Origin of the sequence: Pedobacter aquatilis, assembly GCF_030409415.1 — a bacterium.
In the GTDB taxonomy this organism is placed as follows: Bacteria; Bacteroidota; Bacteroidia; order Sphingobacteriales; family Sphingobacteriaceae; genus Pedobacter; species Pedobacter aquatilis.
In genome coordinates, this window is the sequence record NZ_JAUFPW010000026.1 from 1 (window position 1) to 57,671 (window position 57,671).

The 57,671-nt window shown below is 35.5% G+C and carries 43 protein-coding genes and 1 tRNA gene (1 of these 44 running past the window's edge); 6 read left to right on the forward strand and 38 right to left on the reverse strand.

Going from position 1 to position 57,671, the window contains the following annotated elements:
* Positions 1 to 114 precede the first annotated feature (114 nt).
* The 9 genes from QWY86_RS10425 to QWY86_RS10465 form a co-directional block, all read right to left on the reverse strand.
* The gene (locus tag QWY86_RS10425) at positions 115 to 1,359 is read right to left on the reverse strand and encodes an NAD(P)/FAD-dependent oxidoreductase (protein ID WP_290241748.1); all 1,245 of its coding nucleotides are present in this window, start codon (positions 1,357 to 1,359) and stop codon (positions 115 to 117) included.
* A 97-nt stretch (positions 1,360 to 1,456) separates the two neighbouring features.
* Positions 1,457 to 2,488 (reverse strand): SAM-dependent methyltransferase, encoded by a 1,032-nt coding sequence (locus QWY86_RS10430; protein WP_290241750.1) that lies wholly within the window; start codon positions 2,486 to 2,488, stop codon positions 1,457 to 1,459.
* Between the two features lie 72 nt (positions 2,489 to 2,560).
* Complete coding sequence (locus QWY86_RS10435; protein WP_290241752.1) at positions 2,561 to 3,355, reverse strand: DUF1295 domain-containing protein; 795 nt, start codon at positions 3,353 to 3,355, stop codon at positions 2,561 to 2,563.
* Positions 3,356 to 3,441: 86 nt separating this feature from the next.
* The gene (locus tag QWY86_RS10440; protein ID WP_290241754.1) at positions 3,442 to 3,771 is read right to left on the reverse strand and encodes a DUF1475 family protein; all 330 of its coding nucleotides are present in this window, start codon (positions 3,769 to 3,771) and stop codon (positions 3,442 to 3,444) included.
* Between the two features lie 305 nt (positions 3,772 to 4,076).
* Positions 4,077 to 4,805, reverse strand: a complete 729-nt coding sequence (locus QWY86_RS10445) for an acyl-CoA desaturase (protein ID WP_290241755.1) — start codon at positions 4,803 to 4,805, stop codon at positions 4,077 to 4,079.
* A 117-nt stretch (positions 4,806 to 4,922) separates the two neighbouring features.
* Positions 4,923 to 5,420, reverse strand: coding sequence for a cupin domain-containing protein (locus QWY86_RS10450; protein WP_290241757.1), 498 nt, complete (start codon positions 5,418 to 5,420; stop codon positions 4,923 to 4,925).
* A gap of 73 nt (positions 5,421 to 5,493) precedes the next feature.
* Positions 5,494 to 6,048: a hypothetical protein gene (locus QWY86_RS10455; RefSeq protein WP_290241759.1), complete on the reverse strand. Its 555-nt coding sequence runs from the start codon at positions 6,046 to 6,048 to the stop codon at positions 5,494 to 5,496.
* 102 nt (positions 6,049 to 6,150) lie between these two features.
* Positions 6,151 to 6,384, reverse strand: a complete 234-nt coding sequence (locus QWY86_RS10460) for a hypothetical protein (RefSeq protein ID WP_290241761.1) — start codon at positions 6,382 to 6,384, stop codon at positions 6,151 to 6,153.
* A gap of 881 nt (positions 6,385 to 7,265) precedes the next feature.
* Positions 7,266 to 7,339 (reverse strand) — tRNA-Ala (locus QWY86_RS10465).
* Positions 7,340 to 7,435: 96 nt separating this feature from the next.
* Between QWY86_RS10465 and QWY86_RS10470 the strand changes: the two genes are divergently transcribed.
* Complete coding sequence (locus QWY86_RS10470) at positions 7,436 to 7,579, forward strand: hypothetical protein (RefSeq protein ID WP_290241763.1); 144 nt, start codon at positions 7,436 to 7,438, stop codon at positions 7,577 to 7,579.
* A 63-nt stretch (positions 7,580 to 7,642) separates the two neighbouring features.
* On the opposite strand, the gene QWY86_RS10475 is transcribed toward QWY86_RS10470, so the two are convergent.
* On the reverse strand, positions 7,643 to 8,284 hold the full coding sequence (locus tag QWY86_RS10475) for a chloramphenicol acetyltransferase (protein ID WP_290241765.1): 642 nt from the start codon (positions 8,282 to 8,284) through the stop codon (positions 7,643 to 7,645).
* A 62-nt stretch (positions 8,285 to 8,346) separates the two neighbouring features.
* Positions 8,347 to 9,045, reverse strand: coding sequence for an HAD family hydrolase (locus QWY86_RS10480; RefSeq protein WP_290241768.1), 699 nt, complete (start codon positions 9,043 to 9,045; stop codon positions 8,347 to 8,349).
* A gap of 78 nt (positions 9,046 to 9,123) precedes the next feature.
* Here QWY86_RS10480 and QWY86_RS10485 point away from each other — a divergent pair, with 78 nt between their 5' ends.
* Positions 9,124 to 9,741, forward strand: coding sequence for a Crp/Fnr family transcriptional regulator (locus QWY86_RS10485; RefSeq protein ID WP_290241770.1), 618 nt, complete (start codon positions 9,124 to 9,126; stop codon positions 9,739 to 9,741).
* Between the two features lie 153 nt (positions 9,742 to 9,894).
* Entirely contained in the window at positions 9,895 to 10,521 is a 627-nt protein-coding gene (locus QWY86_RS10490; RefSeq protein WP_290241772.1) for a carbonic anhydrase, read from the forward strand.
* A gap of 220 nt (positions 10,522 to 10,741) precedes the next feature.
* Here the strand turns inward: QWY86_RS10490 and QWY86_RS10495 are convergent, their stop codons facing one another.
* On the reverse strand, positions 10,742 to 11,509 hold the full coding sequence (locus tag QWY86_RS10495) for an SDR family NAD(P)-dependent oxidoreductase (protein WP_290241774.1): 768 nt from the start codon (positions 11,507 to 11,509) through the stop codon (positions 10,742 to 10,744).
* Positions 11,510 to 11,537: 28 nt separating this feature from the next.
* Positions 11,538 to 12,377, reverse strand: a complete 840-nt coding sequence (gene kduI, locus QWY86_RS10500) for a 5-dehydro-4-deoxy-D-glucuronate isomerase (protein ID WP_290241776.1) — start codon at positions 12,375 to 12,377, stop codon at positions 11,538 to 11,540.
* Positions 12,378 to 12,605: 228 nt separating this feature from the next.
* Here kduI and QWY86_RS10505 point away from each other — a divergent pair, with 228 nt between their 5' ends.
* Both QWY86_RS10505 and QWY86_RS10510 read left to right on the forward strand, forming a co-directional pair.
* The gene (locus QWY86_RS10505; RefSeq protein ID WP_290241778.1) at positions 12,606 to 13,928 is read left to right on the forward strand and encodes a M23 family metallopeptidase; all 1,323 of its coding nucleotides are present in this window, start codon (positions 12,606 to 12,608) and stop codon (positions 13,926 to 13,928) included.
* A 1-nt stretch (position 13,929) separates the two neighbouring features.
* Positions 13,930 to 14,352 carry a secondary thiamine-phosphate synthase enzyme YjbQ gene (locus QWY86_RS10510; protein ID WP_290241780.1) on the forward strand — a complete coding sequence of 141 codons (423 nt, stop codon included), beginning with the start codon at positions 13,930 to 13,932 and terminating at the stop codon, positions 14,350 to 14,352.
* Between the two features lies 1 nt (position 14,353).
* On the opposite strand, the gene QWY86_RS10515 is transcribed toward QWY86_RS10510, so the two are convergent.
* The 20 genes from QWY86_RS10515 to surE all read right to left on the reverse strand — a co-directional run bounded on the left by QWY86_RS10515 (position 14,354) and on the right by surE (position 45,909).
* Positions 14,354 to 15,322: a YihY/virulence factor BrkB family protein gene (locus tag QWY86_RS10515; RefSeq protein WP_290241782.1), complete on the reverse strand. Its 969-nt coding sequence runs from the start codon at positions 15,320 to 15,322 to the stop codon at positions 14,354 to 14,356.
* 139 nt (positions 15,323 to 15,461) lie between these two features.
* Positions 15,462 to 16,778 carry a DUF3887 domain-containing protein gene (locus QWY86_RS10520; protein WP_290241784.1) on the reverse strand — a complete coding sequence of 439 codons (1,317 nt, stop codon included), beginning with the start codon at positions 16,776 to 16,778 and terminating at the stop codon, positions 15,462 to 15,464.
* 105 nt (positions 16,779 to 16,883) lie between these two features.
* Positions 16,884 to 17,291, reverse strand: a complete 408-nt coding sequence (locus QWY86_RS10525) for a transcriptional regulator (RefSeq protein ID WP_290241786.1) — start codon at positions 17,289 to 17,291, stop codon at positions 16,884 to 16,886.
* A gap of 299 nt (positions 17,292 to 17,590) precedes the next feature.
* Entirely contained in the window at positions 17,591 to 17,974 is a 384-nt protein-coding gene (locus tag QWY86_RS10530) for a LiaF transmembrane domain-containing protein (RefSeq protein ID WP_290241788.1), read from the reverse strand.
* 169 nt (positions 17,975 to 18,143) lie between these two features.
* Positions 18,144 to 18,833 carry a ribose-5-phosphate isomerase RpiA gene (gene rpiA / locus QWY86_RS10535; RefSeq protein WP_290241790.1) on the reverse strand — a complete coding sequence of 230 codons (690 nt, stop codon included), beginning with the start codon at positions 18,831 to 18,833 and terminating at the stop codon, positions 18,144 to 18,146.
* A gap of 298 nt (positions 18,834 to 19,131) precedes the next feature.
* The gene (locus QWY86_RS10540) at positions 19,132 to 21,486 is read right to left on the reverse strand and encodes a TonB-dependent receptor (protein ID WP_290241791.1); all 2,355 of its coding nucleotides are present in this window, start codon (positions 21,484 to 21,486) and stop codon (positions 19,132 to 19,134) included.
* Between the two features lie 74 nt (positions 21,487 to 21,560).
* A complete protein-coding gene (locus QWY86_RS10545) occupies positions 21,561 to 23,534 on the reverse strand; it encodes a hypothetical protein (RefSeq protein ID WP_290241793.1) in 1,974 nt (657 codons plus the stop codon).
* 11 nt (positions 23,535 to 23,545) lie between these two features.
* On the reverse strand, positions 23,546 to 24,967 hold the full coding sequence (locus tag QWY86_RS10550) for a 3-keto-disaccharide hydrolase (protein WP_290241796.1): 1,422 nt from the start codon (positions 24,965 to 24,967) through the stop codon (positions 23,546 to 23,548).
* Between the two features lie 91 nt (positions 24,968 to 25,058).
* The gene (locus QWY86_RS10555) at positions 25,059 to 27,344 is read right to left on the reverse strand and encodes a GH92 family glycosyl hydrolase (protein WP_290241798.1); all 2,286 of its coding nucleotides are present in this window, start codon (positions 27,342 to 27,344) and stop codon (positions 25,059 to 25,061) included.
* A gap of 31 nt (positions 27,345 to 27,375) precedes the next feature.
* Positions 27,376 to 28,755, reverse strand: a complete 1,380-nt coding sequence (locus QWY86_RS10560; RefSeq protein WP_290241800.1) for an alpha-L-fucosidase — start codon at positions 28,753 to 28,755, stop codon at positions 27,376 to 27,378.
* Positions 28,756 to 28,829: 74 nt separating this feature from the next.
* Positions 28,830 to 31,094 carry a GH92 family glycosyl hydrolase gene (locus tag QWY86_RS10565; RefSeq protein WP_290241802.1) on the reverse strand — a complete coding sequence of 755 codons (2,265 nt, stop codon included), beginning with the start codon at positions 31,092 to 31,094 and terminating at the stop codon, positions 28,830 to 28,832.
* Positions 31,095 to 31,149: 55 nt separating this feature from the next.
* Complete coding sequence (locus tag QWY86_RS10570; protein ID WP_290241804.1) at positions 31,150 to 32,064, reverse strand: ROK family protein; 915 nt, start codon at positions 32,062 to 32,064, stop codon at positions 31,150 to 31,152.
* A gap of 53 nt (positions 32,065 to 32,117) precedes the next feature.
* Positions 32,118 to 34,385 (reverse strand): GH92 family glycosyl hydrolase, encoded by a 2,268-nt coding sequence (locus QWY86_RS10575; protein WP_290241806.1) that lies wholly within the window; start codon positions 34,383 to 34,385, stop codon positions 32,118 to 32,120.
* Positions 34,386 to 34,393: 8 nt separating this feature from the next.
* Positions 34,394 to 36,838: a glutaminase family protein gene (locus tag QWY86_RS10580; RefSeq protein ID WP_290241808.1), complete on the reverse strand. Its 2,445-nt coding sequence runs from the start codon at positions 36,836 to 36,838 to the stop codon at positions 34,394 to 34,396.
* 271 nt (positions 36,839 to 37,109) lie between these two features.
* The gene (locus tag QWY86_RS10585) at positions 37,110 to 38,750 is read right to left on the reverse strand and encodes a RagB/SusD family nutrient uptake outer membrane protein (protein ID WP_290241810.1); all 1,641 of its coding nucleotides are present in this window, start codon (positions 38,748 to 38,750) and stop codon (positions 37,110 to 37,112) included.
* Between the two features lie 11 nt (positions 38,751 to 38,761).
* Positions 38,762 to 41,785 (reverse strand): SusC/RagA family TonB-linked outer membrane protein, encoded by a 3,024-nt coding sequence (locus QWY86_RS10590; protein ID WP_290241811.1) that lies wholly within the window; start codon positions 41,783 to 41,785, stop codon positions 38,762 to 38,764.
* Between the two features lie 376 nt (positions 41,786 to 42,161).
* Positions 42,162 to 43,166: a LacI family DNA-binding transcriptional regulator gene (locus QWY86_RS10595; protein ID WP_290241814.1), complete on the reverse strand. Its 1,005-nt coding sequence runs from the start codon at positions 43,164 to 43,166 to the stop codon at positions 42,162 to 42,164.
* A gap of 118 nt (positions 43,167 to 43,284) precedes the next feature.
* Complete coding sequence (lpxB, locus tag QWY86_RS10600) at positions 43,285 to 44,388, reverse strand: lipid-A-disaccharide synthase (protein WP_290241816.1); 1,104 nt, start codon at positions 44,386 to 44,388, stop codon at positions 43,285 to 43,287.
* Between the two features lie 401 nt (positions 44,389 to 44,789).
* Entirely contained in the window at positions 44,790 to 45,062 is a 273-nt protein-coding gene (locus tag QWY86_RS10605) for a stationary phase survival protein SurE (protein WP_290241818.1), read from the reverse strand.
* 1 nt (position 45,063) lies between these two features.
* The gene (gene surE, locus QWY86_RS10610; protein WP_290241820.1) at positions 45,064 to 45,909 is read right to left on the reverse strand and encodes a 5'/3'-nucleotidase SurE; all 846 of its coding nucleotides are present in this window, start codon (positions 45,907 to 45,909) and stop codon (positions 45,064 to 45,066) included.
* Between the two features lie 222 nt (positions 45,910 to 46,131).
* Here surE and QWY86_RS10615 point away from each other — a divergent pair, with 222 nt between their 5' ends.
* Complete coding sequence (locus QWY86_RS10615; protein WP_290241822.1) at positions 46,132 to 49,062, forward strand: M16 family metallopeptidase; 2,931 nt, start codon at positions 46,132 to 46,134, stop codon at positions 49,060 to 49,062.
* Positions 49,063 to 49,351: 289 nt separating this feature from the next.
* Here QWY86_RS10615 and QWY86_RS10620 read toward each other — a convergent pair whose 3' ends face one another.
* The 5 genes from QWY86_RS10620 to QWY86_RS10640 form a co-directional block, all read right to left on the reverse strand.
* On the reverse strand, positions 49,352 to 51,067 hold the full coding sequence (locus QWY86_RS10620) for a hypothetical protein (protein ID WP_290241824.1): 1,716 nt from the start codon (positions 51,065 to 51,067) through the stop codon (positions 49,352 to 49,354).
* A 16-nt stretch (positions 51,068 to 51,083) separates the two neighbouring features.
* Positions 51,084 to 52,367, reverse strand: a complete 1,284-nt coding sequence (locus tag QWY86_RS10625) for an MFS transporter (RefSeq protein ID WP_290241827.1) — start codon at positions 52,365 to 52,367, stop codon at positions 51,084 to 51,086.
* Positions 52,352 to 53,413 carry a glycoside hydrolase family 130 protein gene (locus tag QWY86_RS10630; protein ID WP_290241828.1) on the reverse strand — a complete coding sequence of 354 codons (1,062 nt, stop codon included), beginning with the start codon at positions 53,411 to 53,413 and terminating at the stop codon, positions 52,352 to 52,354. The genes QWY86_RS10625 and QWY86_RS10630 overlap by 16 nt, the downstream gene beginning before the upstream one ends.
* A 105-nt stretch (positions 53,414 to 53,518) precedes the next feature.
* Complete coding sequence (locus tag QWY86_RS10635; protein ID WP_290241830.1) at positions 53,519 to 55,003, reverse strand: RagB/SusD family nutrient uptake outer membrane protein; 1,485 nt, start codon at positions 55,001 to 55,003, stop codon at positions 53,519 to 53,521.
* Positions 55,004 to 55,023: 20 nt separating this feature from the next.
* Positions 55,024 to 57,671 carry the 3' portion of a SusC/RagA family TonB-linked outer membrane protein gene (locus tag QWY86_RS10640; RefSeq protein ID WP_290241832.1) on the reverse strand. 427 nt of this gene lie beyond the right edge of the window, so the window shows 2,648 of its 3,075 coding nt (coding positions 428–3,075); its start codon lies beyond the right edge, outside the window; the stop codon is at positions 55,024 to 55,026.

Here is a 57,671-nt window from a genome sequence, read left to right on the forward strand (position 1 = left end):
CTTTAAAAGAAAAATTTTCAGCCGGCAATTTTGTTTCTTTTGTTGTCAAAAGAAAAAAGCCTGTCCGGCCAGGACAAATAGATTGCTTCGTGCCTCGCAATGACGGGATGGCGGTTAAAATTCTTTACACAAATCTACCGCACTCTTATACGCATCCTCATGGAAACCGTATTTAAAATAACTGCCACAATAATAAATCGGTCCGTTTTCATTTAACTTGTGCAACTGCTCCTGCGCCTGCATCGCTGGAACATCAAATAACGGATGATGATAATCAATCTCCTTTACAATTTTTGCAGGATTTAAACTTTCCGTTGGGTTTATCGAAACAAAATAATTTGTCTTTTTAGATACCCCTTGCAAACTGTTCATCCAGTAAATGGTGCTTGGCAAAAGTTTCTCACCATGCTTTTCTACCCGATAATTCCAACTGCTCCAGGCCAATTTTGCTTTTGGCATTTGTGCTTCATCGGTATGTACAACGGCTTTATTCAATTGGTATTTGAATTTCGAAAGCAGTTCAGTTTCCAAAGCAGTTTTATCTTTTACAATTTCGAAAGTTTGGTCGGCATGGCTGGCCATAATTACCTTATCAAATTCAAATTTTTCGCCTTTCCAATTTTCAACTTCGACCTTCCCGTTTTCTAATCTTTTAACAGAAACGATTTTGTTGTTGATTTTAATGCTATCGCGAAAAGGGGCAATTAGTTTTTCACGGTAAGCCTGACTTCCATTTTGTAAAGTGTACCATTGGTGTTGCGTATCCAAACCTAAAAAACCGTGATTTTTAAAAAAACGAATCAATGTAACTGCAGGAAAATCTAAAATCTGCTCCATTGGAGCACTCCAAACCGCAGCACTCATCGGAATCAAATATTGCCACAGCATGTCATCGCTGTAACCAAATTCTTTAAAAAACCTACCGATAGAATAATCCTGATACTCAGGTTTGTCTAAAATCTCTACACTTTGCTTATTGAAACGGTTAATCTGCATCAGCATTTTTAAGTAAGAAATATTAAATAAATTCTTCCGCTGTGCGAATAAATGGTTTAAGCTCGAACCGCTATATTCTAATTTTTTTGGTAGAAACTGAACACTGAACGACATATCCGTTTTAATAACCGGCGCATCAATCTCAGCAAACATCTCCGTTAAGTTTGGATAAGTTTCATAGTTAAAAACCATAAAGCCTGTATCCAAATAAATGGGTTTGCCATTTTCCTCAAGCGTAATCGTGTTAGTGTGCCCACCAATATAATCGGCTTCTTCAAAAACGGTGATATCGTATTTATGCTGCAGTTTGTGGGCACAACCCATTCCTGCTATTCCAGAGCCAATTATGGCGAGTTTCTTCATGAGATAAAATGTAAGATGGAAAATGGATGATGGAAGATGGGAAATGGAATGTCTATTTCGAAATATTGACCCATTTTACATCTACCATCTTACTTAATTATTTGTTTTTTTCGAATAAATAATGGCAAACCATCCATTCATTTCCTTTATTATAATTAAATAATTCGGCGCAACTCATGTAAAATAATCGCCAATATACCCACCATTTTACAGCTTGGTCTTTACCATAAGTTTGTTCAAAAATCGGCATAATTTCTTTTTTATGCTTATCCATATTGCTTAACCAGGCTTCTGATGTTTTGCCATAATTCGTTCCGTTTACTACCCAATGCTTATCTATTTTCAAATCATCATTAAAGTAAAAAAACAAATGGTTTGAGGGCATAATTCCACCTGTAAAAAAGTATTTACTCATCCAATCGGTTTCATCAATTACCTCAAATTTATACGCTAAAGTTTTATGTGTAAAAATGTGGACAAACAGCTTTCCATCAGGTTTTAAAAAACCAGCAACCTTATTTAGCAAGAATTTATAGTTGCGCATGTGCTCAAACATTTCAACCGAAACAATTCTGTCAAAAGTATCGGCAATCGTAAATGTATTCATATCGGCAGTTAAAACCGTTAAGTTTTCAATACCACGTTGCCTGGCTGTTTCATCAATAAAAATTTTCTGTGTAGCCGAATTTGAAACCACGGTAAATCTGCTGTTTGGAAATTTAGCCGACATATAAAGCGAAAGCGAACCCCACCCACAACCTAACTCCAAAACATTTTGTCCGCTTTGCAAATCGGCTCTTTTACAGGTTAAAGCAAGCATATCATCTTCCGATGTATCGATATCTTTAACGCCAGGTTTCCAATAACCGCTGCTATATTTTAGGTTTTTGCCCAAACAGTATTGAAAAAACTGCGTAGGCAACTCGTAATGTTGTTCGTTAGCTTCGGCAGTGTTTACGGCAATTGGCGATTGCTTCAACTCCTCCACCAAATCCATAAATTTCTCTTGCTGCAATTCCTCATCACCCAAAGTTTCATCATCTAAGCGTTGCTTGCAAAGTTTTCTAATCCCCATACGCAAAGCCGTATCAGGAAGTTTATCGTTTTCTAAAAGTTTATCGTACCACATAATATGTTATAAGTTAAAAGTTATAGGTTATAAGTTCAGGCAAGCAGACACGCAACCCTTAACTCGCAACCCTTAACCCATTTTTTTCCACGGAAAAAAAGCACTTGTTGTTTCTTGATATTTTTTATAGGCTTCAGGCTTGCTTCGTAAATTCTGTTCTTCGTTATTCGGAACGCCTGTAACTTTGGTTAACAAGTATAGAATAATCGCAGGGCTGATGATGGCCAAAATGCCCCATGGTGACGCCATTGCAAAAACAAAATATGCAACCCATGTTAACCATTCGAAAAAGTAATTAGGGTGGCGGCTGTAATGCCATAAACCTGTATCGCAAACTTTGCCTTTATTTTTTGGGTCTTTTTTAAAGGCCGCCAGCTGTCTGTCGGCAATCATTTCGCCAAAAAAGGCAATAATCCAGATGCCAATTCCCACAAATTCCCAAATACTTATCTCATTTGATGGATTTGCAGTAATAACGAAGAATGGAATAGCCAGAATGACGTTTGAAATGGCCTGAAATTGAAAAAACACAAGGAAATTTCGGTCGGCTTTATCGCCCCACTCTTTACGCAATTGTTGGTATCTGCCCTCTTCTTCGCTTAAATGACCAATTACACGCTGCCACAAATGTAAACCCAGTCTCAATTCGGCCAGCAGAAACATGCCACATATAATCAACTTTCGGGTTTCAAACCCATCTGATAAAAAGAAAATAATGACGGTAATAACAGGGAAGTTTAAAGCCCAAAAGACATCTACAATCCCTGCATTTTTGATTTTTTTTGCCCAAAGCCAAACCAGAAACATGATGGTACAGCAAGCAATTAATGAAATGAGCGCAATAAAAAATAGATGTTTGTAATCCATTGTAAGGTTAAGAATTTAAGGCTTTAAAAGCCAATTCGCAAAACTGAAAACCTTAGTAAGACACCCTACACATTTAGCCTAAAACCCTAAGCCTTACTAAGCAATTCTTTAACACCTTCACCTGGTTTTAGTTTGAACAAATAAACCAAAACATAAGCTAAAGTTGCTATACTACCTAAACATACGAACAAAATGGCAATAGAGATTTTAAGAATAATACTTTTTTCCTTGTAAAACATCCACAGTGTGATAATAAAGATGTTCGCGTAGAAATCCCAAAGCGTAGCACGCATCCACGGAATGCTACCCAGAAAATCCCATTGTTCAAAAAGGTTGCTCTCTAACGAAGTCGAAATAACCTTATAACACATGAAAACAAAAAGTGCAGAGAAAATGATTTTGAGAAAATTTATCATATAAGGATGGATTTTATTTAGAAAAGCAAATTACTGTTTATATCGGTTAGGATAGTCCCGCCATTCGCTTTATCCCGATGAAAATCGGGATGCTCGCTGCTGTCGGGTTTATTTCACTAAGAACACTGCAAAGAAATCACACTTAAAACATTTCAGTACCATAACATTTCAATTCCGTCATTGTGAGTCAAAAAGCAATCTTATAGTTTAATCGTTTTCCACATAACTCGCAATCACGACTCAAACCAACAATCCTTATCATCGCCACCAAAAACTTGATACTCGATACTAAATACCTGATACTTTTAAACCTTTCTAATCTTAATAATCTTCATCCAATGTAAAACCTTCATAACCGGATAAGTTGGATCAAACTCCCACCATTTAGATGCAAAATTTGGACTATTTGGTTTTTTATGGTGATTATTTTGAAACAATTCGCCCATTAAAAGGAAATCCCATGGTAAAGAATTTTTACTATGATCTTCATTATCATGGTTAGAATAACCGTATTTATGTCCACACCAGTTTACAATTGCACCATGTAACGGACCCATCAAAAAATGGATTGGCAACAAAATATACATCCACCAGTAATTGGCAAACATTACATAAAAACCAATATAAAATAGCCCGCAACCAATTCTCCATAACCAAGAATCGCCAATTCTATCAACCAAAGGCCACTCTGGATAATTACCTTGGAAAGCCGGCTCTGGCTGTATTTTGAAATGAAGATAATTCATATACATATTCTTCGTAGCAATCATCATCCCAAAAACATCCTTAAAAAAATGCGGAGAATGCGGATCTTTTTCCGTGTCGCTGTAAGCATGATGCATACGATGCAAAATAGCATAAGCCCTCGGATTTAAGAAAGATGAACCTTGAGAAATTAGCAAAATAAGATAAAAGAATTTCTCCCAAAAAGGCTCCATTTTAAACATTTTATGAGATGAATAACGATGAAGAAAAAATGTTTGGCTGAAGAGAGATAAAAACCAGTGACAAAGAAAGAATATTAGAATAGCCATGTATTGTGTGTATGCTGTATTAACGAAATTTTGAATGTTTTAGTTTTATACAGCTTTAGCATTTGCATTCAAAAAAAGGAAAAGTCCTGCTCAATAAAATGAGCAGGATATAAAGTATTATCTGCCGAAATCGTCTTGAACCCTTACGATATCGCTTTCATCTGATGGATTAGAAGCATCAGTGTGTTGCCAAATTTCTGCAACAACGCCCCAATCATCTAAACCGATTAAGCGGTGACGCTCGCCTTGTTGTAATTTAATCTGATCCTTTGGTTCATAGCTTTTAACTTCACCCTCTTCGTCAGTTTGGCTTGTTTTAATACCAACTGTACCAGTAACCACTTGCCAAATTTCGGCTCTGCGGTGGTGATATTGCCAAGATAAACGAGTGTTTGGAGCAACTATTAAAATTTTCGGACTTAACTTACCGCCAATTTTTAAGCCTTCAACATCTAAACCATCAAAATAAGTATCTGCAAATTGTTGTGCTTGTGCTTCATCTATAACAAAAAAACCTCCCCATGGGCGAGTTTCATCGCGGTTTACTACATTAAAACCTTCAATTTTTAAACGTTGTGCAACGTTATCGAATATTTCTTTTTTGTCGTTTTCCATAATTGCCGTAAAAATAGTGCTTTGAAATTAAAAAAGCTCAATCGGGCATTTTATTTTTTAAAAATTCAAAATCTTATTTTATCTCAGACATTACAATATCAGTTGCCTGTCCAGTACTCTGAATAATTAATGGAAATGCCGGGTTATTTAATATCCATAGTTCTTGTGAGGCATTATCGTTAGCTACATGAAAAACATCCACTTCTTTGCCGTTTAATTTTATCGCAGCGCTTGCTGGTGTTTTAATTTTAAAATTTTGGCCCCCATAGGTAAATGACTTTTTATCAACCAGGGTTTTAAAAGCATCTTTCGAAATCACAATGAAGGTTTGTGCATCGCTTAATTTTGTTACACCCAAAGCAGGCTGACTAACCTGAAGCAATTCCGTTCCGTTGCTAAAAGCCTTTTCGCTCATTTCAAAACTGCCTTCGCCATAGCCATCAACACCCCAACCAATGCTGTAAGGTGCGGTGGCGCTCACAATTTTCAAAGCCAACGGAAACTCTTGTCCGCCAACTATTGCGGTAGCTGTAATTTGAGAACCGGTTTTAATTTCTGGAACAAACTTCTGCGCATTAGCGAGAAAGAATGAAGTGGTAAGACAAATAATGGAGAAGATTTTTTTCATAATGTTTTAGTTTTATTGAAGATACAAGTTTTTGTTGAGTAAATATTGTTGCATAAAAAAAGCCTTCTTGCGTTTAAGAAGGCTTTATATATTTTTCATGTTTTAATTTTCTAAAATGTTTTCTAAAATGCTCTCAATAAAAATAGACTTTCCATTATTCCAGGTTTGTGGAGATGACATATCTTCGATTATGTGATTAATCTTTGAATCGGAGACATTGCCAATGCTTTTAAATTCGGCAGCTAAACTGTAAGAGTTCATGTCGCCATAACCCCTTAATTGCTTAACTTTTAACAGAAAAGAACTGAGAGCCGATTTTCTATTTAGATTTTCCATACCACAAATTTAAAATTTACACTAATTAATCATACAGTATTTTTACCCTTTTTGCAGTATTTATTCGGTTACTATTAAATTACCTGCTCAAAGCCTAGCAAAGAGCCTTCTTAAAAATAATTCGCTTGAATTGTATCCAAAATATTACTCATATATACAGTTGATACAAGTATCAAAAAATGTTTTCTTCCGCTTCGGTAAAAAAATCTGCAGCTTGAAACGGAAACTCTTACATTCCTATTTTATAGCCAAAATTAATTATATTTGGTTTTACCAATGGATTGTTCAATCCAAAACACAAAATTTCTCCTAATTTCAGCAAACAAATCCGTATCAAATCCGACTCTAGTCCGTGTACAGTCCGTGTTACGGCCATGCTTGCATATCCCTTGCTTTTACACTGCTTTAGGTCTGCTTCGGTAACCATTCGCCCCATACCTACGTTCGACTAGGTATTTGGCCTGCCCGTAATTAGTTAAAAGGTAACGAAAGGGTTAAGCGGAGGTGAAGAATTGGTATAGCCTACCTCAACAAGGGGCGAACCATATACAATTCATTACCGATTTACTTGCGAATACCTAGCGAAACGAAAGCGAGCGCATCCGCAGCATATGCTCGTCCTCCTCCCCTTACACTTTATCTATAACGAATAAATTTTGAGGTAAGCATCCTGATGTAGCACTGGGATAGGCATCGGGTGGGGAATAGTTAAGAAATAGATGTGCTGTAGTGGTTACTTGAATGTTTAAGTAATTACATCTTCCTGCGGAATGTGGTAAGAAAGCGATTCTTTACTGAAAATTGCTGAATGTTCCATTTTAGCACTATTTTCGAAAACAAAAACGCCCTTTAATTTATCTAAAGGGCGTTTATAGTAAGGGTGGAGAATATCGGATTCGAACCGATCACCTCTTCACTGCCAGCGAAGCGCTCTAGCCAAATGAGCTAATCCCCCAATTCAGTATTAATGTTACTGTTGGCAAAAATAGCAATTAGTTTCTCTAAAGCAAATGAAAATTAATCTTTAAAGCGGAAAGCAAACATTGCAATTATGCAGCAAACAGAAAGTGCTGATGGTAATGGATGGTTTATGAATAAAAACATAAGAAAAGTTAATATTAAAAGCATTACAAAAAACATTAATGCTTTTAATAAAGAATCCATAAAACACATTGCGACAATTGCAAGTAGATAAATCGGAATAATAAGAGCTAAAGAAAACATGCAACGAAATTACCTGCTGCACATTAATTTAGAATTAAGCAACTGTTAACTCGGCTGTATTTAGTAAGTTTTGATAAATATTAACAAATTGCGAAACATGGAAGCCATCTACAAGAGCATGATGAACGTGAATAGAAAGTGACATTATCTTTCTGCCAGATTCATCTCTTAATTGTCCAAATGAAATTTTTGGACAGCTATCTTGATGTGAAAACTTACGGGCATGAGACATCGATTTAAAGTTTAACCAAGGTAAAGCTGAAAAGTGGATAACATTATCACCCGAAGAAGATGGAATTAAGCCTGTTGAATTTTCTACCTTTTCTATTTCTTTAATTGCTTCAGAACGAAATATCGAAAAATCTGCACAAAAATCTATGTAGCCAAATCCAAAAGTTCCGTTTGGGCGATTAATAGTTGCTGATGCATGCACCTCGTTATATTTCCAAACTTCACTGTTGCTAATTCTATACTTAAAATTTTCTACCTGATTTGCTGCGATAAGAGATTTATGTAAATAAAGAAGAAAAAATGAAACCCCTAAGTTTTTTGCTTCATGGTAAGTTTCTGTGCAATCAACATCAACAGTAACTCCAAAAAACGGTTCTTCAAAACTGTTAAAAAAATTGAAGTGGTCTTTCCTTATCCAGGTACTTAAATCTATTTTTTCTTTCATATATGCATTTGTTATTTTTAAGGGGGAATAGAGCAGTTATGTTTCTAGTTTAAATACATGGTTTATCGTACACTTAATTTTGATAAAACATCAGAAAGCGTTTCCATCTGATAAAAATTATCATGCTCTATTGTATGTTCTACATGTTCGTGTACCCATGTTGTATGGTATGGAATATGTATAGCATTGCCACCAATTTCAAGAACCGGCAATACATCTGATTTTAGTGAATTACCAAGCATTAAAAACTCTTCGGGCTCACAATCTAAATGTTTTAATAACTTTTGATAATCGCTTGGCTGCTTATCACTCATAATTTCTATATGATGGAAATAATGGTCTAAGCCAGATTTGGTAAGTTTGCTCTGTTGGTCTAATAAATCGCCTTTGGTGGCTACAACCAATTTATATTTTCCATGTAGTGCTTTCAAAACATCCTCAACCCCATCTAATAATTCGATAGGTTTGTTAAGCATTTCCTGTCCAAGTTTTATTGCTTTAATAATTATTTCGGGATTTACTTTTCCTTCAGTTATGCGTAAAATAGTTTCTATCATGCTTAGCATGAAGCCTTTTATACCATAACCATAAAGTGGTAAATTGGCAATTTCAGTTTTATAAAGTTCTGCAACAATACTATGATGAGGTAAAAAATCTTCTAACAAACCTGCAAAAAGCGCTTCTGCCTCTCGAAAATAAGGTTCATTTACCCAAAGCGTATCATCGGCATCAAATGCAATAACGCTAATTTTATTATTCATAGTTATGTTTAATTTTATAGTCACAAAAGTAAATCAACCAAATAAAAAAATAAAGGACATTTGTCTCCATTGCCAATTATGTTACGTACAAACCTTACATTTTTATCTTTTATTAAATCTTTATTAAGCGCAACAGAAACGCATCAACATATTAAATTAAAGGATTTCCCTGCCGGATACAGGCTTATTGAGCAAGGCGATAAGATCAGCAATCTTTACATAATTAAGGATGGGATTACGAAGTGTTTCATTTCTGAAGAAAATGGCAAAGATTTTATTATAGAATTTTTAGGAAAGGGTGAAGTTGTTGGCGACCTTGAAGCGTTAAAGAAAATAGATTGCTTATGTAATGTTGAGGCAATAAGTATGGTGTCGGCATATGTTATCCCACACCACTACTTTTTATCATTAATTGAAAGCAATGTGAATTTTACCAAAATTTTGCTGCAAGAGCTATCAACCAGAATAATTCAAACCAGTAGCAGAGCATCTTTTCAACAGTTATATACTTTAGAATATGGTTTAACAAAATTATTAAAGCTACAAGCTGAAGCAGATTTAGAAATTTCGAAAGAGGATATGGCTGCCTATTTAGGTATATCAGTAAGAAGTTTAAACCGAACATTAAAGCAAGTTAGGAGCAATACTGATTTAAACACCCGAGATATTAAAACCATATTAGAAAAACTCATTTAATTCAAATTTCTTCAACATTTAAGCCTCAACTTTGTTTAAATAACTTAATGAAAAATATAGTAACGAGCGTTAACTGAAATGAAAATCTTTTTATAGTTTTATAAAAAATATCATCCTTGCTCACATATTGTATCATAAAAAAATATTAAAATAATGAAAGTAGAAGACGTTTTTAAGAATAATGAGAAATGGATTGCTAATAAGCTATCAATTAATGAAAATTACTTCACAGAATTGGCTAAAGGGCAAACTCCAGAGTTTTTATACATCGGCTGTTCGGATAGCCGTGTAACTGCTGAAGATTTAATGGGCATAGAACCCGGACAGGCATTTGTGCATCGCAATGTTGCTAATTTGGTAAATAACGTAGATTTAAATGTGATGACGGTTTTAAACTATTCGGTTCGCCATTTAAAAGTGAAACACGTTGTAGTTTGCGGTCATTACAATTGCGGTGGTGTTAAAGCTGCTATGCAACCCGCAGATATGGGTATATTAAACCCTTGGTTGCGTAATATCCGTGATGTATATCGTACGCATAAGGATGAATTAAATTCAATCGAGGATGAAGCAAAACGTTACGACAGATTAGTTGAGCTAAACGTTCAAGAGCAATGTGTAAATCTTTTGAAAACTGCAGCAATACAAGAAGCCATTACAGAACGTGGTTTAACTGTTCATGGCTGGGTTTTTGATATTCGTACAGGTAAGTTAGTTGATTTAAAAATCGATTTTGATAATATTCTGAAAGACATCAAAGAGATTTATAATTTGTATTAATATAGTCTTTGGTCGGGAGTCCGAAGTCGGGAGATTTAATACCCACAAAAAAGTCCGTAGTTTTTGTTAAGCTTCGGACTTTTTTCGTGGTATCAATTTTTTAAGTTTTAATGATCAAAATTCAATGATCAATTTTCAAGTTTCAATAATCAATTTTCAATAAGCAAATTTCAAAACCAATGAACCAATGACTAATGAACGAGTTACTCAATACTAAAAACTACCTTCCCATCCAGCCACCATCTACGGTTAAGATTGTACCATGTACATAATCACTGGCTGTTGAGGCTAAAAATAACGTCGGACCTTTAAAATCTTCGGGTGTTCCCCATCTTCCAGCCGGAATACGTGCTAAAATTGAAGTGCTTCTATCCTGATCTTCACGCAAAGCAGACGTATTATCAGTTGCAATATAACCCGGAGCAATTGCATTGACATTTACTCCTTTAGCCGCCCATTCATTAGCAAATGCTTTTGTTAAAGATGCAATTGCACCTTTGCTGGCTGCATAACCAGGCACGGTAATTCCACCTTGAAAAGACAACAATGAAGCTGTAAAAATTACCTTGCCGCTGCCACGGGATACCATATCACGACCAATTTCTCGAGTTAAAATAAATGGAGCAGTTTGATTTACCGCAATTACTTCATCCCACATTTCATCAGGATGTTCGGCAATTGGTTTACGTAAAATTGTACCAGCATTATTAATTAGTATATCGATAATAGGGTGATCTGTCTTAACCTTTGCAGCAAAACTCAAAACAGCTTCGCGATTACTAAAATCACATTGGTAAGCAAAGAATTTTCTACCCAATGCTATTACTTCTTTTTCGATGGCGCTATCTTTCAGCTCTAAGTTTGCCGAAACGCCAATAATATTTGCACCAGCTTCGGCTAAAGCTAGCGCCATAGCCTTGCCAATTCCTCGCTTACAACCGGTAACTAATGCAGTTTTACCTGCTAAATTGAATAGGTTTGATAACATCTTATTTATTTTCTTATGAAGTGCGTAATTATTTCAATTCGGTTATGGCACAATGATCCATATCGCCATAATCTAAATTTTCGCCAGCCATACCCCAAATAAAAGTGTAATTACTGGTTCCGGCACCAGAGTGAATTGACCAGTTTGGAGAAATTACAGCCTGATCATTTTGCATCCAGATGTGACGTGTTTCTTGCGGCTGCCCCATAAAATGACAAACACTTTGCCCTTGCGGAACTTCGAAATAGAAATAAGCTTCCATCCTTCTATCATGTGTGTGAGCAGGCATTGTGTTCCAAACACTTCCAGATTTTAGCTCTGTCATGCCCATTTGTAACTGGCAGGTTGGTAATACACTATTTACTAAAAGTTTATTTATTATTCTATGATTTGCGGTTTCGGGTGTACCCAATTCTACAATTTCTGCATCAGCTTTGCTAACTTTTTTTGTTGGATAAGTATGATGAGCTGGAGCAGAATTTATATATAGTTTTGCTGGCTCGTTCTCATCTGCCGATTCAAATGAAACCTCTTTTGTGCCTTTACCTATGTATAAGGCTTCCTTATAATCAAGTTCATATCTTTCACCATCAGCAGTTATTATTGCTTTTCCGCCAACGTTGATTATACCAAGTTCTCTTCGTTCTAAAAAATAATTTGCTTTCAAATCATCAGGATTTGGCAAATCTAATTTTTTATTTACAGGCATTGCACCACCTACAATATATCTATCGAAATGAGATAAAGTTAGGTTAACCTGGTTTGGCTCAAAAACATTTTCAATTAAAAAGTTTTCCCGCAAAGCGGCAGTATCCATTTGTTTAACTTCTTTCGGACTTTGAGCGTAACGGCTTTCGAATTTATTCATTTTTTAATTTTTGAGATTTGATTAGAGTTTAGAGCTTAACGCCCATATCCACAAATATATTTATACCAATGATATTATTGGAATTTATCACCTATTTTATCAAAAAATTAACGTTATAATAACGATAATATTTATTTAGCTATGTTCTTCAATCTCCAAAGAGTCATCAATCTTATTTTGTAGAAACCTGAAAGCCTTTACCGTTGTTATCTAAATAAATATTTTAGCATGAAATTTTCTACACGTTATTTATCTACCCTTTACATACTTTCAATTTCCATTATTTTTTCTTCATGTAAATCAGGCTCTGTAAACCTATTCAAAGCGGCCACACCACACGAACAATATCAGCGAAAATTAGCAGCTACAGGTTTAGACAAAACTGCAATGGGTTCGTTATGGCTAAATTCAGCTACCATAAGTTTGGAGAAAGCATTGAATATTTCTATCCCCTTTAAAGAGGTGGGTTATTTTTCTGCAGAAAAAGCTACAGCAACAGCTTATAAATTTAAAGTGATAAAAGGGCAGAAATTAACCATCGCTTTAAGTAAAAAACCTTTAAATGGCGCAGCAATTTATTTGGATGTTTGGCAGGTTAATGCAAGTAATACAAAGTTAGTTGCTTCGGCCGATACGCTCAACAGTAATATTTTGCTAGATATTGATGAGAGTGGGAGCTTTCTTATTCGTTTGCAGCCAGAATTACTTCAAAGTGTAGAATATAATTTAGAAATTATTTCAGGCCCTTCTCAAGGTTTTCCAACACGTACAGGCTTAAATAATATTAAAAGCTTTTTTGGCGATGGCAGAGATGCTAACAGCCGGAAACACGAAGGAGTAGATATTTTTGGAAATTTTAGGAGTCCGGTGGTTGCAACTTCTGATGGAACCATTGTACGTGTAAACGAAAATAACCTTGGTGGAAAAGTATTATGGTTTCGACCAAAAAATAAAGACTACACACTATATTACGCACACTTGGATGAGCAACTTGTTTCCGCAGGCCAGGATGTTTTAGTTGGTGATACTTTAGGATTGATGGGAAATACCGGCAATGCAAAAACAACGCCACCGCATTTGCACTTTGGTTTATACACTTCTGGTGGTGCAATTGATCCATTGCCGTTTATTAATCCAATAGTTAAAAAACCTGTAAACATAACAGCATCAATATCTAACCTTAATAAAACGCTAAGAACCAATCAGAATACATTTCTTCATAGCTCACCAGCAAATAATGCAGAAAAAATAAGAACATTGCAAAGTGGAACAATATTAATTGCACATGCTGCATCTGCAAACTGGTATAAAACCGAGCTCCCAGATGGTAGCATTGGCTTTATTCAAAGTAACAGCCTTAACCAAACTGAGAAACCTTTGCAGCGCATAAAATTAAAACCATTTCAAACAGTAATTTATGATAAACCGGATAGCTTAGCGTTAGTGAAATTAACTTTAAATGAGGCGCAGAATGTTCGTGTATTGGGTAACTTTGGCAATTATCATCTAATAAGTGATGATAAAGAACAGGTTGGTTGGATAAAAAAATAAGATGAAGATTTTTCAGCAAGCAATAACATTAAGAGAAAGGCGACGTGGGTTTCACATCGTAACTGATGAAATTTTATCGGCGTTGCCGGAAATTGAACAAATAACCAGAGGAATTTGTCAGGTTTTCATTCAGCATACTTCTGCATCATTAACCATAAATGAGAACGCAGATCCAACGGTACGCATGGATTTTGAAATGTATTTTAATAAATCAGTGCCTGAAAACGACCCGAACTACAAACACGATTATGAAGGTTCTGATGATATGCCTGCACATCTCAAGGCAGCACTTTTAAGCAGTTCGGTAACGATTCCAATTCGACACGGCCGACTTGCTTTAGGTACATGGCAAGGCATCTATCTCGGTGAGCATAGAAATTATGGAGGTAGCAGAAATTTAATTATTACAATTTGGGGCGAATAATCTATTCGTTAGGAATTTCCTTTTTTAACTCCGGATGATTATCCTGAATAGATTTACCCTCTGTTTCAATTTCAATCTCCCTTGTAGTAACTGCATAATGTGATGGATGAATTTCAGAGCCGTAAGCAATAGCATATGCTTTTGTAAATTCTGCACCGAAATATAAAATGATGGATGAATAATAAGTCCACAATAATAAAATAACCAAAGAACCTGCGGCTCCATATGTACTACCTACGTTACTCTGTCCGATATAAATGGATATGGCGAACTTACCAATCATAAATAGTATTGCAGTTACAATTGACCCCAATATCACATCTCTCCATTTAATTATTGCATCTGGAAGTACCTTGAAAATTACACCAAAAATTAAGGAAATTACCGTAAGCGTAATTATTTGATTTAATATATAGAAAACAATTACGGAAACATCTTCAAATCTTGCCTGTAATCGACTACTAAAAGCATCTAAAACCGATGTAATCGCTAGCGAAACCAACAAGACAAATCCTAAACTTATGATGACAGAGAAAGAAAGAAACCTATTTTGAAGCATTTTTAACCAACCTCTTTTAGGTTTTGGTTTTAAACCCCAAATTGTGTTAATCGAATCTTGAATATCGCCGAAAACTGTAGTTGCTCCAATTAATAATGTGGCTAATCCCACAATAAATGCTACTGTACTCTTTCCATTTAAGTACGCTGCTTTAATAATTTGTTGTAGTTGATATGCTGTGTCCTTACCTAAAAAAACATCGAGCTGACGATAAATCTGTCCTTCGGCGGCTTCTCTACCTAAAAATATTCCACAGAGTGAGATAATAACTACTAAAAGTGGTGCCATTGAAAAAACAGTATAGTAAGCCAAAGATCCACTCAGTTTGGTTACTTTATGGTCTCCAAAACCTGTAAAAGAGGCTTTTAGTATTTCCCAAATTCCCTTAAATGTTATCTTCTTCTTATTCATATCAGTTCCGGCTAAAATTATCGTATAAATTAAGAACCGAAAAAATTGCGCTTTGTTTGGTATATATTTCGTTGGAAACCAAAAAGCCCAACCTTTTTAGGGTTGGGCTTTGAAATGGTAAAAATATAATTTTAGCGTATTACTTAATCTTTATCCACGCTACAATATCATTAATTAAAGTTGCCGAAACACTTGAGAAAGTTTGATATTGGGCACCTGTGCCTTTTTCAAGTTGTTGGCTTAACAAATGATTAATCCCCGGATAAAACTTATATTCTACGTTTTGCTTTCCAGCAAGACCAGTTTTCCATAGATTAAAATCTTCCTCAGTAACCTGATAATCATTACCACCCTGTAAAACCAACATACGTTGCTTAGTGATGTTTTTTGCAGCAGCAACCTGATCGTAATTATTAAGATCTACCCAATATGAAACGGGTAAGCCTAGAATAATCGAATCTGGCTTCATTGTGCCTGCCTGAGTAATTTTACTTTTCGAGAATTCAGAAATTAGCTTATCAAATTGTTCTTTTGATTTTTGAGTAGTATCATTCATTTTACTGAATAAGTATTTATTCTGGTCGATAATTAAATCAGTAAGTTTACGTGCAGGTGCAGCAGCCATTATAATTCCACTTAAATCAGGAAAGGAAGTCGCAATTCTTGGTGCAAGCATTCCACCTAAGCTATGCCCAAACAAGTAAATACCTTTCAAATCAGCACCCGGAATTGTTTTTGCCATTAATAATGCCTGATTTGCATCATCCAACACTTCTTCCTTTACAGTAAAAGCCTTTTGAAATTCGTTCGCATAAATGAGTGTTCTCTTTACATACCTAATGGATGCAATGCCTTGAGCAGCAAAACCAGCAGCCAAATCTTTAAACGGCTTATTTGGACCAACGGTTTCATCCATATCGTAAGAACCCGACCCATGTACAAATACAATTACCGGAAAATTTTTACTGTTTTTTGGTATTGTAATAACCGCAGCAAGTTGATGACCTGGGGTAGTAATGTAAGCGGTTTTCTCAGAATACAAAGTTGTATCTGCATAAGCTGGAGCAAGATATTTAGGCGAATTTATCTTTGGAGCAAGGTAGAAACCCACTATTTTTTGCGCTTTGTTAAATCCCAGAATAAAATCTTGTGTGCCACGTTCAAATTTTCCTTCAACAGTTACGGCGAATAGTTCGCCTTGAATTTTACTTTGCACCGGCTCAATTGATTCAGTTTTACCTAAAGCAGTGTGCATATCTGTCCAAAGTTTTTTAAGGTTTTCTTCAGATATTTTGGTTTTTACGGTATCATCAAAAAGACTGTAAGCTTGTGTAAATTTTTGTTCTTCCATTAACTGAAAGAAATTATCTGCATTGTTAAAAAGTGTAATTACATTTTGAGAAAAGGCTGCTGTGGTAAACAGCAATGCAAATATTAATAAAATACTTTTTTTCATGAATATTAATAAGGTGTTCTGTTTGGTTAAAATTTTAAACAGGTCTAAGTTAATAATATTTGAATCGTATTTTACTATACAACAACTAATTGATTAGTTTTTTTATTAATCTTTTAAACGAACCAAGCAAAGTACATCCTTAGTGTTCTGATAAATTTCAAGACAATATCCATTAGGATCTAAATTAGGATGCCTTAACAATTCCTGAAAAGTTGATCCAATAACAGATACATCATCCATAAAATTAGCAACAAGTTTACTGGCAAACTTTCCCTGTTGAATAAGCAAGGTATCCAAACCTAAAATTTTTCCTTCACCAGTATTAAGTTCTTCAGCCCCAGCTTTGTAAATTATTATTTCATTTTCAAGTCTCGAATAACCAAAATATCTTCGCTTAATATCAAAGGCGACTAAAGCGTGTAGTTTTTTATGTGCTGCTTCTACACCATCAGGGAAAGTTGCCGCCTCAATGTACATCATTCGTAAATCGGCTGAAAGAAAATAATTTTCCATATTGTAATTTTTAGATGATTAAGCAAACTTAATTATCTAACAGTAAATCAACAAGATATAAACAAGACAAAATCTATGGTAATATGCGACAAAGTTTTTTTTCAAAAAAAAAATACAAGGGCATGCAATAAATATTTATTTGAGCGTTTATATTACCGAGAGCGTTAATTTAGATGACGGGGATGCTGCTTAGGCGGAATCCCCGTTTCTTTTTTTTAAATATTTCAATTTATTATAAAATGAAAAAGGAACACATTAAACAAGTGTTCCTTTTTTGATATATGATGGAGTTAAGAATTTTAGCTTTTTATTTCATGCTGTTCTGCAGGATTTTGAAAGTTATTTAAAGGTTTATATTGTTTAGGTTTTATTATAAACCATAAACCAAGGCCGATTAGAAGTAGTGCAACCGATATTTTCGACATTTCGAAATCTAAGAAAGTAATATCACGTAATGTAAAAAAGCCACCAATTAATGTAAACGCTAACCAACCACTTCCTTGAAAGTTTTTACGGAATCCAATCCATAAACCTGCACCAAGCATTATAGTGTGCCAACTTAAAACCCAGCTTGGGATATCTACACCACTATTTCTTAATAGTAAAACTGAACCAATTACGATGATTAAGATACCCCAACCAATTTGTTTATCCGTGTGATTTTTTTTGATGTAATTTTCCATGACCTTTGTTTTTATATATCAAAAGTAGCTCGAAAATTGACGCTGGGAAATGACATTTCTCCGAATAAATCAGTTTTATCGGTGAGTGAAATAAATTTGTCGGTAAAATTGTTTTAATGCTTTTGCGCTGTTAAAAAACCTCGGTGAAATGATAGAAATGACTAATACTTTATTTAAAAATTAGAATTTCTTTGCCCTTTGCCATAATAACCTTCTTAGTTAAACCCACAAATAAGCCATGTGCTAGCAATCCATCAATTTGATTTAATTGCAATGCAAGTTGAGCAGGATTATCAATTAAGCCAAAATTAACATCAATAATATAATTTCCGTTATCGGTAATGAATTTGGCATCTTCCTTAATTCTGAGTTTTCCCTTTCCACCCAATGCTTCAATTTTATTAAAAACATATTGATAAGCTAAGGGCACAACCTCAATTGGAACTTTAAAAGCACCAAGAAGATTTACTTTTTTTGAAGAATCTGTGATGATAATTGCATTTTTACTTAGCGAGGCGATAATTTTTTCGCGAAATAATGCACCGCCACCACCTTTAACTAAATCAAGTGATTCTGTAAATTCATCTGCACCATCTATACTGATATCAATACTTGCTAAATTTTCGAGTTTCAAAACCGGGATGCCCGCTGCAGTGGCTAGCTCCTCTGTTTTTATTGAACTTGCAGCAGCTGTAATTTTTAAACCTGTTTTTACTCTTTTAGCAAGTTCCTGAATTGCAAAAGTTGCGGTACTACCTGTACCTAAGCCCACAACGTCTCCATCTTTGATAAGCTTAACAGCTTCCATGGCAGCAGTTAGTTTTTCTGCATTTTGTTGTGTTTTATTAATCGAATCCATAGTGTAAAAGTAAATAATTTCAACATACAAAGCATTTGGAAGGGTAAGTATCAATCTTAAATCGAAAAAAATAACTTTAACACAATAAATTCCATATAAAACGTTTATATACCTGAGAGCGTTAATTTAGATAATGGGGATTCTGCAAAAGCGGAATCTCCATTTCTTTTTTAGAGTAATATTTTGGTGTGAGATGCTGAAATAAATTTAGCGTGAGGTTTTGTTAGATATAGCTTTTCAGCAAAACAAAAAAGACCAACATTTCTGTTGGCCCCTTTACTAATTATTTATTTGAATATTAAAACTTACCTGTTAAGGTTACACCATAAGTACGCGGATTACCTAAATGTGCCGCTCCAAAATCATATGCATAATCAATATAAGTTTTATCACCAAGATTTCTTCCCCAAACAAATAAATCGAAACGTTTATTAGTAATACCTAATTTAGCATTAAAAAGATTGTACCCTTTTTGCTGAATCTGATTGTCTAAATCAAAAAACTGATTTCCGATGAAAACCCATTCGCCACGAGCCACAAGATTTAATCCTGAATTCTTATCTAATTCGAAATTGTACTGTGGTGCAAACATCGAAGTTAATTCTGGCGTGTACAATTGTCTGTTGCCATCTAACGTTACTGTACTGCCATCACTTGGCAATTGCAATGAAGTATATTTTGCATCAGTATAACCTAAATTGTAATCGAAACTTAAGCCTTTAACTGGTTTAGCAGATAATTCAAGTTCAACACCCTTGCTGGTTAACTTACCTGCATTGCGTGTAATCGTAACTGCATCTGGCAATACTAAAACCGGAATTTGAGCATCAGTTAATTTAATAAAGAAAGCAGAGAAATTAACACTTAATTTATTATCAAAAAACGTATTCTTTGAACCAATTTCGATGTTGTTACTATGTTCTGGTTTATAAGCAATTAATGGTAAAACTGATGGATCTGAGCCCAATTGTGTTAAACCGCCAGCTCTGTAACCCCTGTTGTAAGATGCATAAACATTGTTTTTACCAGTTACCGCATAAGCTAAACTTACTTTAGGAGATAATGCATTGAAATTGGCTTTTGACGAAATCTCATCTTGAGTAATTACAGGTGCTTCACCATCCATTAACAACTCACCTAAAGCACTTAATTTTTTATGCTCATAATCGTAACGTAAACCAGCTGTTGCAGATAGTTTCTCAGTTAGTGAATAGGTAACTTGCCCATAAGCCGCCAAGCCATAACTTTTACCGGTATTGGTATTTAAACTTGTAAAGAATGGAAATGGCGCACCAACAAAAGCAGCATCAGCACCAAAATAAGTTCCTTGTTTTACCGGATTAGTTTGATAAAAACCGTACAAACCTGCCACCCAATTTAATTTTGAACTATTCGCAGCTGGAGAACTCAACTTAAATTCTTGTGTATAAACCTGAACCTTATTCCAATCTTTACCGTAATTATTTACAATTGCAACACCATCAATTGGAGAAAAATCACCATCAATTGGTTGTTTGTAATACCTGTAATTAGATTGATAAGCCGTTTGTGAACTGAAGTTTATTGCATCACCAGTATAATTTGCAGATAATGATGTGTTAAACAAATTATCAACCATTTGAGTTGTTGCATTTTGATTCAATACAAATGGATTTGACAATGCATCATGTACCGAGCCAGCAAGCGGAAAAGTTCCGTTATTGCGGTTTTCATTGTGCTTAACGTTTAATGTTAAAGCAAACTTATCACTTGCCAAAAACTTCAAATAATAATTTCCTAAGTAACCATGAAGCTTATCAAATTTAGAATTGTTAAATTCATTTGTATAAAAACCATCGGCTTTATTAAATAATCCGGCTGCGCCGAAAAATAATTTATCTTTTACCAAAGCTGAGCGAATACCTGCACTATAACGTTGCTGACCGAAATTACCAAAATCTATACTTGCAAATCCACTAGTGGCATTAGTTGGCTGTTTGGTAATGATGTTAATTACACCACCCATTGCATTTCTGCCATATAAAGTTCCTTGCGGACCGCGTAAAACTTCTATTCGTTCTACATCAAATAACGATGCAATGTAAGTATCCAAACCAAACTGATTTACACCATCGATGTATGTTGCAACTGCCGGATCGTAAGAAGTTGTTCCGATACCTCTGATAGAAGTTACGTTACGCCCATCGCCAGGATTACTGCTGTAAAGATTTGGAATAACTGCTGATAAATCGCGAGTATTTAATAAGCGATAATCTTGCACTTTTTGCGCAGAAAGCACCGAAACGCTTAATGGTAAATCTTTAACGTTCTGCTCAGTTTTTTGTGCAGATACCGTTACTTCATCTAAACGTTGGTTGGTTTCATACAAATAAACACCTATAGTTTCACCACCACGGGCATAAACAACAACTGTAGCATAACCCACAGCGCTAAATTTTAAGCCTACTTTTCCGGTGGCTATATTATTTATTTCAAATTGTCCGTTTGCATTACTTACGGTGCTCGCATTTGAATTTAAAACCTGTACAGTTACCGCTGCAACAGGTGTGTTTTTTGAGTCGGTAACCGTACCCAAAATTTTATTGTTTTGCTGTGCAGTCGCTGCAAAGCATATTAACAGGCATAAACCCATTAATGATAGTATTCCCTTCACTTTCACTATATCCATTTAAAAGAAAACGGCCGGCGTTTCCACCAACCGTTTTACCAAACTTAAACTAACTATCTTTATTTATCCAATGAATTAATATATGCTGCAATTTTTAAACCTTCAGCTTTAGTTACCTGAGGCATTGGAGGCATCTCTGTAGAGTAACCTGGCCAATTTTGTGGTTGCGGATTATGAATTAACTGAACAATTTTTTCTGGTGAATATTTACGCTTTGCAATTTCCAAAAACGCCGGACCAATTTGTCTTTTAGTTGGATTGTGGCAAGCAGTACATGTTCTTCTTGTTAACAAACCTTCTACTTCTTTATAGGTTGGTGCCTTTGCTGCAACCGTATTTGCTGGTGTTGTAGCTGTTGCGCCTTTAGCTTCTGGTTTTGCTCCAGTATTTGCCTTAGGTTTAGCCGAACCTTTTACCGGCGTAGCCGATGCTTTAGGACCGTTTTCAGAGTTTCTTGTACTCACTTCGCTCATCGACAGCTTTTCGCCATCAGCAATTTGATTTAAAGTATAGTAAGCTACCGGATGAATAAGTGAATAAAAACCTTCTTTATCACGCACGCCATCTAATGTTAAAGTATGGATATAATATTGACGAAGATTTGGGATGATTAACCTAACTTTCATACCATCTTCTGAAACTTTAACACCATTAATTTTTAAAGTTTCGGTATTTACTGGAGGCGAACCATAAACCGGATGATATTTGTAAATAAAGCTTTCAGCTGCATAAGAAGCTAAATCTTCTGCCGATTTGCGATCAACTGGCTTAGTAAATTCTACCTCAAAACCATCAGGCATTGAACGCACAGCTTTCATTTCGAAAGGAACTTTATTGTTGTAAACTAAACGCTCTAAACCTTCATTGGCATCACCTGCAGAACCCCATCCACGATTTGTTTCGCCAACAAATAATGAACCATCAGTTCCCCAAGCTAGTCTTAAAACACCCGAACGGAAACCTTTTCTAAATAAGAAAGCAGCACCTTGTTCCTCACCTTTTACAGTTTCAAGGAAAACTCTTGAAATGATACTCATACCTTGGTCGCCAACTAAAATTTGACCAGCAAAAGGACCAAAAGTATTTTCAGGAATTTTTACAGGCTCTGCCGATGAAATACCCAAAATACCATAAGGTAACCAAACCGAAGGTAATTTCAATTCAGAGAAAACCTTTTTCATATCGAAAAGCGTTTTGAAGGTTTCGTTAACACGATTTTCTGGTTTGATGTATCGACCTTGCTCATTTTTAATTCTACGTTCATCAATACTTGAGTAGAAGAAATCAGAAGTTAGCTTAACAGGAGAATCAGAACGCCCGGTCCACCTTAAACTAGCTGGATGCCCCATAAAATCACCTTTATTAACTTTCCATAAACCACCAGAGCCAACCCAATCGCCTTGGTTTTCTGTATAATAGAATTGATTATCAATCATTCCAATACCAGCAGGCGAACGGAAACCAGCCGCATAAGGTGTCATTTTACCATCTTCGGTAATGTTCATTGACCAACCACGCATTGGTACACGACTTTCACCTCTCCACCATTCTTCATCTCCAAAAGCTACGTTTGCAGTTACTAAAAATGTACCATCCTGGGCTATTTTCGGACCGAAACTATATTCATGATAATGTCCGCTTAATGGCCATGCATATATTGTTTCATAAACATCGGCTTTGCCATCCATGTTTTTATCAACTAATTTAGTTAACTCACCACGTTGAGCAACATAAAGTGCTCCATTTTTATAAGCTAAGCCTAAAATTTCATGTAAGCCGCTGGCAAATTTGCGGAAATATGGTTTTATACTTGTCGGATTTTCAACAATATAAACTTCTCCTCTACGGGTAGATATTCCTAAATCGCCGTTTGGTAAAGTAACCAAACCACCAACTTCTAATATTGGTCCTTCAGGTACTCTAACCTTATTTATTCTGAAAAAATCTTCTTCTTTTGGTGTTTCCTGAGCAAAAAGCGTTGAGAAACTTAAGCTCAAAGCTAATGTTGCAAGTGTTTTAAATGTATATCTCATCGTTAATCAGATTAAAATAAAATAGAATAATTTAATTTGCTTCCGATAGGAATAATCAGTTGTTTTTTACCGTTCGCATCTCTAACGATTGGTTTTTCACCATTCGGAAATTGCAAATAATAAGCTTTATCATCAACCAGATATAAACCTTTCGAAACTTCGTTAATGTCTTTTACTTCACCTAAAAGGAAATAAAGATCTTTTGCGGGCTGTTCAATTGTTACTTCACGAGTTAAACCTTGTCCGTTTTCCATAACTTTTACAGCATCTGTAACTTTAGTTCCGTATATGATATACTTAAATTCTGGACGTTCTTCGTTATCCATAACATAACCTTTTGTACGGAAACCCGTACCAGCGGTATCTGGAACCCAGGCACTTTCTGTTGTTGCTAATTTAGCAATAGCCAAAACTGGTTTTGATGTGAAACGTGTTATGCTACCCAAAGGGCGAGAAGTTCCGTTTCCACGACCATCCCACATTGGGGTTGCATCTAAGAAACCACCATGCCATCCGTGTAATAATGTTCCGTTATCCAAATCGTAGCTGTAAGCCGTTTGTTGAGGGCCACCAACTGAAATTGCATGTACTGAGCGAACGCCAGGCAAAACATCAACAAAACTACGAATCATTGTATTTGTTGGAGCATTAACATAAATTGGGTCTCCGCCACCGCCACCACGACGGCCATTTTGAGCCGCAGCAACCGGGATATCTGATATAGAAATATTTCTGAAAGCTACAGAACCATGGTCGCCTTGAAAACGTATAGGTCCCATTGTTCTTTCAGTTCCGAATCCGCCTCTTGTTGCACCATTTAATTCTACATTTTCATGGATAGTAACACCGTTCAAATCAACACTCAGTAATCTCGCATTTTCGGTTTTCTTACCAGATGCATCAAATTTTGGCGCCTGAAATACAATTTTGATATGCTGCCATAAACCTGGTGCTTTACTTGCGTTTTGGCGTGGAGCAATACCTCCGTAACCTTTTTCGCCTTCAGGTTTATCATTATCCCAACGCTCATAAAGGCCACCGTTATTTGATGAAAGTGCATTTTTTACACCCCAAGAATCTTCTAACTGAATCTCGTAATTATCTTGCAGATAAATACCAGAGTTTGAACCCTTCGCCAGTAAATAATCCAGCTCCAAAACGAAACTACCATATTCCTTTATGGTTTTTAAATCGAAACCTGGTTTTTTTGGCAATGAGGTATTTAATAGAATACCTGTACCTTTTGTACCTTTAACGGCATTAGGAATATTCATGTCTACAGTAACATCACCTACAAGCGCCCAAGAATTTCCTGGTTCTTTAAATGCTGAAAGATCTGTGAGCGGAATATTTTGCTGCTGGCCAAATGCCAGACAAGTACCAACTAGCCATATTAAGGCGGTTGATCCTGCTTTTAAGACGCTAATCTTCATGTTATATATTTGTTAGTTTATTAATTAAATCTTATTATTTGATTTAAGCTTATCGAAGCAATTGATACATCGACAAGCTCAAAATATAATTTTATTTTTCTGTTGATAATGAATATGGAAAATCTACAGGATTTGAACCTCTTGTTTTATTTGGGGTTGCAGACATACCGAAATTTAGTACAGCACCTTTTTGCAAACCGCTGTGGCTAATCCAGTTTTTCGTATATGGCTTTCCATTCATTTGCAATGATTGTACATAACGATTGTTCTCGTTATTTGCTGGTGCGTTAATTACAACAGTTTTACCGTTTTCTAGTGTTAATGTTACTTTTTTGAATAATGGAGCACCTAAAACATATTGATCTGTTGCTGGAGTTACCGGATAAAAACCCATTGCAGAAAATACATACCATGCAGATGTTTGTCCATTGTCTTCATCACCGCAATAACCATCTGGAGTAGCTTTATACATTCTATCCATCGTTTCGCGAACCCAATATTGAGTTTTGTATGGCGCACCGCCATAGTTGTAAAGATAAATCATATGCTGAATGGGTTGGTTACCATGAGCATATTGACCCATATTGGCAATTTGCATTTCACGAATTTCGTGGATTACACCACCATAAGCACTCTCATCAAAAATTGGCGGCATTGAAAAAACAGAATCCAGTTTGGTTACAAACTTATCGTGTCCGCCCATTAGCTTTGCTAAACCATCAATATCTTGAAAAACCGACCAGGTGTAGTGCCAGCTGTTACCTTCGGTAAAAGCGCCACCCCACTTAAATGGACTGAATGGGCTTTGGAAAGTTCCATCCTGATTTTTTCCACGCATTAAACCTGATGACGGATCGAAAAGATTTTTATAATTCATTGCTCTTTTCTTGTAAATATCAATCTCAGAAGCAGGTTTGTTTAAAGCCCTTCCTAATTGATAAATGGTAAAATCATCATAAGAATATTCTAAGGTTTTTGCTGCATTTTCGTTCTTTTTAACATCAAAAGGTACATAACCCAATTCGTTGTAATATTTAACACCATCACGACCAACTGCTGCCATCGGACCTTCATTATTAGCACCATGTTTTACAGCTTCCCATAGAGTTTGGATATCATAACCACGTAAACCTTTAATGTAAGCATCAGATACTACAGAAGCAGAGTTATTACCAACCATAATGTTTGCATAACCCGGGCTACTCCACTCAGGTAAGAAACCGCCTTCTTTATAATCATTAATTAAACCTTCTTGCATTTCTTTATTAATCGAAGGATAAACAAGGTTTAAGAAAGGGTATAAAGCTCTGAAGGTATCCCAAAAACCCGTACCAGCGAACATATAACCAGGTTTAATATCTCCAGTATATGGGCTCCAGTGAACAATTTTGTTTTGAGCATCTAGTTCATATAACTTGTTAGGGAAGAACAAAGTACGATACAGACAAGAATAAAAGGTACGCATTTGGTCGATGGTTCCACCCTCAACAGCAATTTTGCTTAAAGTTTTGTTCCAAACTGCCTTTGCCTTAGTTTTGGTTACATCGAAGTTATCGCTCGCTAATTCTCTTTTAAGGTTAAGTTCTGCTTGTTCAAAACTGATGAAAGAGGATGCCGTTTTAGCATTAACCTTTTCACCTTTTGCGGTTTTAAAACCAATTACAGCACCTGTGTGGTCGCTGGTTAATTCTAAATCATTATTTAATTGTTTACCACTCCACGTTTTTGCTATGCTAAAATCTTTATCGAAATAAATTACAAAGTAGTTTTTGAAATTTTTTGGAAGCGGACCACGAGCATATTTACTTGTGTAACCGATAATTTTACGCTCTTTCGGGAAAATTTTGATGTATGAACCTTTATTTTGAGCATCAACAACTACAAAAGAACTATCTGTTTTAGGGAAAGTAAATCTAAATTGCGCTGCTCTTTCTGTTGGTGTAATTTCAGTTGTAACATCAGCATCAGCTAAGTAAACACTGTAATAATATGGTTTTGCAACTTCAGCCTTATGACTAAACCAACTTGCACGTTCATCATCCGTGAATTTTAATTTACCTGTAACCGGCATAATTGCGAAAGCACCGTAATCATTCATCCAAGGAGACGGTTGGTGAGTTTGTTTAAAACCACGAATTTTGTCAGCATCATAAGTATATGCCCAACCATCGCCCATTTTACCTGTTTGCGGTGTCCACATATTCATACCCCAAGGCACACCAACCGCAGGGTAAGTGTTACCATTCGATAAACTAGGTTTAGATTGAGATCCCATTAGTGGATTTATCCACTCAACCGGATCGCTAATTTTGCCTACTTGCTGTGCGAAACTTCCAGTTGCCGCAAAGCTTAATAAGGCGATAAATAGTTTTTTCATTTTTTATTTTTCAGTTTATGTGTTTACGCTTTTATCTTCTTTCATTATAGACCTGAAATTCGGCCAGTTCAATTTGCTTATCAAATTTATCAATGAGTATTCTTACTTGCTTACTCCAAATTCGGTTGAATCGGTGAATTTTAATCCTTGATGGATCCGATCCATTAAGAATCAATTTCCATGTTCCATTATCATTATATTCCAATCTATACGCCTTAATATTTGCCTTTTTTTCTGCGATCACGATTGTATTAAAAGCCTTATCTTTTTCAAAAACAACTTCGAACCATGGCTCCTTAACTTTCGGGTTTGACATCCATGCAGTATTAAAGCTATCATCATTCGCAAAATCCATAATCCACATATCATCACTCCAGCTAGAATTTGTAGCCTGCTTTTTAGCAATATTCGAAGAAATTATTGGTGCTTCGGAAACCGGAAGTGTTTTCACAGGTCCTATATTTTTCCACTTTGTACCAATTTCTTTTAAAGTTGTTAAGGCATTATCATCAATTAAACCATCACGATTTGGTGCAACGTTAAGAATAAAATTACAGTAAGCTTCATTAAGTGGTGTTATCATGTTATTAACTAAAACATCGGCAGTTTTAGTTGCTACAGTTGGAAAATCAGTTTTCCAAAACCAAGAGGTATTAATTGGCAAACAAGATAGTGCAGGGAGTTTGTTGCTTTCTTTCTGTATGTGCTGACCAGCACCTTGTTCATAAGATTTAATGTCAGTATAATAAAGTGCTTCTGCAGGATATTTGGCAGCATTTAAATCCATCACCAAGCATTCTGGTTGCAGAGATTTTATCAATCGATAGATTTCTTCGAAAGGCACATCATCGTACGAGATTCTAGACCATGGCGCATCCCAACCATCGATAATTAGGGCATCAATTTTACCATAATTAGTCATTAGTTCACGAATCTGGGCTTTAATAAAATTAACTTTTTCTGGAGTGATTTGACCTGGTCTGATTTTGTGGTGTGTATCTAAAATAGAGAAATACAACATAACTTTTAAGCCAGCCTTTCTAAAAGATTCTGTATAAGCTTTTACAACGTCTTTTTTATATGGGCTGTTCATTACGCTGTAATCTGTTGTTTTTGTATCCCATATTGAAAAACCGCTATGGTGTTTTGTTGTTAAGCAGCCATAACTCATGTTTGCTGATTTAGCAGCCTTAGCCCATTGATCGGTATTTAATTTTTTAGGATTAAAAATTTGAGGAGAAGCATCCGGATCAGCCCAATCTTGATCCATATAAGTTGGAATATTGTAATGAATGAACATCCCGAAACGTAAATCAACAAAATCTTGCTGACGTTTAGCTAAGCTAATTTCTTGCGCTATTGAGGTGTTAGCAATAAAAATAGCAATGCAAAGAAGAGCAGTAAATCTCATAAGTTTTCTTATCACGACGGGTTTTGTATGTTAATTAATGTTATTTTTTCTTTTAATTATTCATCCAATCTGAGTTAAGGATTGTAATTTAATGCAGACGGAGGCAAATCTTTGCTTCCCCACACTCTATTTGGCGAACTTCCCATCACCAGGTTTAAAGTTCCTCCTCCGTTTAATTCTTTATGGGTAAACCACGATCGGCTTAACACTTTTCCATTTAATTCTGCACTTTGAATGTATTTGTTTTCGGCAGAGTTATTTTTAGCATTTAGTGTAAAGGTTTTACCGTTTTCTAATTTAATTGAAACACTATTAAAAGCCGGACTACCAATACTATATATCGGAATACCAGGTGTTACAGGGAAAAATCCCATCATTGAAAACACAACAAATGCAGTCATACCGCCACCGTCTTCATCGCCCGGAATGCCAAATAAATTATCTGTGTACCAGGTATCCATAAGCATTCTGATGCGTTTTTGAGTTTTCCAGGGCGAGCCTGTATAGTTATAGATGTATGGGATATGAAAACTTGGCTCGTTACCCATTACAAACTGACCGACTAAACCAGTTGCATCTGGAAAAGTGTACCACAAATTATATTTGCTACGACCAAGGCTTGTTCTAAAAAGTTCATCAAGTTTTTGTTCGGCTTTTTCCGTACCGCCCATTAATTTAAAAAGTCCACTCAAATCGTGCTTTACATCCCAATTATAAGTGTAAGCATTATTTTCTGTAAAATATTCTCTTCCACCTTGTCCGCCAGAAAATTTAGGGTCAAATGGTTCAATCCAGTTTCCATCAGCATCTTTTGGCCAAACAAAACCTTTATCTTCTCTATAAACATTTTTATAATTTTCAGCACGCTTCAAGAATAATTTACGATCATCGGTTTTACCCATATCTTTGGCAAACTGTGCGATGCACCAATCATCAAAACTGTTTTCAAGGGTTACGGAAACACTTTGTCTTTTTTCAAAACCATGCACTTCTTTAACAAATTCTTTCTCCCCTGCTTTAAGTGCAGGCATATAGCCTTTTTGGGTATAAAAAGAATCTAAGGATGTTGCAGGTCCGTTTCTCCATGGCAATAGCGTAGCTTCAAGAGAATTTTTTCTGATGCCTTCGTAAGCTTTTTTCAAATCGAAATTTCGAACACCTTTATTATACGAATCTAAAAACCAAGCAGCAGCGTGGTTACCAGTCATACACGGATTATCGCCAAAAACCAATGCGAATGAAGGCATCCAACCGCTTTGCTCATACATTTGAACGTAGGATTGAATTTTATCGCCCTCCATTTTCGGATTTAAAATGGTTTGAAGCGGCTCCAAAGCGATATAAGTATCCCAAAGCCAGTTATCTACGAAAAAAGGTTTATCAGAGGTATGAATTTTCTTATCATAAGCGCTGTAATATTTTCCATATTCATTAATATCAACCATTCGTTCATACGAACGATATAATGAAGTATAGAAAACACGCTTTTGAGCATCAGTACCACCAGTAACATTAATTTGATTCAGCACTTTATTCCATGTAGCCGTAGCTTTTGAGCGCAGTTTGGTAATATCCCATTCGGTAACTTCTTTCGCTAAGTTTTCTTTTGCTTGTTCTACACTTATAAATGAAATCCCATATTTAAAAGAAACATTCTGAGCGCCATTTAAAACTTTAAGTAAGCTTTTCTTTTTTGCTTGTCCGTCTTGGTATATAATTTCTACAGGCGTATTCGTTTCAGCGTAGAAATATGCTTTCATGCCTTGAAATTCCTCTACACCACTAACTTTTGTTTTACCATCAAGGTTGATTTCTCCCCTGTTTAAAATATTTAAGCGGATGTAATTATCGGTTTTAGCAGTAAAATTAAATTTGAATAAGCCAGCCTTCGCAGATGGCGCAAAGCTGATACTCGTACCATTATCTTCTAAAACAGATGTGTAAAAATCTGGTGTTATTTTTTCGTTATCGTAAGTAAATTTTTTGTTCCAGCTTTGTTCATCTACTTTACCAGTAAAAGGCATTAAGCCGAATAGCCAATTTTGGCGGTGAGATGAAATAGTTAATGGAAAATAAGCAATTTGATCATCAATTTGGTCAGCACGAACCGGAAAGGTTCTTAGCATGCTATTTGGCAAATGTATTGCAGGTCGGGTTGGCTCTAAAATTAAACCAACGCTTCCAATTTTAGCATCAACATACTTTAAATTATTTGCAACTTGTTGGGCTTTAATATTTACTGTAGATAAAATAGCGATAGCCAATAAACTAGTTTTTAGATTATTTATCAGCATTGGCGTTTTAAGAGAAATGAAATGAGTTAAGTCTCTTTTTATCATTTTATTTTGTTACTAAATGGTTTTACTAATATTCCAAAAAAAACTTGTCTTTTGATTAATGGAACTTTTTATGCTCAATTTCTTCTACACTTTCATTTAAGAAATTAGCATCGCAACAGCTGGCTGCGCCAATAAGTGCAGCGTTTTCTTTAAGCTTGGTAACTTTGATACTTGCATGTACATCATTACCATTTAAAGTTGCAATTAATTCGGGAGAAAATGCACTGAATGCCCCAGAGATATTGCCTCCTATAATTACCATTTCTGATTTATGTTTTTTAATCACCGGGATTAGAAATTGCGCCAGATTGTATCCAAACTCCATAAATACACGAGTTGCAGCATGATCGTTTGCTGAAATTGCGACTAACTCTTTAACACCTGCAACAGTATTATTACTTAATTGATTATAGCGTTTAACAAACCAACGGGTTGATAGGTAATCTTCCGCAATACCATCAAGAAATGGCGAGTTCCATAAATCGGCATCCTTAGCAACTCCACCTATTGAGTATGATGAGCCTAATCCAGTTCCAAGTGTTAATCCAATTACATTAGCATTGCCCCTGGCTGCACCACCAAAAACTTCTCCTTGTAAAAAGCCGGCAGCATCATTGATAAAGTGTATATTTTCTGCTTTGATGTTTAGTTCAGCAGCTAATTCTTCTTTTATGTTAACACCATATAGTGCCTTAAACTTATCTTGATCCTTTATTAAGGAAATTCCGTTTTCGTAATCGAACGGACCCGGCATTGCTATACCAATAAGCTTAGTTTCGGTATTTGATTTTTTGAATGCCTTATTTATCACATCGCACCAAGCTGCCAATATTACTTCCTTGCTTTCTTGCGAATCGACGGCACTCCGCTTAACAGAATCCTGAACAATAGTTCTTGTTTCTAAATCTACTAATGCCGCTGTAATGTGCGAACCACCAATATCTACACCTAATGCAACAGGTTTTTCCATCTATCTGTATCTTTCTTTATAATTTATCCCTGCAAAATGCTAAAGCACTTTAATTATTTACTCAATGAAAAAGGTTTATCTTCTTCATTTAATCCTCTATTCAAATTCGGCTTACTACCCATTTCGAGTTTAAAAACACCACCCTTAATTATATCACTATGTGATAAAAAATTACGGGTATAGCTGCTACCATTTAATGTGGCAGATTGAATATAAATGTTCTTATCATCATTAGCCGGAGCCTCAATAACGAATTTTTTAGAATCGCCTAAATTAATAGTTATTTTCTTAAACATCGGGCTTCCGACAACATATTCTCCACTTCCTGGAGTAACACTATAAATACCTAATGCGCTTAATACATACCACGATGATGTTTGCCCTTGATCTTCATCGCCAGGGTATCCATTTTCTGTAGCATCGTAAAGTTTAGTCATTACCTCTCTTGCATGAAACTGTGCTTTCCAAGGTTCGTTGGCGTAGTTGTATAAATAAACCATGTGCTGAATGGGTTGGTTTCCATGTGCATACTGACCTAAATTGGCCATAACCATTTCAGTCATTTCATGTATCATACCGCCATAAGTACCAACTTTAACTTTATTAGGTTCTGAAAAAACTGAATCTAACTTGGCTACGAAGTGCTTATTCCCGCCCATTAAATTGATTAAACCTTTTGTATCTTGAAAAACCGACCATTGCCAATGCCAGGCGTTACCTTCTGTAAAAGGTCCGCCCCACTCAATCGGGTCGAAGTTTGGTGACCATTTGCCAATAACATCCCGACCACGCATAAATTTTGTAGAGGCATCGTAAACATTGCGGTAGTTGTACATCTGGCGTTCGAAAATATCCATGTAAAATTTATTGCCAGTCATTTTTGCAAGCTGATAACCGCAATAATCATCATATGCATATTCTAGGGTTTTTGCTGTAGCTTCTCTGTATTTTGGGTAAGGCACATAACCAAGTTCGAAGTATTCCTTCCAACCATCACGGCCGTTCGCTGGCCCCCACGGACCTTTATTTGTTGCTTCGTGCAAATATGCCTTTAAAGCTTCTTCCGGATCGAATGTCCGAATTCCTTTTGCCCACGCATCAGCAAATAATGAAATGGCATGATTGCCAATCATACTGCCGGCCTCGCTTGGAAACGACCAGGAAGGCAGCCAACTGCATTGTTTGTAAGCATCAACCATTGCTTGCATATACTGACCATGCATTTCTGGCTGAACCAATGTATTTAATGGAAATTGCGCTCTGAAAGTATCCCAAAAACCAGTATCGGTAAACATGTAACCATCGTGTATTTTGCCATCGTATGGGCTAAAATAATACGGCTTTCCTGCAGCGTTTATTTCATAAAATTTTCTCGAAAACAAACTTGCTCTAAAAAAACAAGAGTAGAAGGTTTCCATATCTGCTTTAGAACCACCCTCCACTAAAATTTTACCTAATGATTTATTCCATACAGATGCAGCTTTAACTTTTGTAGCTTCGAGATTTTTATCAGCCGAAAGTTCTCTTTTAAGGTTTAGTTCTGCTTGCTCCAAACTGATGTAAGAAGATGCAGTTTTTACCTGAACATTTGCTCCCGCTTCAAATTCTATGTAAGCACCTTTACCTAATCCTTCTGATGAAGTTGAATCTGCTTTTACGATATTGGTTTTATTATCCCAGGTACCAAAGCTTTTAATTTTCTTATCAAATTGAATAACGAAAAAGCTTTTCCATTCTTTTTTAAATCCTTGTCCATTACTCACATATCCGGTTATTTTATTTTCCTTCGGATAAATTTTTACGCCGCTGGTGCGGATATATCCATCTAAAACCAAATAACTTTTTTTCCCTCTGGGATAAGAAAAACGAAGATGTGCACCACGTTCTGTTGGCGAAATTTCTGTAGTGATTTGATTTTCAAATTTTACTTTGTAATAATTCGGCTTTGCAATTTCATTAGCATGGCTAAACTTTGCCTCACGTTTATTTTCATCAACAACTAAATTATCAATCATCGGCATTAGTGAAAATACAGCATAATCGCGGGTCCAGGAGCTGCATTGGTGCGCCTGCTGAAAACCTCTTATTGCATCTTTAAAATATTGATATTTCCAGCCATCACCATTCTTTCCGGTTTGTGGAGTCCAGGTGTGCATACCGAAAGGTAAAGCCGTAGTTGGATAAGTATTACCACGAGTTAATTCATGTTTAGAATTTGTGCCTTGAAGCGTATTGACATATTGCACCAAATCCACTTCCTGGGCAAATAATTTACCAGTTAAAAAGCATAAGAATAAAATGATAGAATACCTCAATTTCATTTGCCTTATTAGTTTTTAATGCCCCATTTATCGGCAAGTAATTTTATAAAATAACCACCAACTACGCTCCTCGCCTGGAAGCCAACCTTATCACCATTTGTTGTTTCGTGCCAATCGCTTAACGGAACCTTTGTTTCCGTTTCATTCGCATATTTATAAATAGGTTTAATGAATTTTTCAAAATCTGTATGGTTATCAGCTAAAGTTGCAGTCCATATTATCCAATCAGATTTGGTGTAAGTTTTACGACTATCCAATGGTAAACCAAAGGCATTTTGTTTAGTTAGGTAGAAATTAATTTCCTTTTTGTAAACGGATTCAGGAAATAATTTTAAGCCTAAAAGTTTATCCCAAACCAAATTATATTTCTGGCTCCAGGTATTTTTATCGTTAAATGTTAAAGCAAAATGATCTCCGCTAGCCGCAATTTTCTGCCAATTATTCGCCATATCTAAGGCAATTTTTTTGTACTTATTTGCTTCTTCAGTTTTACCCAATGTTTGAGCCATTTGAGCATAAGCACCTATTGCTACAATTGCCTTCACAGATAAATTAGCATTACGAGCCAAATGCCCGGCAAAATCATCAGTGCAAAGCTGGTTAGCTGGGTCAAAACCTTCTTTTGAGAGATAATCTACCCATGTTGATAAGGTAGACCAATGCTTTTCTGCGTACTTAGCGTTTCCTTGGGCTTTAGCGATTGCGGCAGTAAGAATTATCATATTTCCGGCTTCTTCTACAGGCATATCCTCACCGTAGGTTTGTCCGTTTGCAAAAGGGTAAGTGCCTAAATCATGCGCAGGATAAGGTTTTTTCCATTTTCCACTTTCAGAGTAATAGAAAATACCACTTAACATTCCTGTTAATAATTCAGGATTATACAATAAATATTGTGGTGCAGAAGGGTAAGTAACATCAACAGTATTAATGAAACCACCGCTAAAATTTTCTTTTGATAAGAAAAGAATATCTCCGTTTGGAGCGTAAACAATTTTATGGGCGGCGATGCTTTGGCGATAAGCCAATTCGCATAATTTAGCATATTCCTTACCACCAGCTTGCTCTGCATCTGCAAACAGCTTCTTGTTAAAATCATCGCATTTAGTTGCAATGGTTTTGTATTCTTCATCTGCCAATGCAAGTTGATCTTCGAAAGTAGAGCCAGCTTTTCTCCAAATTGGCAGTAATTGCTCACCAAAATATTCTACTGACTTTAGATCATCATACCCAAGCATTAAATATCTTTCTGCGGACGTATTACTTACCTCACCAAAAGAAATTATGCTGCTTAAATTTAATTCCTTAGCATTTTTAACTTCTGAGTTTGATGGATATTTGCCATTAATAAAATTGCTTAAACTTTCTGATTGGTTACTGATGTATTGTTTCGCATTAAACTTTTTAGGAACCGCGACGTACATGTAGCCCCAATCAATCCTTAAATCATCACCCTTTTTTTGCAAAATTGGCTGCTCTACAGTTCCGGCACTTAATATGGAAAGGTTTTTTGCGGTGGACATTTTCGCTGAAACGGGTTGATCTGGTGTATTAACTGCAATTGTTGATGAAGCTGCAAAATACAAATCAACTTTATGTGCTTTACCATCGTTAGATTTTGTTGTGTAATTAATGTAACTAACCGGACGAGCAGTTAAGGCAATATCATTTAATAAAAGTGGCGAGATAAATTTAACTTCAAGATTTACAGCACCACATTTAAAAGTATATTTTGTATCTGTTGCAGTTACTCGAACATCAGTTTGTTTAGCGAGTTCGATATTTGATTTCTGAGGAATTTCTTCAACGATTCCGGCATCAAGAAACCTACCGCCGGCTGAATTTTTAACATGAATGGCTAATAGATTTTCGCCAGTTTTAAGAATTCCATCTTCTATTGGGATGTAAATGTATTCGTGTACCCAACCATCTTTTTTATAAATGGTTTTACCGTTTATGGTCACGTCAACATTATCATCATGGTTAAGTTTTAAGTATTTTTTTCTCGCAGAGAATTTAGCGATAGAGAATTTTCTTCTGTAATATAAATCGTTGCTTGTCCATTTAGTTTTAGCAACTTTATCATCGCCAAAAGGCGCACTTCCTTTTTTCCAGGAAGAATCATTAAAGTTATTTAAGTTCCAGCCAGCATTTTGTTGTGCAAATGAATAACTAGCCAGATATGAAGTTTCATCAGCAGCAGGCAAAATTGCCTTGTATTCTTTAGATTCTGCTCCTAAGAAACGGTAATATTTATTGTCAACCTTTAACACGCCCGAAAGCGATTGATTTTTACCTGTCCAGTGTTTGGTAACAGATTGATTTAATTCACTTCCAAACGACCAAATGCTGAAATAGGTATCATGTGTAATTAATGGATAAGCAGGCGCTTTATCCTGAGCATTAGTAGATAATATGCAAAATAAACAAAATACGACAAGGAAAAATTTCTTCATAATGGAATTTGGCTAGTGGATTTGTGATTATTAATCAGATGTATGATTACAAATGCACATTTTAATGTTTTTGCAGCACTATTTGGTAATTAGATAGTTCTTAATTTGGGTATTAAGTAAAACGTTTTACTAGGCTCAATATTAATAAAAAAATTACCAAATACTAAATGCTGGGCTTGTAATATGTGAGTTACAAAATGTTTAATAAAAAATTCAAAAATCCGAAAAAAAAGGTGCTCGATTATGAGCACCTTTTTGTATTGATAGTTAATTAATAACCAGGGTTTTGAGTTAAATTTGTATTCAAATCTCTTTGTCTTTGAGGAATTGGATACAAAGCTTTAGTAGCTGCGGTTGGTGTATGATCCCACCAAGTATTGGTGGTAAATTTACCAAAACGGATTAAATCATCTCTTCTCATTCCTTCGAAGATAAATTCTCTACCTCTTTCTGCTAAAAGCTCATCCATCGTTAAGGTTGCTGGAGTGTAAGCTCTTGTTGCCCAATCAGCAGCAGAATAAGCACGTTTTTTACAATCGTTAATTAACTGAACTGCTTCTGCATTTGCAACACCACCATTTTTACGCATAATAGCTTCTGCCTTAGCAAAATAAATCATAGTTAAACGATAGATATTCCAGTCGCCATTGTTATAGTTAGGATCAATTGCAGGAGTTCCACCCGGACCAGCAAATTGATTTCCTAATTTGTATTTATTGAAACGAACACCAGAATTTTCTTCACCCTCACTCATATTACTTACAGTAGAGTTCGTTTTATTTTTACGAATATTATCTACAAAAACCAATTGAGAACCATTATATTCTTCTGAAGCTAAAACTGGTTGAGTCGGTGCCACAAATTGGAACATCGGACCTTCTAATAACCACCCACGCTTTCTTAAATCCGCATCTTCATAGGTTGTGAACACACCAGGAATAAGAACGATACCATCATTACCATTTCTACCACCACCATAAATTTGTTGTTGCTTAAAGTGATAAAATTCTCCTGGCCATGAAGGTTGGAAGTTAGCTATACTAAAGTTATAAGCAATAGAGAAAATAGCTTCTTTTGATAAATCATTAGTAGTTTTGAATTGATCGGTAATGTTTGGATCTAAAGCCATTGTGCCATTTTGAGCACCACCATCACCTGCAATTAATTTATTTGCAGCAGCAATACAATCATCCCAACGAGCTGTTCCAGTCCAAACTTCTGCATTTAAATACAATTCAACTAACATTGCATAACCAGCAGCCTGAGAAATACGTCCTAACTGAGCACGAGATAATTTTGGTGCTTTATCAATGTTTGCTTTAATTTCAGCCTCGATAAAATTAAATACATCTTTACGAGATTTGGTTTCTGGTTTTGCAGGAATACCAACTTGCGTTACAATTGGAATATTTCCAAACAAATCCATCAATTTTAAATAGTGGAAAGCCCTAAGCAATTTCAATTCCGCAATAAATGCATCCTTCTCAACTTGAGTAATACCCATTGCTGCGATATCACGTTTCTCAATGTTTTCGATTGGGTCATTACATAAACCCATACCCCAAAACATTAAAGACCACGCATTGTTAATACCACTTTCATCAGTAGTCCAGGTATGGTAATGTAATCTTTTCCATTTACCACCATCTTCACCATGACGGCCTTTTGTTGGCCATGCAAGCTGATCACCTGAAAGCTCTGCCAAACGCCACCATCCATCTTGACCTGAAGGTGTTACCCAAGCATTTGCATGAGTATATGGTCTTAATACTGCCGATAAAACCTCAGTTTTGTTATTGTAAAAGTTATCAGTTAGAAGTTCATTATAAGCATTTTCATCTAACTTAGTACAAGCATTTGTAAGGCATAAAACTCCTGCAAGTACGCTGTATATTATTGATTTATTTTTCATTTTTTTAATCTTTAAAATCCAACATTTAGTCCGAACAAGAATGAACGTGTACTTGGGTATGCACCACTGTTATCAACACTTGGGCCTAAACCTGTATCATTAATAAAGTCTGGATCACTACCTGTATAACCAGTTATTGTTGCTAAGTTTTGTCCGGTTGCATAAATACGCATGTTTCTGATAAGCTTAGTTTTAAATTTAAAGTTATAACCTAAAGTTACCTCATCAATTTTAACATAACTACCTCTCTCCAAATAATAGTCAGAATACATATAAGTATCATTAATTTGGCTATACTTATCAAAAGTGCTGGTTAATAAATTACCAGACCAAGTTTTGTTAGCATAAGATAATGCATTTCTGTTCAAGATATCGTAATCAAATTTACCTCTTAAGAACACGCGTAAATCGAATTGTTTATAAGTGAAATTATTGGCTAATGATGCATAATATTTTGGAATTGCATTACCAATCATTTGTAAATCTGTTACGTTTTTATCTCTGGAGTTGTTAATCTGAGCATTTGGTACTGCTTGTCCGTTTCTGTTGTAAAATAACCATTTACCATCAGATGTAAAGCCAGCGAATTTTTTACCCCAGAACTCTCCTAAACGACCACCTTCATAAGTTACAATTGCATCTCCTAAAGCTCCTGCACCACCTATACCTCCGAAAGTTTTAAATAAGATTTTATATTCATCATTTGAATAAGCATCCAATTTATTACCTATGTGACTTGCTGTAACGTCAATGTTCCAGTTAAAATCTTTTTTAGCAACTGCAGCATAACTGAAAGCAACCTCAATACCTTGAGATGATAATGTACCAACATTTGTATAGATACCACTTTGTACAAATGGAGGTTGTGGAGAGGTATAAGTATCTAATAAATCTTTAGTGGTACGTTTGAATAAATCGATTTGACCTGTTAAACGGTTTTTCAATAAGCTAAAATCAATACCAATGTTAGTCTCTATTTTAGTTTCCCATTTCAAGTTTGGATTTGGATTACGATTTGGACCATAAGTTTCTAAGTATTGACCATCTGGATATAGATAACGGCCACCACCGCCTAAAGTTACTCTTGATGCGTTGTTAGAGAAACCACTATTACCAGTTTCGCCATAACCTACTCTTAACTTAACATTATTAACCCATGTTACATTTTTCATGAAGTTTTCTTGAGAAACGTTCCAGGCTCCAGAAACTGCCGGGAAATTACCCCACTTGTTGTTATCTCCGAAACGAGATGAACCTTCTCTTCTCAATGTTGCATTAAAAATATATTTACCATCAAATACATAATTTAAACGACCGAAAAAGGCAATTAAAGTGTTATCACTTTTACCACTACCCATTCCTGCTTTACCAACACCTAATGCAGCACCTTGTCCTAAGTTATCTTCGTGAAATAAATCATTAATGAAACCTCTGTTATTAGCAGATAAGTTTTCACTCATACCATAACGGTAACTGTAACCTAACAAGGCATTAATACTATGTTTTGATGCAATTACTTTATTGTATGATAATGTTGGCTCAAATGCCCAGTTCTGATTTAAGAAATCAGATTTACCTGCATAACCACCACTTGGAAAATCTGTGTTTTCAACAGAGTTCTCACTTGTTTTTGCACGATATCCTCCATCAAACCCATTATCTCTTTGAACTGATCCAAATACTGAGGCTTTTAATCCATCGATGATATCTAAATCAACTTTAACATCTGCTGATGTAGTTTGTTGCTTACGATATGCAGTCTCTTGAAATAAACGAGCATATTCATTAATACTCGTTAAATCGAAACGATAGCTTCCATCAGGATTAAAGTTTGATAAGGTAGGGTTTTTAGTTTGTTCACTTTCCCAACCACCACCGCCTAATAGGTTAGCTTTATTAAAGTTTGTAACCAAATTTGCCTGAATTCTTAATTTATCATTTAAGCCTGTTTGGTTGATGTTAAATCTTAAAGAATACTCTTCTCTGCTATTTTGCTTCGCAATACCTTGCAAATCGCGGTAGTTAAAACTTGCTCTATAACTAGTTTTATCTGTACCGCCGCTCATATTAAAGTTATGGTTATTAGAAACGTTATTTTTGTTAACCAATTCGTCAACAAAGTTAGTTTCGCTACCAAAATTTTGTTGTTTAATTTCTCCAGATGCAACTTTTGCTTTGTATTCTGCAGGTGTTAAAAACTCTAAAAATGGATTGTAAACCTCATGTCTAACATAAGCGTTGTAATTAAACTGCGGTGCACCAGATTTACCTTTTTTAGTGGTAATTAGAATTACACCGGCGTTAGCTGTAGAACCATAAATTGCAGCAGCAGAACCATCTTTTAATACATCAATAGATTCGATATCGTCTTGTTGTAATAAATCCGGGTTACCACCAGGTATTCCATCAATTACAAATAACGGCGAAGCGCTACCTGTTACCGATACTACACCACGCAATTGAACACTAACACCACTATTCGGGTTAGAACCACTTGTACGGGTAATATTTAAACCAGCAACTTTACCTTGGATTAAATCTAAAGCGTTTCTAGAACCACTTTGTCTGAAATCTTCTGATGTAATGTGGGTAATTGCAGAAGAAACTTCTTTTTGAGGTAAAGTACCGTAACCAATACCAACTACAGTTACATCTTCCAATGTATCTGCTGCAGGCACTAATCTTACACTAACAGTTGTTGCAGAACCTACTGTAATGTTTTGAGTATCGTAACCGATATAAGTAATGCGAATTACCTGACCAGTTGATGCTTCGATAGAAAACTTACCGTTAGCATCTGTAACGGTTGTTTTTCCTGATGTTTGGTTTCTTACACCTACACCTGGTACCGGCTGACCCTTATCGTCTAGAACCGTTCCGGTGATAACACCTTGCTTCAGAATTGGGTTACTGAGCATGTTCGCATTCATGAATTCTCTCGCACCTCCCCACTCCGAATTCATTGAAAACGCAGGACCATTAAGCAATATAATTGCTGCAGATAGCCCCGTAATTTTGAGTAAATTAATTTTCATTAGCGGTTTTGTTAAATTTTAAATTGATTAGTTATATTATTTTTCTGATGTAATTACTTATCTGTAGTAAAGGTTATATAAAGCTGCACAAAAGAGGTTAATCGTTTAACTGATTATTGCTGTTTATTTAATAAATATTTTTAAAAAAATAGAGCGTTATTAGTAATGCCTATGGAAACTTGTATCAGCAGAAAAAACTGCTAATCCATTGAAATAGAGCGAATTTGACATACAGTTAGGGTTCTGTGAAAGTCTCATAAATACATTTGGTTATAGTAAATCGTTTTACTACATCAATAGTAGAAAAATTTTTCTACATAATAAAACGATTTACCTGTAAAATAGATGTTACATTAAAACAAATTTACGGTTGTTCTTAATTTCTTATAATAAGCTTTGCTGGAATAATAACATGTTCGTTTGGAAGTTTGTTCCGAGATGATAATTGACTTAAAATTAATTTAATTACAGTTTCAGCAATTTCTTCTAAAGGTTGCTGTACTGTAGAAATACCAGGTGTATGCAATTCAAAAGCCTCATGATCATCATAAGCGATTACAGATAAATCATTCCCGATTTTTCTGTTTAGCTGCTTTAAGGCTTTTAACCCACTTATAGCTAAATAATTTGTTGCAAAAAGAACTGCATCAACATTTTTTGATTGAAGTAGATTCTTAATCTCTCCTATCGTAGATTCTTCATCCTGATTAAAGTGAATTTTTACAACTAAATCATCATTATACTTTAATCCAAAATCTTCAAGGGCTTTTTTATAGCCTTCGCAACGTTCGGTTATCTGTTGCACATCTATATCTGTGGTAACCAAAGCAATGTTCTTTCTGCCTTCCTGAATAAAATTTTCTATAGATTGATAAGAAGCAGTGAAATGGTTTGCACCAACATAATTAGTTACCAAATCGGGCAAATTTCTATCAAATAGTATAACAGGCTTGTTTTCATTTAATAATAGTTGAATATCTTCTTCAAGACCTTTTATTGGTGAAATAATATATGCATCAACCTTTCTTGATTTGAACATATTTATCAATTCCTGAGCTTTTTCTATACTATTCTCCGTACTAGAGTAGATAATTTTGTAACCTCGTTTGTAAGCTTTATCTTCAATAAGCCTTGCAATTCTAGCAAAAAAAGAGTTTGAAATATCTTCTACAATCAAGCCAATAATGTTGGAGTTACCAGTTCTTAAGCTTCTGGCAATCTGGTTTGGCTTATAACCACTTTCTTCTATAATCTTTTCTACCTTCTCAATTACAGCCTCGCTAATTGATTTCTCTTTTGCCTTTCCGTTAATAATAAACGAAACAGTAGTTATAGACACATTGGCTTTAACAGCGATATCTTTTATAGAGAGGGCTTTCATTGGCGAATAATAGTTTTATTGGTGGTTGGTCAAAACTAAATAAAAAACCCGAATTATACTAAATCGATAAAATAGATACTAAAACGCCTAAACATTAGAAAAATACTGCTGATTATTTTTATGCTTTCGAATATTCGATAATCAGAGCGGCCGTTTTTTCTGATGCGCCAGGCGTTCCCATCAAACCCAATAAAGCATCGTAGTTATTTAACATTTCTTTTCTTCCATTACCAGAAATTATCAAGCTCAATTCCTCATTAACTTTTTGGGTGTTACAATCTTCCTGAATAAGTTCCGTTACTATCTTCTTGTCTACAATTAGATTTACCAATGAGATAAATTTAATTTTCACCAACATACGGGCAATAGCAATAGAGATTGTACCACCTTTGTAAACAACCACTTGCGGCACTTTAAACAAAGCCGTTTCTAATGTTGCCGTACCCGATGCTACAATTGCAGCATGTGCATTATGCAGCAAATTATAAGTATTATTAAAAATTAACTTTACTTTTTTCGGTCCAATAAACTGAGCATAATAATCCTCGGTAAAAGTTGGAGCCGCAGCAATAACAAATGTGTAATCAGGATAGTTTTCAGTTATGCTTAACATTACCTGCAACAAACGTTCAATTTCTTGCTTCCTACTTCCCGGCAATAGGGCAATTATTTTATCGCCTAAATTGTGTTCTTCTTTAAAATTTGGATTAGGTACAAATTGGGCTTTTTCATCCAAAAGCGGATTACCCACATAATCTACCTTCATGCCCCAATCTTTATAAAAATCCACTTCAAATGGCAAAATGCAAAACATATGGTCTACATCTCGCTTAATTTTTAATACCCTTTTCTGGTTCCAGGCCCAAATTTTTGGAGAAATATAATAGCACACCTTAATGCCTAGCTTTTTTGCTAACTCAGCAATTTTAAGGTTAAAACCGGGGAAATCGATCAAGATCAAGACATCGGGTTTCCAAGTGGCAATATCATTTTTACAAGCTTTTAAATTCTTAAAAATTGTACGCAGGTTAAGCAAAACTTCCGTAAAGCCCATAAAAGCCATATCTGAATAATGTTTTACCAGTTCGCCACCTTCAGCCTGCATTTTATCGCCACCAAAATACCTGAAAACCGCCTCTTTATCCTCAGCTTTCAAGGCCTTCATTAAATTGGCTCCATGTAAATCACCCGATGCTTCGCCTGCAACTAAATAGTATTTCATTTATATTAAATTCTGCTGTTATATTTTTTAAAGCTCTTATTTCTTTTGAAAATGACTGCTTTGGTAACAATGGCTTCTGTACGCCCGCTATCAATTATAGTCCCGAAGAAACATGTAAGCATAGCATTTACAATGTAAATATTGTATTTCAATCGGGAGCTATTTAGCGCTATCGGGTTTACTTTTGAAAATTTTTACCCGGGTAGCACATCTGCATTTCTTTCGCCACCAAAAGCAAGCCTTATTTTTTAAACCCGATTGCAGCGGAAATACTTTTTGTTTCACTGACAGATTGAAGGCAGTAACGAAAACAAAAAGATTGAAGCGCAAAGCGGGACTGAAGCCTGCCAAAACTTACTGCCTTAAATTTTCAAAAAACAATTCTGCACAATATAATTTTATTAAAAAACCTTGTAGGCAAAAAATATAAATGCGCATAAAAAAGTGGCTGCCAATATTCCACGACCAATATTTTCTTTATTGTATTTAAAAAAGTATTGCATAAAATAAGCATTAACCGCAATTGCGCCAATGTATAACAAATCTGCTTTTGAAAGGTAAACCACGTGACTTATAATATACCAAGCAAGGGCAGAAAGTACCGTCGGAATGAACAAACCAATGCCCAGACCAATCCACACAGAATTATTTAAATTTCTAATTCTATCGTTCATGCTAACCAAGATTTAAACCATCAGGAGCTGAAACTTTGCTCTGCTTTGCATCACTTTTCGCTTGCTTTTCTGAGTTGAAATTCCAACTGTTTAAGGTTTGTATGGCATGGTGTGCCGTTAAATCGAACTGTACGGGCACAACCGATACATAGCCATGTTCCAAAGCCCAAACATCAGTATCTTCGCCTTTATCAAAGTTTTCGAAAACGCCGGTTAACCAATAATATGGTCTGTTATATGGATCTTTTCGCTCATCAAACTCTTCCATCCATTTTGCATTTGCCTGACGGCAAACTTTAATTCCTTTCAAAGCATCGCCCTTGGGGAAATTAACATTAAGCAAAGTACCTTCTGGTAAACCGTTAGCTAAAACCTGCTCGCAAATATCTTTAATGTATTTTTTGGTGAAACTGAAATCAGCATCTGCAGCAAAATCATCTAAAGAAAAACCAATTGAAGGAATTTTTTCGATAGCGCCTTCTACCGCAGCTGACATTGTACCTGAATAAAGTACATTAATGGAATTGTTTAAACCGTGGTTAATTCCCGACACGCATAAATCTGGCTTCTTTCCTTTAAAGATTTTGTTAACACCAAGTTTAACACAATCTACAGGTGTGCCGCTGCATTTGTACATTTCTACTCCTGGGTATAAATCTACCTTATCGAAGCGTATTGGTTTACCGATTGTAATGGCATGACCCATCCCGCTTTGCGGACTATCTGGTGCCACGACTACAACGTTTCCGATTTCCTGCATAACTTCCATCAGGTTCTTAATGCCTGTAGCCGTAATACCATCATCGTTTACAACTAAAATATTGGGTTTAGCGTTTTGCTTTGTCATGCGGTAAAAATACAGAATATAATTTTAAGCTATTGTAAACCCAATTTATTATCTCGAAACTTTAATTACTGGTTTTTTAGTTATTAGCAGGAAAACATTTCATTCAGTGATAGAAACCATTTATATTTGGTAATTAACTTATTAACCTGCGATTTGAGATTTAATGGCACATCAGCCTATGATAAATTTTAAAAATCGTTATCATAAACCAAAATCAAATAAATGAAATTTAAACTATTTACGCTTGCTTGTTTTCTGGTAACAGGTTCGTTTGTAAAAGCGCAAACTTACCAATGGAAAACAGCAACGGCTGGCGGTTACACGTATAAATATGTAACCAACGACCCATCGAATTCGAGATTTTACACCTTAAAGAATGGCTTAACAGTAATTTTATCGCCAAACAACAAAGAGCCAAATGTACAATGGCGCATGAGCGTTAGAGCTGGTAGCAACACCGACCCTAAAAATGCAACAGGTTTGGCGCACTATCTTGAGCACCTTTTGTTTAAAGGAACGGATAAATTCGGAACAAATAACTGGGCCAAAGAAAAACCATTGTTAGACAAAATTGACGCTCTTTACGAGAAATACAATAAGACTACAGACCCTGCTCAACGTAAAGAAATTTACAAAGAAATTGATAAAACTTCTGGCGAAGCTTCTAACTTTTCTATTGCCAACGAGTACGATAAAATGATGTCGGGCATTGGAGGCAACTCCTCAAATGCGCACACCTGGTACGAAGAAACGGTTTACAATGAAGATTTTCCATCAAACGCAACTGATAAGTTTTTAGCAATTCAGAGCGAACGTTTCCGTAAACCAATCTTCCGTATTTTCCATACAGAACTTGAGGCTGTTTACGAAGAAAAAAACCGTGGTTTAGATAGCGATCCTAATAAACTTGATGAAGCGATGATGGAATTACTTTTTCCAACGCACAATTACGGACAGCAAACTACAATTGGTACAATCGAACATCTGAAAAACCCATCGTTGGTAGAAATCAGAAATTATTATAATAAATATTACGTACCAAATAATATGGCTGCTGTTTTCACCGGAGATTTTAATCCTGATGAAATGATTAAGAAAGTGGATAAAGCGTTTAGCTACATGGTTTCAAAACCGGTTACACTTTACAATCCTGCTCCAGAGAAACCATTAACTAAAATTCAAAAAGTTGATGTTTATGGTCCGAGTGCCGAAATGGTAGAAATTTATTACCGTGGTTATGCAGAAAACACGCAAAACAGTTTAATGCTTAATTTGATAAAGAGCATTCTATTTAATGGCAAAGCTGGTTTAATTGACATAAATTTAAACAAACAGCAGAAAACGCAACGTTCTAGCGCAAGTTATCAGCAAATGAAAGACTATGGTGTGTTTAATCTATCAGCACAGCCACGTCAAGGTCAGAGTTTAGAGCAAGCATCTAAGTTATTATTAGAACAAATTGAATTATTAAAACAAGGTAAGTTTGATGATGATTTAATTAAAGCAATTGTTGCCAATCAAAAATTCAGTTTCTTACAGGCTTTTGATAGCAATAACAGCAGAGCCGAATACCTTTCTAACGAGTTCATTTTAAACAGAGGTACAAAATGGGATAAAAGCTTAGGTGATATTGAAGAAACAGCTAAAATTACCAAAGCTCAGGTTGTTGCTTTTGCAAACACTTATTTTAAAGATAATTATGTAATTGGCTTTAAACATAAAGGTGAAGATAAAAACACCATTAAAGTAGAAAAACCAACAATTACACCAATCAATGCAAATGGTAATTTAACTTCTCCGTTTGTGAAAAGTGTTATCGATGCGCCGGTTAAACCTTTAGAGCCAAAATTCTTAGATTATAAAAAAGACATTACAACTGGAAAAGTAGGCATTGCTGAAGTACTAACAACCAAAAACAAAGACAATTCTATTTTCAGAATGACTTACAGATTTAACCATGGCACAAACAATTATAAGTTGTTGCCTTATGCTGCAAGTTACTTACCATTTTTAGGAACTGATAAATATACCGCTGAAGAAATTAGCAAGGCATTTTATAACATCGCTTGTTCTTACAGTTTAAATGTTGGTACAGAAACCACCACCATTAACATTAGCGGTTTACAGGAGAATTTCAGCAAAGCTGTAAATCTTGTAGAGCACATTTTGGCTAACGTTAAACCTGATGAAAAAGCATTGGCCGATTTGAAAAATACTATTTTAAAAAGCCGCGAAAACAATAAATTAAACAAAGGCCAGATTATGGTTGGTTTAACTTCGTACGCACAATATGGAAGTGTAAACCCATACAATAATGTTCTTTCTAATGAGGATGTTAAAAACATGAAGGCTGAAGATTTAATTTATCTCTTGAAAAACTTAACCAACTACGAGCACGTAATTACTTATTTCGGACCAAAAGATGTTGAGGCTTTTTCTGCAGATATTAAAAAGGAACACGCTCTAGCTAAAGAATTTACACCGGCTGCACCAGCAAAAGTTTACAATTATACCGTTCAGGATAGCAATAAAGTTTATTTTGCTAACTACGATATGGTGCAATCAGAAATTCGTTGGTTAAGAAATACAGGTTTATACAATAAAACGGACCGTCCGAACATCGAAGTATTTAACAACTATTTTGGAGGCGGAATGGGTTCAATTGTTTTCCAAACCATCAGAGAATCTAAAGCTTTGGCTTATTCTACTTATGCACTTTATCAAATGCCAGATAAAGCCGACAGACAATACAGCATGATTGCCTATGTTGGTAGTCAGGCAGATAAAATGACTGATGCTGTTAACGGAATGAATGAATTATTAAATGTGTTACCACAAAGTGATAAATCATTTGAAGGTGCAAAATCGAACGTTTTATCTTCTTTAGAAACGAATAGAGTTACAAAAGATGGTATTTTCACGTACTATTTCGCAGATAAAAAATTAGGCTATGATTACGATTCGAGAATTGATTTGTACAGAGGTTTAAAACCAATTACGTTTGGCGATATTAAAGGTTTTCACGACCAAAAAATCGCAAACAAGCCTTACAGCTATTTAATCGTAGCATCTGATAAAAAAGTAAAATTAGAGGATATGCAGAAATTTGGTAATGTTACCACATTAACATTAGAACAGATTTTTGGGTATTAGATTGATGTTTTAATGTTCAAAAGTTGAAAGGTTTGAATGTTGAAATCGCATAAAAAAAGCGTTCCGGTTAATTTCGGAACGCTTTTTTTTTGCTTAAAATTTCGAGTTTGTCAATTATTAATGATTTGGAAATTGGCGTTTAGCATTTCATCGTTAACACCAGTCCCGCCATTCGCTATAGCCCTTGTAATCCCGAAATAAATTCGGGACGGGCTGCCGCTGCTGTCGGGTTTAGAAACAAAAATCCGCCCTGCGAAAACAAAAACCCAAAGAATTACATGATTTTAAACTATTTCTTTTGATAATCGATTACGATACCGTTAGCCAATAGTTTAGAATTTAAATTGCTTAGTTTACTACCTGCAGGTATTTCTACAATTAAAACAGAATTTGATTTACCGACAATCACCTTAGTAACTGCTGATGCATTTTTAGCAATAACTTTCTGCGCTACGGCATCATATAAATCTACTTTCTTTTTAGTTTTAACCTTGTAATTAATTGTTTTAGGTAGGTTATAAGGATTGTATATTAAATAAGTTGGATAAGCTTTTTCTTTATAAAAATCAGTTGCTAAAACATCAAGTTTTAATATACCTTCGATATTGGTTTTTTCTACAATTGCGCCAAAGATGCCAACATGCCCACTTCCGTAAACACTAAATTGCGAAACATCCGGATTTTTGCCCGGCACCCATTTTGGGCCATCTCCCTGTGCAACCGGGCTTTTTTTATCCACATATAGAGTATCGAATGTAGAGGTTTTTGCAAAACCCTCGTAAGCAATTACACCTTTCGTAACCGATTCAAATTGTGGTATGGTTTGTCTATCAGCAGGCATATATTGCGGGTAAAAAAAGCGAGAAGCATTTACCGCATTCAGCATCCATTTACCAATTGCATTTGCATAAGCCGGGTTATAACGAACCGTTGGAACCAATGGCCATGCCGCATCAAAAGTGTTCATTAAAAAGCCATAACCGCCGTGGTCTACCGTACTACCAACTACGCCAGAAATATCATAACCATTCCATTTCCCGGTTAAAACACCCCAACCTTCACGGCAAACGGCAGTACCGTCGAATGTCCAGCCCATAAGTTTATGAACATCGAAATCTGTTCCCTGTTCTGCATTCATTCTTGCAGCCAAATAAGCGCCAAATGGCATCAGCAATTCGTATGTTGGATTGATTTTGTTACTTTCCAAAGCATTCATGGCACTTATTGCACCTTTTAAATAGCGTTTATCGCCAAATTTTTTATAAGCAGAATATAACACCCAGGCATGTCCGGCAGCCGCATCTGGCTGTGCACAAATTTGGTTTGTCATGGGTTTCATTTGTGCATAATCGAAATATGAATAGTTGTAGTTTCCGTTCAAAATCGAATCGGCTTTAAAAAATTTTTCAGCTATACTTTTAGCAATCCAATCAAAATCTTTTTCTTCAGGATATTGCTCGCAAATTGCATAAAAGAGTACATTAGGATATACATCGTACCACCAATCTCTGCCATAACCACCACCCAAAAGTGCAACCTCCGGAGCCGTATTATTCATCATAATATTCCATTTGGTATCGCGGTTGAAATAGTTTTTCAGCATAGCAACATAATTCATACTTTTCTGGTTTCGCTTATCGATGCCAATTAAACTTGCCCCCATTACTGCGCCCATATTCGCCAATGCTTCATGAAACATACCCTTATTATGCTGCTTTCCCTGACGAACATCACCCACTGCTGTATAAATGCCTAATGCAGGTTGATTAAAATTTTTATTGGTACTATCTATCCAAACCATAGGCCAGTGTTCTCCCTTAGCATTAAAGTCGTAAATGGTTTTGTCGAAATTCTGAGCCATTAACTTCCAATCAATAATTTTCAAAGGTTGGGGAACATCTGCCATTTCATCAACTCTGTTTAGAGATAATTGTTTAACTTGAGCTATAGCTAAGTTAGAACCTGACAATAGTAATAATGCTATTAGTAATTTTGTAATCCTCATAATTGATTAGAATATGCTAGTTGGTTATTGGAGCAATAAGACTTGGAGCCTCCTCACTCAGAATTGGTGCGTTATCTACACTTTCGATTTTGCCCTGCTTTATAATATCTTTTGCAACCCAAAATGAAGCAAGTTGCAAAATAGCAACAATTACAATGGCGTAACGTAAGGCAATTTCTACGGAAAATGAATAAGCCAAAACTAAAAATGTTCCGGCACCAACTAAACGACCAATATACAAACCCGCTTCATGATTTAGAATGTAAGCAAATTCACTACGTTTCTCTTTTTTGGTTAAAATATCAATAACACTGTACTGTATAGGATAATACGCAATATCTAATAAAGGCTTTGCCAGCAACAATAGCAACATAAAGATAATTACGCCTGTACTGTTGTACAAAATTCCATTAATTACTGCCGCTATCGCAAACAATAATAAACCTGCACCGAACACATAAACTCTATGTTTTGGTGATGTTTTACGTCCGATGATGTACATAACAAATGCGGCGATAATTGCACCAACAGATTGTGCAGTACCAAGCGCTCCCTCCTTGCCTACCAATAACATAATTAACATTGCAGGAGCTGTTACTAAAAACCCTTGTACTAATCCTTTTAAACTTGCCAATCTCAATAATTTATACCAGTAAGGATCGAACTTAAAATAGACAAACTTTTTTTCTGTAGGATTGGTAAAGTTGCCTCTAAAACACATGATGGAGGCTAAAATGGTTATAAATACCACAAATCCAGTAACTATACGATAGGCTAACTGAGCATTGCCACTTATTGCAGATTGATATTCTATAAATGCACCAATTGAGAATGGAATAATGATAGCAATTATGGTATAAAAAAACGTTTCCAAACCATAGTAGTAATTTCTATTGTCATCATTTGTCATAGCCAGGGCTAAAAAATCTCTATTTGCCCAATAAAATCCGAACGACATTCCCATAATTAAACCAGCGATGCCGATACCAACTGTATCTAATGTAGTTAAAGACATCATTACCATCATCGAAATACCGCTCAACATCATCCCTAAAGAATAAAGGGTTTTGATAGAAAAAGTACGCAACAGGTAACCATTAATAAGAAATGTGATTGGAATGCCGGTATAAATGGTTAATTGATACACCACCACCTTTACTGGGTCGTTAGAGCTACGCATAACGTAGGCTGCTACAAAAATATCTATAACAGGAAGTACAATGCTATAAATTAAATTAGTAAGGGTTAACACCTTAAAATTATAGGATTGGCTTTTAAAATGAGCTATTTCTGATCGCATGGCTTTAATTGAGCTAAAATATTTTGGATTGAAAATTTGGCTGCACAAACAAATTCATCGGCTGCGCCGTAATAAATTGTAAGTTCATCGCCAGTAATAATGTGTCCGTTTGTAAAAACCACATGACCAAAGAAACCGCTTAATTCGTACGGTGTTTGTGGCTGCATAATTGGCCCATCTGTTTGGGCAAGAACATTAGTTGGATCATTCAAATCCATTAAAAAAGCGCCTAAGCAGTATTGATGATTTTCATTTGCACCATGGTAAATTTCTAACCAACCCTTTTCGGTTTTAATTGGCGCTGCACCTGCCCCAACTCTTTTACTATCCCATTTACCTTTGCGGGTTTTTATTAGGCATTTGTTATGCCCCCAATGTATGCCATCTGGCGATTGAGCAATCCAAATGTAATTCCCTCCCAAATCAACACTGCTGGGGCGATGCAAGGCGTAAAACTTTCCATTAATTTTTTCTTCAAAAACTGCACAATCTTTATTGTGCGGAGGAATAACCATTCCGTGTTTTTCGAAAGTTTTCCAATCTTTTGTGGTGCGCATACCAACGCCAACGCCGTGACTGGAAACTGCTGTAAATGTGAGGTAATATGTATCTTCAATTAGTGCAACACGGCAATCTTCAATCCCAAAAGTTTCATCTTCACCTTCGCCTTGTAATAAAGGATACCCTTCTGGTTGATAGAAATTAATGCCATCATCACTACAAACTAACCTTAAATGCGAAAGTGTGGTTAAATAATCAGCACCTTTGTATGTTATAACTCTGGGGTCTGTTGCAATTAATTCTGGATCATTTTCTTTTATTTTGATGATTTCTATCCCATTGCCATTCAATACCGGAAACGAAATTATACCGTCCTCTTGTTTTGGGCGTTCTGCCACTCTAACCAACAACCAGGTTTTACCTTGAAAAGTAAATACACCCGGATTTAACAAACAGGCAATTTCTAAACCTTCGATACTTGGTTTTAAATCTTTGGGAGAGAGAATTGGATTTTGAGAAAAACGATTAGCAATATCTGTTGACATATTTTTAAAAATATTTATCAATACCACACAAAAGATGGTGTTGTTTTTTTATAGAAATGAATTTTGAAATAGGAGCCAATCAGACATTAATTGACTCCTATCAATTTAATAACCAGGATTTTGTTTTAAAGTTCCTGCAGAAGCATCAACCTCTCCTTGTGGTATTGGATACAGGTAATGCTTATCCTGAAAGTTTTTGCCTTTTGAAGTCATAACTGCTTTTGCAATTTTCCAACGTTTTAAATCGAGCATACGTTGAGATTCAAAACCAAGCTCAACTCTACGTTCAGATATAAGCCAGTTTTTAATTTCTTCTTTATTTGTTGATGCTGCTCTATCTGGTAAAGTTCCGGCAGGTGGGATAACGCCTAATGCACTTGTACTCGTTCTGGCTCTTGCTCTGATTTGATTAATGATTGCAACCGCATCAGCATATTGCCCTAATTCATTTTGAGCTTCTGCTTTCCATAATAAAACATCAGCAAAGCGAATGTAGATTTTATTGTTGGCCGCATCATCATTGCCCTTATTTGAGCCATTAGTACTACCCAATAATTTATTTACATTTTGATTTGGAGCATCTACCGTATAAAGTTTTCTTGGATCATTTGCTTCAAAGGCGTTCAAGAAATCGGTGCTTGGCGCAAAGAATCCCCATCCCAGTGGAGCACAAATACCATTACCCTTTAATGGGTTTTGATTACTTTGATGATCATAACAGAAGATAACTTCGTTTTCTGCAAATTCTTTGGTTTGATTAAAACTATCGAAGTAATTAGCATTTAAGCCGTAGAAACCAGTAGCTTGAAGTTCATTAACATTTGTAACTACATCAGCCCATTTTTCGGTGTATAATGCGCTTTTAGCAAGCAAAGCGATTGCAGAACCTCTGTTTGCTCTCCATCTTTCGGTAGCAGAACTATACTTTGCATTAGGCAATAAACCTTTTGCTAAGGTTAAGTCAGATTTGATTTTATCCCAAACGACGTTTTTATCTGCCTTAACTGCTACATCAAAGGCTTCTTGATATGTACTAACTGGTTTTAAAATCAATGGTATATCGCCAAAATTGGTAACTAAAGAAAAATAATAATACGAACGCAGGAAATAAGCTTCGCCTAATAATTGATTTTTACGAGCGGTTGTGATACCTGTAATGGCTTCAATATCTGATTTGGTTAATAACTCAATCGCGATATTTAAACGCTTAATGCCTTCGTAATTGTATTTCCATAATCCGTTAGGACCGCCATTTGTAGAGGTAAATGTAAAATTATTTACATCGTCCATCCACGGCTGGTCTCCATCCGGATTCCATTTTTTCTCCATATCATCAGAAGCAATATCTTGTAAAACCAAATCATTTTGAAAAACAAGACCACCCGACCAATCCCATTGGGCTAAAATGTTAAGTCTGTTTGATAATAATTGATATGCTGAATTTACAGAATTTTCTACCGTACCTAAAGTTGGCGTAGAATTAACCTGCTCTAGTGTTGTTAGGCCGACAGCTTCGGTAGTAAGTTGTTTCTTACAACCTGTAATGGTTACAAAACCTATTGTTGCAGTTATTAATAATATTTTTTTCATAATACTTTTCTAAAAAAGGTTTATAAATTAATTTTTAAACCAAGGATAAATGCCTTTGATTGCGGATAAGTTCCTTTATCAATTAATGACGTAGATTCAGGATCTAAGCCTGTATAATCAGTAATTGTAAATAAGTTTTGGCCCGAAGCATATAAGCGAACATTTTTTACACCGATTTTTTTAACATCGAATGTATATCCAACCTCAATATTTTTCAACCTTAAATACGATGCATCCTCAACAAAAACACTTGATACATTTCCACCGCCATTATTGTTAAATGTTAAACGAGGTAAAGTATTACTTGTTCCAGGACCATTCCAGCTATCCAAAACGGAAGTCATGGAATTGAAAGGGCGACTATCGAAATTTATAATCTGTTTCAAATCATTATAACGATCTACATCCTGAACCTCTTGAAGCAAGAATGAAAAGTCGAATTTTTTATATGATGAAGAGAAAGCTAAACCGTACGCAAACTTTGGTATCGGATTACCGATAAACGTTCTGTCATCAGCATTTATTTGTCCATCGCCGTTTAAATCTTTGAATTTAATATCACCAGGTAAAGTACCATTAGCATTGGAGAATAAATGACTGCTTACTTCTGCCGGTGTTTGGTAAATACCATCGAACACTAATCCATAATATGAGCTAATCGGTCTTCCTACTTCAGTTTTAGTATGCGTAGCATCATCAATAATATTCTTAACAAATTCCTGTAATTTATTTACACGGTTGGTTAAGGTTGCAATATTTGCGTTTACATTATATTTAAAAGCACGATCTCTGTTCTGGAAATTTAAGCCAAATTCAAAGCCTTTATTTGTAACTTCTCCGGCATTTACATAAGTTCTATCAATTACACCAACCGATACCGCTGGTAAGCCGACCGTTAACAAGATATCATCTGTTTTCTTATTGAAATAATCGGCAGTAAAAGATAGTTTGTTCTTTAAAATACCAAAGTCGATTCCAATATTTGTTTGGGTTGTAGTTTCCCATTTAACATCTGGGTTACCATAACGAACAACGTTAACAATGCCACCAGATTCTGAAACCAAAGTTTGATAAGTGTTATTAGGAATCTCTTGATTTCCTGCCTGTCCCCAGCTTCCTCTAAGTTTAAATTCAGAAATCCATTTAACATCCTTAAGGAAATTTTCTTGAGAAATCATCCATCCTGCCGAAACAGAAGGGAAATATCCCCATTTATTACTCGGACCAAAACGAGATGAACCATCGGCCCTTAAAGTTGCAGTTGCAAAATATTTACCATCGTAATTGTAAGATGCACTACTAAAAAATGAAACCAAATTAAACTGACTGGCAGAACCAGAATTATAAATATTAGTTAAGCTTCCATAATCTAAATATTGAAATCCTGAACTACTTTTATCAAAATTTTGTCTGCTACCGCCAATTGCTGATGATTTGCTGGAGATACTTTCGGCACCGATTAAGAAATTTACATTATGCTTCTCAGCGAAGGTTTTTACGTAGTTTAAGGTGTTTGTAAAAGTAAAATTCATTACTTCTCCCCTATTCTCATCTAAATTATTTGGTTTATTGTTTCTTCCTTTACCTGGATACAATTCATCAGGGTTGTTATCGTTATCATCTCCATAGTTCTGCGCAAAGTTTTTATTGTGTGAGAAACTGATGTCCACACCAACACTTGAGCGGAATGTTAAAGATTTATCACCTAAGAAAGCATATTCTCCATAAATATTTCCAAAAGTTTGAAAGGTTTTACGCTTATCATTAGTAAAGTTTACAATCGCGATTGGATTAGAACTAAATTCAAAATTTTTATCCCAGCCATTATTATTACCTGTGTAAAAAGGCAAATCGGTATATGGATTTGCGGCAGAATAAGTTGGGTCGTTTACATTTTTAAATACGCCCAAAACCGGTGGACGTAATAAAGCATGACGAATTACACCCGGAACATCGCCACTTGAGGATAGTTTATCTTGCTTGGCAAAACTTAATTGAAGATTTGTACCAACTTTAAATCTATCTGTAACATTAGCATTCACATTAGATCTGAAGTTAAAGCGCTCATAACCATCGTGATTTTGAACCACAATACCATCTTGCTTGTAATAACCGGTTGATATTAAATATTGTACATTATCAGAACCACCATTTACTGAGGCTTGCAAGTTGGTAGACTTACCTGTTTCGAATAATTCATCTAACCAATCCGTATCGGCCAAATCCGTTCTGCTTCTTGCCGCCTGATATGGGCTTACCGCATTTGCGGCGTTGCCCAAAGTATTATGCCAAGCTCTATCTTTAACCGTTAAATATTGATCAGCATTAAGCATTTTTGGCAGATTTGTAGCCTGATAAAACCCTCTAAAGTAATCGACATTAACATTTGCCTTACCTTTTGTTCCACTTATTGTAGTTATAATTACCACACCATTGGCAGCTCTTGACCCATAAATTGCACTTGCAGCGGCATCTTTTAAAACCGTCATTGATTTTACATCGCCTTGATTTAGAAATGATATATCACGAGTTGGAACACCATCAATAACATATAGTACATCATTATTTCCTAAAGTTCCTTCACCTCTAATCCTGATTTTAATTCCATCGCCGGGTGCACCTGTATTTGCTGCAACAAATACACCTGCAACCTGTCCTTGTAGTGCCT

Coding starts and splice junctions, on each gene's coding strand:
- QWY86_RS10555 (WP_290241798.1), bottom strand. CDS start 27,344: ATGAAAAAACTATTTATCGCCTTATTAAGCTTTGCGGCAACTGGAAGT.
- QWY86_RS10570 (WP_290241804.1), bottom strand. CDS start 32,064: ATGGAAAAACCTGTTGCATTAGGTGTAGATATTGGTGGTTCGCACATT.
- QWY86_RS10620 (WP_290241824.1), bottom strand. CDS start 51,067: ATGAGGATTACAAAATTACTAATAGCATTATTACTATTGTCAGGTTCT.
- QWY86_RS10460 (WP_290241761.1), bottom strand. CDS start 6,384: ATGGAAAATCTAAATAGAAAATCGGCTCTCAGTTCTTTTCTGTTAAAA.
- QWY86_RS10485 (WP_290241770.1), top strand. CDS start 9,124: ATGTTACGTACAAACCTTACATTTTTATCTTTTATTAAATCTTTATTA.
- QWY86_RS10475 (WP_290241765.1), bottom strand. CDS start 8,284: ATGAAAGAAAAAATAGATTTAAGTACCTGGATAAGGAAAGACCACTTC.
- QWY86_RS10565 (WP_290241802.1), bottom strand. CDS start 31,094: ATGATAAAAAGAGACTTAACTCATTTCATTTCTCTTAAAACGCCAATG.
- QWY86_RS10525 (WP_290241786.1), bottom strand. CDS start 17,291: ATGGAAAATTATTTTCTTTCAGCCGATTTACGAATGATGTACATTGAG.
- QWY86_RS10495 (WP_290241774.1), bottom strand. CDS start 11,509: ATGTTATCAAACCTATTCAATTTAGCAGGTAAAACTGCATTAGTTACC.
- QWY86_RS10595 (WP_290241814.1), bottom strand. CDS start 43,166: ATGAAAGCCCTCTCTATAAAAGATATCGCTGTTAAAGCCAATGTGTCT.
- QWY86_RS10440 (WP_290241754.1), bottom strand. CDS start 3,771: ATGATAAATTTTCTCAAAATCATTTTCTCTGCACTTTTTGTTTTCATG.
- QWY86_RS10455 (WP_290241759.1), bottom strand. CDS start 6,048: ATGAAAAAAATCTTCTCCATTATTTGTCTTACCACTTCATTCTTTCTC.
- QWY86_RS10580 (WP_290241808.1), bottom strand. CDS start 36,838: ATGAAGAAATTTTTCCTTGTCGTATTTTGTTTATTTTGCATATTATCT.
- QWY86_RS10510 (WP_290241780.1), top strand. CDS start 13,930: ATGAAGATTTTTCAGCAAGCAATAACATTAAGAGAAAGGCGACGTGGG.
- kduI (WP_290241776.1), bottom strand. CDS start 12,377: ATGAATAAATTCGAAAGCCGTTACGCTCAAAGTCCGAAAGAAGTTAAA.
- QWY86_RS10530 (WP_290241788.1), bottom strand. CDS start 17,974: ATGGAAAATTACATCAAAAAAAATCACACGGATAAACAAATTGGTTGG.
- QWY86_RS10615 (WP_290241822.1), top strand. CDS start 46,132: ATGAAATTTAAACTATTTACGCTTGCTTGTTTTCTGGTAACAGGTTCG.
- QWY86_RS10520 (WP_290241784.1), bottom strand. CDS start 16,778: ATGAAAAAAAGTATTTTATTAATATTTGCATTGCTGTTTACCACAGCA.
- QWY86_RS10585 (WP_290241810.1), bottom strand. CDS start 38,750: ATGAAAAATAAATCAATAATATACAGCGTACTTGCAGGAGTTTTATGC.
- QWY86_RS10625 (WP_290241827.1), bottom strand. CDS start 52,367: ATGCGATCAGAAATAGCTCATTTTAAAAGCCAATCCTATAATTTTAAG.
- QWY86_RS10545 (WP_290241793.1), bottom strand. CDS start 23,534: ATGAGATATACATTTAAAACACTTGCAACATTAGCTTTGAGCTTAAGT.
- QWY86_RS10635 (WP_290241830.1), bottom strand. CDS start 55,003: ATGAAAAAAATATTATTAATAACTGCAACAATAGGTTTTGTAACCATT.
- QWY86_RS10490 (WP_290241772.1), top strand. CDS start 9,895: ATGAAAGTAGAAGACGTTTTTAAGAATAATGAGAAATGGATTGCTAAT.
- QWY86_RS10515 (WP_290241782.1), bottom strand. CDS start 15,322: ATGAATAAGAAGAAGATAACATTTAAGGGAATTTGGGAAATACTAAAA.
- QWY86_RS10430 (WP_290241750.1), bottom strand. CDS start 2,488: ATGTGGTACGATAAACTTTTAGAAAACGATAAACTTCCTGATACGGCT.
- surE (WP_290241820.1), bottom strand. CDS start 45,909: ATGACAAAGCAAAACGCTAAACCCAATATTTTAGTTGTAAACGATGAT.
- QWY86_RS10550 (WP_290241796.1), bottom strand. CDS start 24,967: ATGAAGATTAGCGTCTTAAAAGCAGGATCAACCGCCTTAATATGGCTA.
- QWY86_RS10630 (WP_290241828.1), bottom strand. CDS start 53,413: ATGTCAACAGATATTGCTAATCGTTTTTCTCAAAATCCAATTCTCTCT.
- QWY86_RS10435 (WP_290241752.1), bottom strand. CDS start 3,355: ATGGATTACAAACATCTATTTTTTATTGCGCTCATTTCATTAATTGCT.
- QWY86_RS10560 (WP_290241800.1), bottom strand. CDS start 28,755: ATGAGATTTACTGCTCTTCTTTGCATTGCTATTTTTATTGCTAACACC.
- QWY86_RS10605 (WP_290241818.1), bottom strand. CDS start 45,062: ATGAACGATAGAATTAGAAATTTAAATAATTCTGTGTGGATTGGTCTG.
- QWY86_RS10445 (WP_290241755.1), bottom strand. CDS start 4,805: ATGGCTATTCTAATATTCTTTCTTTGTCACTGGTTTTTATCTCTCTTC.
- QWY86_RS10590 (WP_290241811.1), bottom strand. CDS start 41,785: ATGAAAATTAATTTACTCAAAATTACGGGGCTATCTGCAGCAATTATA.
- QWY86_RS10505 (WP_290241778.1), top strand. CDS start 12,606: ATGAAATTTTCTACACGTTATTTATCTACCCTTTACATACTTTCAATT.
- lpxB (WP_290241816.1), bottom strand. CDS start 44,388: ATGAAATACTATTTAGTTGCAGGCGAAGCATCGGGTGATTTACATGGA.
- QWY86_RS10575 (WP_290241806.1), bottom strand. CDS start 34,385: ATGAAATTGAGGTATTCTATCATTTTATTCTTATGCTTTTTAACTGGT.
- QWY86_RS10480 (WP_290241768.1), bottom strand. CDS start 9,045: ATGAATAATAAAATTAGCGTTATTGCATTTGATGCCGATGATACGCTT.
- QWY86_RS10425 (WP_290241748.1), bottom strand. CDS start 1,359: ATGAAGAAACTCGCCATAATTGGCTCTGGAATAGCAGGAATGGGTTGT.
- QWY86_RS10470 (WP_290241763.1), top strand. CDS start 7,436: ATGCAGCAAACAGAAAGTGCTGATGGTAATGGATGGTTTATGAATAAA.
- QWY86_RS10450 (WP_290241757.1), bottom strand. CDS start 5,420: ATGGAAAACGACAAAAAAGAAATATTCGATAACGTTGCACAACGTTTA.
- rpiA (WP_290241790.1), bottom strand. CDS start 18,833: ATGGATTCGATTAATAAAACACAACAAAATGCAGAAAAACTAACTGCT.